Source organism: Acetobacter cibinongensis, from assembly GCF_000963925.1.
Classification (GTDB): Bacteria; Pseudomonadota; Alphaproteobacteria; order Acetobacterales; family Acetobacteraceae; genus Acetobacter; species Acetobacter cibinongensis.
In genome coordinates this window covers 57,672-114,396 of sequence record NZ_BAMV01000005.1, presented here as the reverse complement: position 1 = coordinate 114,396, position 56,725 = coordinate 57,672, and the positions used below count along the sequence as shown (strand labels likewise).

The following is a 56,725-nucleotide window of genomic DNA, read 5'->3' as shown; positions in this document are numbered from 1 at the left end:
CTCAACCGACTCGGCACGCATTCTGTCAGGGTCATCATGCAGGCGGTCGGCAATTTCGGTAAGGGCTTCCGTGGCAATGTTGGAGGTCAGCACAAAAATAGCGCGCACGGTAGAAATCTGCTGACCGGTGGAAGCTTCGGTGACGTGCCCATCGTTCCACGCAGTCAGAAATTTCTTGAAGACGTCGGGGTGCGCTTTTTCAATTTCGTCCAGCAGCACAACGGCATCAGGTTTCTCTTTCAGGCCGCCGGTCAGTTTACCGTAGGTGTCTGACCCCACATACCCTTTGGGAGAGCCAAAAAGCTGGGTGGCGGCATGCGGGCTGCTCATCTGTGTCATGTCAAAGTGCAGCAGGGGGCGTTCAAGCTGGCGGGCCATCTGCTTGGCCAGATAGGTCTTGCCAGTGCCGGGCGGGCCAGCCAGCAGGAAGATCCCGACAGGCTTGCCGCGTACCTGTAGTGCCAGACGGCGGCGGAGTTGCATGGCAATATCTTCGCACACCTGATCCTGACCAATAACGCGGGCGCGCAGGTTGGCGGCCAGTTCCTCGGCATCAATTGTTGTTTCGCGCTGTTCACGCGCCAGCATTTCTTCCAGCGCATTGCGGTTTGTCAGTCTGGCAAGAACGTCCATGATCCACCCCCGTCGGCGTAGTAAGCCTTTGCGTGCAAGCCGCTCGGCGCGTGTTTCAAAAAGAAGGCCACCAATGGTGAGTAGGCCACTCAGTCCGGCAATAACGGGCCAAGCGGGCGCGCACCATTCCATGAAATGCGTCAGTGACCCCAAGGAAAGATGAAGGCTGATAGCCATCTGGACGCTGGCCAGCACCAGAAAGACCACCATCATCAGCGGCATCAGCCGGTTAAGGGCAGGAAGAAGACCCTTCATTGTGCAATCACCGTAAGACCAAGAGAGTCGCCCTGATGCATTACTGGCAATGCTTCCGGCCCAAACATGGTGACAACACCAGCACCAATCCCCGTTACACCAGGGTCTGACACCGGCACCATATCAACATTTCCGGCTACCGTAATGGGTAAAACCAGAACCTGGGGGGTGGGTGTCAGGCTAACGGTGCGGTGGGTTGTGCCGCAGGCTATTGTCACGGTCCCGCCAGCCCCGGTTGCATCAAAGACCGGCATGGCAACCAGCCGGAGGTCACGGCGCTTGATGCCAGCTAGAATATCGGCCTGCTCTTTCTCGGAATAGCCAGAAGAGGCCAGGGCTTCAGCCGCTTTTTCCGGAGCGATCAGGGACATCTGCACCCCAATCCGCTGCTCGGTGCTGTCAGACCCCTGTGTTGATCCTGCGGCGGGAATGGCGGAGGACTTTCCGCCAATGCCGGAAAAATGGACTCCGGCACCTGCCAGCAGTGTGCAGGTGGCCAAAATGATACAGGCCGTCCGAAAATGAGAAGGTTTGTTCTCTTCTTCCAACTCGGCCTTGTAGGCAGGATCAGGCTGTGTGCTCATGGAGTCCAGTCAGGCATATCGGGTAGGGGTGCGCAAGACATGAAACAGCAAAGAAGCCTTGAAACGACAGATGATAAAGTAATTTCTTTTTCACGAATCGGATAAAAGTCGAGAGGTGGCCAGTTTCAAGTCTTGCGGCACGGTGCCGTATATCCTACATGAGACATCATCCTTTCATCGTATAAGAAAATTGGGGGGTGGCCTTGACGGGCCGCCTTTTTTGCATTGGACGCTGACCTGCCTGCTCATTCCGGCCTTGAGGCCCGGCTCATAGCCCTTATCGCCCCGACTGTGGACGATCTGGGGTATGAAATTGTCCGCGTGGCGGTGCTGGGGCGTGAAAGCCCGACAGTGCAGATCATGGCCGACCGCAAAGACGGAACACTCATCAGTGTAGAAGACTGCGAACGCATCAGCCGTGCAGTTGGCGCAGTGCTTGATGTGGAAGACCCTATACCGGGAGTATGGACGCTTGAAGTGTCCTCAGCCGGGATAGACCGTCCCCTGACTCGTGCGAAAGACTGGAACCGCTTTGCCGGGCATCAGGCCAAGGCGGAAGTTCTGGTTCCCATTGATGGCCGCCGCCGCTTTGCTGGTATTGTGCTTGGCGCAGATACCGACAATGCCCGGATGCGGCTGGATGATGGGACCGAGGCCGTCTTGCCGCTGGCGGAAATCCGCCGTGCAAGGCTGGTGCTGACAGATGCCCTGATAGAGGCGAGTGCTCCAAGCCCCCGTCCTGTCGCTGAGGGCGAACATGAAGAGAGCAAGGCCGGGGCCGAAAACCCCGCCGGGCGCAAGTTACACTGATCAAGCCGCCTGCTTTGGAGAGCTGAGAGTATGGATACCTCTGTTTCCCGTCCTGAACTGCTGCTGGTTGCAGACGCTGTCTCGCGCGAGAAAGGAATCGACCGCGAAGAAGTGCTGGAAGCCATGGAGCAGGCCATCCAGAAGGCTGGTCGTGCCAAATACGGGCATGAAAAGGACATTCGCGCCACGATCGACCGCCGTAGCGGTGAAGTGCGCCTGTCCCGCTGGACGGAAGTGGTTGACACTGTGGAAAATGAGGAAACTCAGATTCCCCTGGCGATCGCCCGCAAGTTCCAGCCCGAAATCAAGGCTGGCGAATATCTGGTTGACCCACTGCCGCCCATCGACTTCGGGCGCATTGCAGCCCAGACCGCCAAGCAGGTTATCGTGCAGCGCGTGCGTGAATATGAACGCAAACGCCAGTACAACGAATTCAAAGACCGCGTAGGCGAAATTGTAAACGGTACCGTCAAGCGGACCGAGTACGGCAACCTTATGGTTGAAATTGGCTCTACCGAGGCACTTCTGCGCCGCGATGAACTGATTGCCCGTGAGACCTTCCGTAACTCTGACCGTGTACGCGCTTACATCTACGATGTGCGTGACGAACCACGCGGCCCGCAGATCTTCCTGTCCCGTACGCATCCGGCCTTCCTGGCCAAGCTGTTTGCGCAGGAAGTGCCGGAAATTTATGACGGCATTATCGAAATCAAAGCTGTGGCGCGTGACCCAGGGTCCCGTGCAAAAATGGCTGTTGTGTCCCGTGATGCCTCCATTGACCCGGTAGGGGCGTGCGTTGGTATGCGCGGCTCCCGCGTGCAGGCCGTTGTGGCTGAATTGCAGGGCGAGAAAATCGACATCATTCCCTGGAGCCCACAGGCAGCAACCTTTGTTGTGAATGCGCTGGCTCCTGCTGAAGTCAGCAAGGTTGTGATGGACGAAGAAGCTGGCCGCGTGGAAGTGGTTGTGCCTGACGAGCAGCTTTCCCTCGCCATCGGTCGCCGTGGGCAGAATGTGCGTCTGGCCAGCCAGCTGACGCGCTGGGATATTGATATTCTGACGGAAGCGGAAGAATCCGAGCGCCGCCAGGAAGAATTCCGCCGCCGCACCAATCTGTTTGTCGAAGCGCTTGACGTTGATGACGTTATTTCAAGCCTGCTGGTGACAGAAGGCTTCCATTCCGTTGAGGAACTGGCTTACGCAGACCCCGATGAGCTGATTGGTATTGAAGGATTTGACGAATCGGTGGTAAGTGAGCTGGTACAGCGCGCTGAAGCCTATTTGGTGAAGCAGGAAGAAAACCTGAATACCAAGCGCTGTGAGCTGGGTGTGTCTGACGACATTGCAGACATGGGCGTATTTACCAACCAGATGCTTGTGACTTTGGGTGAAAAGGGTGTAAAAACTCTGGACGACCTTGCAGATCTGGCTGGCGATGAGCTGGTTGAGATTCTTGGCACCGATGCCATTGGGGAAGATGCCGCCAATGAAATCATCATGGCAGCACGCGCTCACTGGTTTGACGGCGAAGAGGGTCAGTCTTCCCCCAAGGAAGGAGAATAAGGCCAGTTCAAAGGCCTGATAAACAGTGGATAGTGAATTTTTGCCAGAAACAGATACCGATGAAAAAGGCCCCCTGCGGCGTTGCGCCGTAACACGGCAGCAGGGTAGGCCTACTGAAATGGTTCGTTTCGTGGTATCACCATCCTCTGTTATTGTCCCTGATCTGGATGCAAAACTTCCCGGACGGGGAATATGGTTGAGTGCCCAGCGGGATGTGATAGAACAGGCCCGCACGCGCGGAGTGTTTGCGCGGGCTGCACGCTGTCAGGTACAGGTGCCGGATGATCTGGTCTCCCAGATAGAAGCCGGTCTGCACCGGCGCATGATAGACGTTTTAGGGCTGGCACGGCGCGCCGGGCAGTCCGTAAGCGGTTTTATGAAGGTGCGGGAACTGGTAACGCGGCGTCAGGCTGCTGTTATCATTCACGCATCGGATGGAAGCGGGGATGAGCTGGGCCGGCTGGTGTCGGGTGCCAGAAATTTACCTGTGATTGAGGTGCTTTCAGCTCAAGATCTGTCAAAGGTTTTTGGGCGGGAGCGTGTTGTAAACGTAGCATTGGTACCAGGAGGTCTGGCCTCCCGCCTGTGCTGCGAGAATGAGCGTTTTTCGGGGGTTGCCCAAGGTGGCTCTCGGGTTCGTCGGACCTTTCCGGCGGATGGGTTTGAACAGGCGGGTCAATGAGCGAAGGCAAGGATCAGGATCAGGGCAAGGGGCGTTTGTCCCTACGGCCGGCAGGACGTACGGACGTCGGACGGACGGTTGATGCCGGGTCCGTGCGGCAGAGTTTCAGCCATGGCCGCTCCAAGGTCGTGCAGGTTGAGGTGCGCAAAAAGCGTGGCCCTGGCGCTGGCGGTGGAGCAAATGGCCGTGGCGCTGGTGGGCGTGCAGGGGGCGGTCGCACCCTGACGGCTGCTGAGCTGGCAATTCGCCAGCGCGTGCTGCAGGAACAGAAAAAAGCGGCTGAAGAAGCCGAACTGCGTGAAGCTGAACGGCGCGAGCAGGAAAAGATTCAAATTCTTTCCGCCGCTGAAGAAGCCCGCCGTCGTGAAGAAGATGAAAAGCGCGCCGCTGAAGAAGCTGCTGCAGCCAAAATTGCCGCAGATGAAGCTGAGCGCAAAGAACGTATCGACGCCATAAAGCCAATTGAATCAAAAGGTCCGGTTGTTTCTTCCGTGCCGATTCCTGGTGAAGTGACGCTGGCACCGCCTGTTAGCCGCCTTACGCCGCTGGCCGAACGCGCTATCATGCCTGCCAAACCCCTCAAGCCAGCAGCGCCACGTCCGCAGCCCAAAGCTGCTACCGCTGAGCCAGCCGCTGCCCAGACCCTGCGTCTGCGTGGCCGTGGTGCCGAGGGTGAAGATGAACCGCGCCGCAGCAGTGGTCCGGCTCGTCGCCCAGGTGGCAACAGTGGTGTGCCCCCGCGTAAAAACGCCGGGTCTCGCAAGGCTGATGGTGGTGGGCGTCGTACAGGCCGTATTGACGTGCAGGCCGCGATTGAAGGTGATGACGACAAGACGCGTTCACTCGCTTCTGTCCGTCGCCAGCGTGAGCGTGAACGCCGTCAGGCCGAGCTTGAACGCCTGCGTGCCGATCAGGTGCGCGTTGTGCGTGATGTGATCCTGCCTGAAACCATCACGGTGCAGGAACTGGCAAACCGTATGGCGGCCCGTCAGGGTGAAGTTATCAAGGCACTGATGAAAAACGGTGTCATGGCAACGGTTACCCAGACCATTGATGCGGATACGGCTGAACTGATCATTGAAGAATTCGGCCACCGCGTGCGCCGTGTTGCTGAAAGTGACGTTGAGCTGGGCATTGAAGGTGTGGAAGATCAGCCCGAAGAGCTGCTGCCACGGCCACCCGTTGTTACCATTATGGGCCATGTTGACCATGGTAAAACCTCTCTGCTTGACGCACTGCGCACCACAGACGTGGCAGCAGGCGAAGCCGGTGGTATTACCCAGCATATTGGCGCTTATCAGGTAACACTGGCCTCTGGTGCCAAGATCACCTTCCTTGATACGCCGGGACATGAAGCCTTTACGTCCATGCGTGCGCGTGGTGCGTCTATTACAGACGTGGTGGTGCTGGTTGTTGCTGCTGATGACGGCGTCATGCCGCAGACAATTGAAGCCATCAAGCATGCCAAGGCTGCTAATGCGCCGATTATTGTTGCCATCAACAAGATCGACAAACCTGGTGCAAACCCGGACCGTGTTCGTCAGGACCTGTTGAGCCACGACATTGTTGTGGAATCCCTGAGCGGTGACGTGCAGGACATTGAAGTGTCTGCAAAGAAACGCGAAGGCCTCGACAAGCTTGAAGAAGCCATCCTGCTTCAGGCTGAAATTCTGGACCTGAAGTCAAACCCGGATCGTTCTGCCGAAGGTGCTGTGATTGAAAGCCGTCTGGACCGCGGTCGTGGTTCTGTGGCGTCTGTGCTGGTGCAGAAAGGGACCCTGCGTAAAGGTGACATTGTTGTTGCCGGTGCAGAGTGGGGCCGTGTTCGTGCGCTGGTTGATGACCGTGCCCGTCAGGTTGAAGAAGCAACGCCTTCCATGCCGGTGGAAATTCTTGGCCTTACAGGCGTGCCCTCTGCTGGTGCACCGTTTGTTGTGGTTGAGAACGAAAACCGCGCCCGTGAAATTTCTGAGTTCCGTCAGCGTAAGCTGAAAGAGCATCAGGTTGCCGGGCAGGTTGCTGCACGTGGTACGCTGGACCAGATGCTGGCCCGTATTCAGGCTGGTGTGCAGAAAGAAGTTGCGGTTCTTATCAAGGCCGACGTTCAGGGTTCTGCAGAAGCATTGCAGGCCTCTGTGCTCAAGCTGGCACATGAAGAAGTTGGTGTGCGCGTTCTGAACGCCACGGTAGGCCAGATCACGGAAAGTGATGTGCAGTTTGCCAAGGCATCTGATGCCCTCATCATCGCCTTTAACGTGCGTGCCACAGCTCAGGCCCGTACCCTTGCCCAGCGCGAGGGCGTGGAAATTCGCTACTACTCCATTATCTATCAGGTAACGGACGATGTAGAGCAGCTTGTCCGTGGCAAGATTGCGCCGAAGCACCGCGAAAAATTCCTTGGTTACGCAGAAATCCGTCAGGTTTTCAACATCACCAAGGTTGGCAAAGTGGCCGGTTGCTACATTACGGAAGGCGTTGTCAAACGCGGCTGTGGTGTGCGCTTGCTGCGTGACGGTGTGGTTATTCACGAAGGTGACCTCAGCCAGCTCAAACGCTTCAAAGACGATGTCAAAGAAGTGGCTAAAGGCTACGAATGTGGTCTTTCCTTTGCAGGGTATAATGACCTGCGCGAAGGTGACGTGGTTGAGTGCTTTGAAAGTGAACTGGTGCCTGCATGAGCCGCCGCAACGGATCAGGCAAGGCAGCACTGAATGGACCGGCGGGATATCTCGCCGGTCTTTCACCATCAGGGCCGTCTCAGCGCCAGCTTCGGGTTGGAGAAGAAGTAAGGCGCGTTCTGGCAGAGCTGTTTGCCCGCACAACCTTCCGCGACCCGGAACTGGCAGATGCACGTGTTACCGTGACAGAAGTCCGGCTTTCACCAGACTTCAAACACGCTACGGTTTTCGTCGCGCGGCTGGGGCGGAGTGATATTGAAGTTCTTCTTCCCGGCTTGAAGCGGGTTGCGCCTTGGTTACGGACGCAAATGTCGCACAAGCTGCGGTTGCGTGTGGCACCAGAGTTGCACTTCCAGCCAGACACGGCGCTTGATTACGCCATGTATATGGACACACTGCTCAAGTCTCCCGACGTGAAGAGAGATCTTGAGGCAGAAGAGAACAAGGCTGAGGACGACTCCGAGCACTAAGCGGGGTTGTCTCTCGATACCAGTTTAGAAGAAGGCGGCTGATATGGCGCAGAATGCTGCCGTATCAGCCGCTTTTTTTTATGAGTCGCGCTGGGGCTGAGTCATGGTGCCTTTCCAGCCTGCTACGACGGGGCGAATGGCAAAATTGCTCTGGATACGCACAACACCCGGCAGTCGGGACAGTTCTTCTTTATGAATGCGCTCGTAATCTGACATATCCTGCGCCTCAACACGCAGCAGGTAGTCTGCATCCCCTGTCATCAGGTAGCATTCTTTTACATCCGGGCATTCGCGCACCCGGCTCTCAAAGCGGCGGAGGCAGTCATCTGTCTGCCGTTCCACGGTGATCTGGATAATCACGGTGGCCATGGCGCGGGTTGCGTTACGGTCTACAACAGCACGATAACCTTGAATAATTCCGTTTTTTTCCAATAACTTGACGCGCCGCAAACAGGCAGAAGGGGAAAGGCCAACCTTCTGTGCCAGGTCTGCATTACTCATGCGCCCGTCATGTTGAAGATGGCGGATAATGGCATCTGTAACCCGGTCGAAGATCATGATGTGACTTTCGGCGTTTTGCGCATAATATGCGAAAAATTTTCCTTATAGTGCACTATTATGCGATAAATGGGCAGGATACACCATAGTATTCCTGCTAAAGTTTTTAAATCGAAACAGTGTGAGTGCACCGTTTATGTCTTCATCCCTCGCCACATCTTGGCCTGCTTCCAGAGCAGGCGCTGTCCTGACAGTTGATCTTGCGGCTATCGCGGCAAATTATCGGCTCTTGGCAGAGAAAGTAGGCAACGCAACCTGTGCTGCTGTGGTGAAGGCTGACGCATATGGCCTTGGGGCTGCACACGTTGCGCCCGTGCTTGAGCAGGCCGGAGCGCGTGAATTTTTTGTGGCTCATGTTGATGAGGGACTAGCATTAAAGGCGTTTGTCTCTCCGCAGGCGCGCATTACCGTTTTGCATGGCGCACGGCCCAATGCGTTGAAAGACTGCACGGCGGCAGGTTTGCGCCCGGTACTGAATTCTTTGGAGCAGGTGGCGCAGCTTCAAGCATTTGCACGGCAGACGGGCCAAACGCAGGATGCCGTTTTACAGCTGGATACGGGCATGTCACGCTTCGGCTTGTCCGGGCAGGATGTAAAGCGGTTGGCTGACACTCCGAGTTTGCTTGAGGGCATTTCGCTCTCGCTCATCATGAGCCATCTGGCCTGTGCGGACACACCGGATAATGACGCCAACGCCCAGCAACTTGAACGGCTTGTTGCGTATGCAGCGCTTTTACCCAAAGCACCGCTTAGCCTTGCGGCGTCTTCTGGTATTTTTATAGGGGACGCTTTTCACCGTAATCTGGTGCGGCCGGGTGCGGCCCTTTACGGAGTTGCTCCTAACCAGACCCGGCCAAACCCGCTCAGGCCTGTTGTTCGGTTGCAGGCCCATGTTCTGCAAACCCGCACCCTGTCAAAAGGCGACCGTGTAGGGTATGGCCTGAGCTGGCAGGCAGAGGGCCCATGTCGTGTTGCTACATTAGCGACTGGCTACGCAGACGGCTTTGCCCGCCAGGGTGCCGCAACCGGCTGTGCATGGTTCAACGGCCACAGGCTACCCATACTTGGTCGTATTTCCATGGATTCCATGACGGTTGATGTCTCGGCTCTTTCTGAAGAGGCACTGGCAGCAGACACGCTGGTAGATCTGCTGAACGACCAGTACGGCGTGGATGACGTTGCCGCAGCAGAAGGCACAATAGGGTACGAAGTTCTGACCTCCCTTGGGCGGCGCTACCATCGTGTTTATCAGAACACACCGCCCCTTTCTTGAATTAATAATTACAAAATAGGCGCTACAGGCATGAAAGTTCTTGTTCTTGGTGGTGGTGTTGTTGGGGTTACGTCTGCTTGGTATCTGGCAAAAGCCGGGCACGAGGTAACGGTTATTGACCGCCAGCCCGAAGCGGGTCTGGAAACAAGTTTTGCCAATGCAGGGCAGGTGTCTCCGGGGTATTCTGCGCCATGGGCCGGGCCGGGTGTGCCGCTTAAAGCCATGAAATGGCTGTCAATGGCGCATAGGCCATTTGTATTCTGGCCTTTGCCAGACCCGCATTTGTGGAAGTGGCTGATGCAGATGCTGGAAAACTGCACCACCCCTGCCTATGACCGTAATAAGGGCCGTATGGTGCGGCTGGCAGAATATAGCCGCGATGTTATGTGCGATTTACGCAAAGAAGTGGGCATCCATTACGATGACCGCCAGCAGGGCACATTGCAGGTTTTCCGCACACAAAAGCAGCTTGACGGTGCTGCGTTGGATATTGCCGTGCTGAAGCAATATCAGGTGCCGTATGAGGTGCTTGATCGTGAAGGCTGTATCAAGGCGGAGCCGGGTCTGGCTGACGCGGCCCAGAAAATTGTTGGAGGCCTGCGCCTGCCCGGTGACGAAACCGGGGATGCTTTCCTGTTTACGCAGCGTCTGGCCGCCATGGCGGAACAGGAAGGGGTGAAGTTCCTTTATAATACCAAGATAAAGCAGATTTTGTCTGATACCGGACGTGTTACGGCGGTGGAAACCAGCCGAGGCGTCATGACGGCAGACTCTTATGTGCTGTCTTTGGGTAGCTTCTCGCCTGAACTGGCGCGGCCATTGGGGATGGACCTGCCGATCTATCCGGTAAAAGGTTATTCCCTGACGGCTGCCATTACGGATGCTGACCGCGCTCCGGTCTCCACCGTTATGGATGAAACCTTCAAGATTGGTATTACCCGCCTTGGCGACCGCGTGCGCGTTGGCGGTACTGCGGAGTTGGCAGGGTTCAGTAAACGGTTGCGTAAACCCCGGCGTGATACGCTTGAGCACTCTGTAACAGATTTATTTCCGAATTGCTGCGATGTGCCCGGTGCAACATTCTGGACAGGTTTGCGGCCCATGACCCCGGATGGCACCCCCATTATCGGGCGCACAAAGCTTGAAAACCTATTTTTAAATACGGGTCATGGCACGTTGGGCTGGACTATGGCCTGTGGGTCTGGTCGGGTTCTGGCTGACATTATGTCAGCTAAAAAGCCTGATATTGCCTATGAAGATCTGAATGTCTTCCGGTACACGCGCGCCTGATCTCTCGGGTCTCGTCATAACTTGAACTCGCAAAACCGGGTGCGCGGAGTGTCTGCAACTGGTTTTGCGTAACCGCACCTGCACACCACTCTCCATGACAGAGTCATAGCCCTGTCATGGATATGCCTCCTTTGCATGATGGTGTTATGACTGAAAAAACAGTCTGACATTTCGGAAAAGGCACGGGGCACACGATATGATAAAACAGCGCTTCTCTCGTCACTCTGTTCTGTCTCATAGTTTGTGGCAGCGTTTTTTTGGTTCGGCTTTAGGTGTTGGTCGCTCTTTCGTTGCTGTTTCAGCTCTGGCGGCAGGGGTTGTAGACAATGCCCACGCTGTAACGGCACCACAAAACACGCTGCAGCCCCACACAGTTGTTCATGCAGCAAAAGAGTTTGCTCTGACATCGTCCGACACGGCCTTGTTGGATGATCTGGAACACCGCACATTTCAATGGTTCTGGGAGGCAGGAGACCCGCGTACAGGCCTTGTGCCAGACCGCTACCCCTCAGACCAGACGCAGGCCAGCGTGGCGTCCATCGGTTTTGGTTTAACCGCTTATGGTATAGGTGCTGAGCGCGGCTACATTACCCATGCACAGGCAGTTGAGCGCACACTGACCACCCTGCGGTATCTGAGCAGTTTGCCGCAGAATGACACACCTGACAAAGCCTCAGGTTATCACGGCTTTTTTTATCACTTCCTTGATCGTAATACGGGCCTGCGGTTCAATAAGGATATTGAACTGTCCAGCATTGATACCGCTTTGCTCATGCAAGGTATCTTGTTCACGGAAAGCTATTACACGGCAGATACAGCGCAGGAGCGGGAAATCCGCACACTGGCCAACACCCTGTATCAGGATGTGGACTGGCCCTGGTTGCGTCGGCCAGACCAGAGGCTGAGCATGGGGTGGTCTCCTGAGCACCAGCTTCTCCCTAATTACTGGGAAGGTTATAGCGAGGGCATGATGGCCTATGTTCTGGGCCTTGGTTCAACCAAACATCCGCTGCAACCCGCGTCCTGGCAGGCGTGGCTGACCACAAACGACAAGCGGTGGGGTGAGTATTATGGTCAGACCCTCCTGAATTTTGCACCTTTGTTTGGCCATCAATACAGCCATTCATGGATTGATTTTCGGGGTATTCAGGATGACTGGAACCGTGAAAAAGGCATTGATTATTTCGAAAACAGCCGCCGCGCCGTGTATGCACAGCGTTCGTACGCCATTGCCAATCCCGGTAAATGGCAGGATTACGGGCCAGAGGTCTGGGGTCTGACGGCCAGTGACGGACCGGGCGAGCTGACAGAAGTGCAAAATGGCATAACCCGCCACTTCCTGTCCTATGCTGCGCGTGGTGCTGGCCGTGACTATACGCAGGATGACGGGACCATTGCCCCAACAGCAGCCGGTGGTGCTGTGGCGTTTGCGCCGGAAATTGCAATTCCTGCTCTTAAGGAAATGAAGCGTCGATACGGGAAAAGCATTTACGGGCAATATGGATTTGTAGATGCCTTCAACCCGAGCTTCCACCATAACAATCAGAAACTCTGGTCAGACACAGCGTATCTGGGGATCGATCAGGGACCAATCCTGCTTATGCTGGAAAACAGACGCAGTGGGTTCGTCTGGTCTGTCATGAAGCGTAACCCGTCTATTCGCAAAGGGTTGGAGCGGGCAGGGTTCCGCGGTGGCTGGCTGGGAAATGGCTCCACCGCAGCAACACCGGTTGCAACCCCGGCTGATAAGGCTGCTGACGCCCACCAGGCTGGATAAGCTGGAGGAAGCAGCGCAAAGAAAAAGGCCTGCCGGGTTAGAGTGCCGGGCAGGCCTTTTTTTCATCCTTGGTAGGACGCTATTTCTATCAGGTTCTGGTCAGGGTCGTGGCAATAGACCGATGTAATGGGGCCGAGTGCGCCCAAGCGCGCGACAGGCCCTTCCACCAGAGTGACACCACATTTTTTCAAATGCTCCACCACGTCATCACTGGTGACAGCCGTGACAAAACACAGATCATTGCCGCCGGGCAGGGCATGAACAGCCGTATCCCAGCCGGAGGCATCCTGCGGGCGCAGGTTAAGCTTCTGGCCCCCAAAACGTAGGGCGGTGCGGTTGTTGCGCCCGTATTCCTCGCGCTCCATGCCCAGCACACGCTGGTACCAAGAGGCGGAAATATCAACATCCCTAACGGTCAGGACAGCATGGTCCATCCGGTCAACGGTAAAGCGCATGAACAGCACGGCTCCTCTGGTTGGCCTGCCGGGCACAAGCCCGGTCAGACTGCTGACGGGTTCAGCTTAACTCAGCGTAGAAGTCATTGCCCTTGTCGTCGATAACAATAAACGCAGGGAAGTTTTCAACCTCAATTTTCCACACGGCTTCCATGCCCAGTTCAGGGTATTCCAGCACCTCTACCTTGCGAATGCAGTCCTGCGCCAAGCGGGCTGCTGGGCCACCAACGGAGCCAAGATAAAAACCGCAATAGGTCTGGCAGGCATCCTTCACGGCTTTGGAACGGTTGCCTTTGGCAAGCATGATAAAGGACCCGCCATTGGCCTGAAGCTCAGCCACATAGGAATCCATACGGCCTGCCGTGGTCGGGCCGAAGGAGCCTGTGGGCATACCTTCCGGCGTTTTGGCGGGGCCAGCGTAATAAACCGGATGGTCTTTCAGGTATTGTGGCAGACCTTCACCCCGGTCCAACCGTTCCTTGAATTTGGCGTGGGCAATATCACGCGCAACAACAACGGTGCCGGTCAGGGCCAGGCGGGTTTTGACAGGATAGCGAGACAGCTCCTTGCGGATCTCATCCATCGGGCGGTTCAGGTTGATCTGCACGGCCTCACCGTCCAGATGCTCGTCCGTGGTTTCAGGCAGGAAGCGTGCCGGGTCATGCTCCAACTGTTCTAAAAAGAAGCCTTCTGCCGTAATACGCGCCTTGATCTGCCGGTCAGCCGAGCAGGAGACACCCATACCTACGGGCAGGGACGCCCCGTGGCGTGGCAGGCGGATAACGCGCACGTCATGGCAGAAATATTTGCCGCCAAACTGTGCGCCAATACCCAGTTTGCGGGTTAGGCCCAGAATTTTCTGTTCCATTTCCACGTCACGGAAGGCGTGGCCGGTCGGGCTGCCGCTGGTTGGCAGGCTGTCATACCAATGGGTGGAGGCCAGCTTGACGGTTTTAAGTGTCTGCTCGGCTGACATACCGCCGATTACGATGGCCAGATGGTAAGGCGGACAGGCTGAGGTGCCGAGTGTCTTGATTTTAACATCCAGCCAGTCAAGCAGCTTCTGTTCAGACCCCAGTAGGGCGCGGGTTTCCTGAAACAGAAAGGTTTTGTTGGCAGAGCCACCGCCCTTGGCCACAAACATCAGGTCAAACTGTTCATCGTGATGCGTGGCGGGGCTTGCAAAAATATCGCATTGCACAGGCAGGTTGGTGCCTGTGTTCTTTTCTTCAAACATGCTCAGCGGCGCCATTTGCGAATAGCGCAAATTGGTGCGTGTGTAGGTTTCGTACACACCTTTGGAGAAGGCAACTTCCTCGTCCCCTTCTACCCATACGCGCTGGCCTTTTTTACCAAATACAATGGCGGTGCCAGTATCCTGACACATGGGCAGCACGCCGCCAGCGGCAATGCAGGCGTTTTTGAGCAGGTCGAGCGCTACAAAGCGGTCGTTGTCTGAAGCTTCAGGGTCTTTAAGAATATGGGCAAGCTGTTCCAGATGTTTGGGGCGCAGATAATGCGCTACTTCATGGAATGCCTGCGCGGTAAATTCCGTCAGGGCTTCTGGCGTAATGTGCAAAACGGTCTTGCCACCGAAGTGCGATGTGCTCACGCCTTCAATATCCACCTTGCGGTAGGTGGTTGTGTCTTCTCCCAGTGGGAAAACTGGCGTGTAGGTAAAAGCAGGCACAGGCGGGCGGGGGGGCTGGCTGTTCATGTGTGCATCATCTCCATGGCCGCGCCCCCTTGGTTCATGCGCCGGGGGCTTTAACCGGGTGATGGCCCTTTCTTACGAAAAGCGTCAAGACTCACGACCTGAGAAGAGGCATCACTTTCTGCTGTATCGTCTGCCACGGCGGCTGCTTCCGGAGTGGTATCCGGTGCCTCAAGCCCCTCTTCAGGCTCACCAGCGGAGAAGTGCAGGCTTAGGTGGATGGCCGGGTCAGCAAAGCCGGTAAAGGCCCGGATGGGAATGGTCAGAGTGGAGCCAACACCCCCGAAAGACAGCCCAACGGAGACAGTCCCTGCATCCCGGTCAACCTTGAGGTCCCAGAACTGGTGTTGCAGCACAATGGTCATCTCATGCGGGTATTGTGCGCTCAGGCGGGCGGGAATGTTCACCCCTGGCATGTCGGTCCGGAAGGTCAGGTAAAAGTGATGCTCCCCTTCAAACCCTTCGCGGCTGACATGCTCGAGTGCGCTGAGCATGACGGTACGGTAGGCGTCTTCCAGCCACTTCTCGTAAGGCAGTTTGCTTTCTGGTGGGAAAACGCCGTCTTCAGGGGTGTTGTCGTGGTCGTCTGCCATGCCGACTCTCCTTGTTTGCGTGGCGGGGAACTTGCCCCGCCAGTGCTGTAACACATCTGGTGTCAGCCATGCGGGAAAGGCGGCGCAAGTGCAAGGGATGGAGGCGCAATTCTTTGCCATCGCACGGCAGTGCTGACAAAAAAGCGCAAACAGAAAAAATGCCGGAGGGCGCGGGGGAAAATGCAGATCACATAAGGTGGGAGGGCTTCTGTTGCCCGGTGCCCTCCCGAACCGCGCTTATCGCTTATGCAGCGACAGCGAGCACCTTTGTGTTATCATTGGCACTTGTAAGTTTAGCCCGATGACGGTGGTACAATACCGGGCAAAAGGAAGGTCTTTACCACGCGTGTCGAGCCTGTTTCGTCCCCATCTGTCCATGCTCGCAAAAGCCGGATTTTTATGGTGGAGACGCCGGGTACTGCCCCCGGGTCCACTACGCTTATTCCACGTTCCGTTTATCGCCATAGCCAAGGGGCAAGCCCCTCCTGCACTGACAAATATAGGAGTGCGCCACTGTTATGGCAAGGCCTGTCTTGCATGAGCGTGCTGCTCGGCCAGAACCAGTAGGCGTTCAAGGTCCCCCACGGCAATGTCAAACACATCCTCAGCGTTTTCCAGAGCCGAGAGCACATCCTCCCGCTGGATATGGAGAGCAGTTGCAGGCTGAGGCGGCAAAGGGGCTGCCTTATGTGGGTAGGAGTGGCCTGAAATGCGGTGGAACAGCAGGCCAACCCCCACCAGTACGGCAGAGTTCAGGCACACGGGAATGAAGGGGAAAGCCAACACCGCTTCAAGGTCCAGCGTTTGTGGATGGAGCAGTACGGCAGTCAGTGCGGCCGCCCCACCGGGCGGATGGAGAGTACCGGTGGCGGCCATGGCCACAATGGCCAGCCCAACGGCTACTCCGGCTGCCAGAAAGGGGTTGGTGATCAACAGGCCAACCATAATGCCCAGCAGGGCTGAGAGTGTATTGCCGCCAATTACGGCGCGAGGTGAGGCAAGGGGGCTGGCTGGTATAGCAAAGACCAACACGCTGGACGCCCCGATAGGCGCGACAAGTGCAGGCAGAGCGGCTGGTACCACCCAGCCCGTGACAGCCATGGTCACGATAATGGCAAGACACGCACCAAGGCCCGCAGCAATCATGAGCGGCGAATGTAAGGTTTTTTTCTTTAAAAGAGAGGAAAAATTATGAATATTTCTCAAGGAAAAAGACCATTCTAAGAAAAGAAACAATTTCATCGAGAAAAAAAGTATCGAAACTGCAATGTAAACTTTCTTTCCTGATGGAATGACATGTCATAGGCCAAGAGAGCTGTCCAAATAGTAAAAATTATCATGTAATAAAGAATAATTATGAGGAGTGATTTCCCGCCTTCCGCTTCTGCAATACCCCGGTGTATAGGAGGGGACGTTAATTTGCCTGCATTTGCGATAGGGGAACACTATGCCATTGACTGATGCCCAGCGTGCGGAAATAGCCGCGCACGCCAAAGACTCCAGCCCTACGCGCCGTCCTACCGTACCTGCCCTTGAAGCCATGCTGTATGAAGCCCAGCCAGTGCTGGACCATGGGTTCCTGCGGGTGGTGGACTATATGGGGGATGACTCCGCAATTGTGCAGGCGGCACGTGTGTCTTACGGGCGCGGCACGCGCAAGGTGTCTGAAGATGCAGGCCTGATCCGGTACCTGATGCGGCACCGCCATTCTTCACCGTTTGAAATGTGCGAAATCAAATTTCATGTGAAGTTGCCCATCTTCATTGCCCGGCAGTGGATTCGCCATCGTATGGCAAGCGTGAATGAATATTCCGCCCGCTACTCCATTCTGGACAGTGAGTTCTACCTGCCCGCCCCAGAGCATATGGCAGCCCAGAGTGAAGTGAACCGGCAGGGCCGTGGGGATGTGCTGGACCCGCAGGCTGCGGCTGAGGTGCTGGACATTCTGCGTAGCGACGCCATGCGTACTTATAGCAATTACGAAAAAATGCTGGATACGGAAGACGGTCCCGGCCTTGCGCGTGAACTGGCCCGCATCAACCTGACCGTGAACACATATACGCAGTGGTACTGGAAGATCGACCTGCATAACTTCATGCACTTCCTGGCCCTGCGCCTTGACCCACATGCCCAGTATGAAATTCGGGCCTATGCTGAAGTCATGCTTCAGGTTCTTCATGCGTGGGTGCCGCAAGCTGCAACAGCGTTTGAAGAATATCGCCGTGGTGCGGTGACGTTCTCTGCCAGCATGATGAAGGTTGTGCGCCGTATGCTGGCCGGTGAAACCGTAGAGCGTGAAGGCTCCGGGCTGAGCAAGCGCGAGTGGGATGAAATGATGGCAACGCTCAAAGGCTGAGCACGCTGTTATGGCTGAAGGGGGCGCAATGCCGCATAGTCAGGATGACAAAGGGCCTGCGCCCCCTATCGGGCTGGATGCGTTGCGGGAGGACCCACCCGTGCTGGAAGGGGAAATTCTTCCGCCTTCATCCCGCCTGCCGAGCTTTACCCCGTTTGTGGCTGTTGCCGTGGTGCTGGTGCTTGCGTGGGCAGCCTTATGGCTCAGCACACCCAAAAACCAGCCTGTGAGACATCTGCATCTGTGCGCTACGGGTAGCACACAAAGCGGCACTGGTATTTGTGTAGAATAAAGAGTCTACCGGCTACCGTGCCGTGCTGTGCGGGAGCATACATTACCCAGTGCCTGCAACCCTGTTACCAGCACAATAAGAACCAGCACGACCCCTAGCATGACCGGCGTGTTAAACCGCTGATACCCATAGCGGATGGCAAGGTCGCCCAGTCCGCCAGCGCCAATGGCCCCGGCCATGGCGGATGCCCCAACCAGCGTGACCAGTGTGACTGTAAAGCCGGAAATAAGGCCGGGCAGGCTCTCAGGTAGCAGCACATACCGTACAACCATCCAGCGTGTGCCCCCCATGGCGCGCACAGCGTCTATCAGGCCGGGGTCAACTTCCCGCAGGGAGACTTCTGCAATGCGTGCAAAATAGGGAATGGCGGCAATGGCTAACGGCACAATGGCAGCAGTTGTGCCAAGGGATGTGCCAACAACGTAGCGTGTAAAAGGAATGAGCAGCACAAGCAAAATAATAAAAGGCACGGCACGCACAGCATCTATCAGCAGTCCTAGCGGGCGGGATAGCCACGGCATGCGGCACAGACCGGAAGGGCCGGTCAGCATCATGAGCACCGCTAAAGGCAGACCACCTATGACGGCAAGAAGACCGGATGCCAAAACCATTTCCAGTGTCTCGGCCGTGGCGCGGAGTAAAAGATCAAGTATCAGACGGGACATAACCAATAACCTCAACGGATTGCGCCGTGGCCTGAAGAAGGGAGAGAGCATCCGGGGTGCTGGTGGAAAGCTGTACGAGGGCCTCCAGTGTCTGTGTGCCGCCAGTCTGGCGTGCCTGGGCATCCAGCACGGTGGCCTGCGCGGCACTGTCGGCTAGCAGAGGGGCTATGAGGGCCTGAGTATCCAGTGTTAGCCGTAACACGGTGTGGTCGCCTGCGCGGGCCGTTGGGCTTAGGCCGGAGGGCAGGCGCAGAGGAGGGTCATTTTGCAAAACGCTGTCTGGTGTGCCGCGTGCAATGATACGGCCATGTTCCAACACCACGACATGCCGCCCCAACTGCCGCACTACGTCCATTTCGTGCGTAATGAAAACCAGCGTCAGCCCAAGGTTGTGGTTGATGTCTGATAAAAGTTTGAGAATGGAACTGGTCGTCTCCGGGTCTAGTGCGGATGTGGCTTCATCACACAGCAGAAGAGCCGGGTTGGCGGCCAGAGCGCGGGCAATACCAACACGCTGTTTTTGACCGCCAGAGAGCAGGGCTGGATATTTGCTGGCATGGTCGCTTAGCCCCACAAGGTCCAAAAGCTCCGCAACACGCTTTTTACGCTGGGGTGCGGGTGCGCCAGTAATTTCCAGCGGCAGGGCAATGTTGCTGGCAACTGTGCGGGAAGACAGAAGGTTAAAATGCTGGAAAACAAAACCAATTTTCCGGCGCAGCATAACAAGTCTGTTGTCTGGCACAGCTGCCAGATCTTCCCCTTCAAACAGGATGCGCCCGCTATCGGGGCGTTCCAAGCCGTTGAGGCACCGCAGCAAGGTGGATTTACCCGCCCCGGACCGGCCAATAATGCCCAGGCTATCGCCTCGCTCCACCGTAAAGCTGATATCCTGCAAGGCGGTCTGGCCGCCAAATTGGCGGCTTATCTGTTCAACAGCAAGAAGGCTCATGACCAGGCTGGCACAATGGCCCCATGATAAACGTCAATCAAAGACTGGCGGACGTTAGGCTGGTGAAAGGCTGTTACCAGTGTTTGCACCCACGGGGCTTTCTGGTCAGCCTCATTAACCGCTATGAAACAGACATAGGGGTTATGCTCCAGACTCTCCTGGCCAATGCGCTCTTTTTCCACATCTACCCCGGCCTTCTTGGCCCAATCTGTGTTGATAATGGCGCCATCCAGGTCAGGCAGAGCGCGCCCCACCACCCCGGCATCAAGCTCCTTGATGGTGATGTTGCGCGGGTTTTCGGTAATATCCAGCGCGGTAGGTGTCAGGCCAGCCTCTTTTGAAATTTTGAGGAGGCCCAGCGTTTGCAGCAGTAGCAGCGCACGGCCTTCATTGCTCGGGTCATTGGGAACGCCAATGGTCGCGTTCTGCGGCAGGTCAGCGAGCTTCTTCCAACGGCGTGAGTACAGGCCGATAGGGGCAAAATAAGTGTCACCTACGGGAACGATATGAAAATTCTTGGCATCGTTCTGTGCTTTTAGAAAAGGCCCATGCTGGAAGGCATTGGCGTCCAGCTCATGCTCAAAGAGGGCTTCATTCGGGGCATTATAGTCTGTGAAGGGAATGATTTTGAGCGTGAGACCCGCTTTGGCGGCATTTTCAGCGGTAACGCGCCACACATCCTCATCTTCTCCAGACATGATGCCAATACGCAGGGTCTGGGGGGTGGCTGCCTGTCCTGCACGGCATAGCAATGGTGCGCTCCCAAGCAGGGCAAGGGCTGACCGACGGGAAAGAACAGAAAAGGACATGACGTACCGCCCTGTGAGATGGATTGGATATAAATATAACGAAGGCGTTTGATTGAATGTAAGAGAATAACGATGTCAAGCGATATAAAGAAAATACATCATCATAACACGGAAAAAATAGTGGAAAATGCCGCGCTCAGATGGCCGTGCACCACTCACATATTTGCCATGTAGGCAGATGCCTGCAACCAACCCGTGTGAAAGGCCTTAACATTCCGTGCAAACAATACTGACGACTGGTATATGTTGGATGCCATTATGGTTTGAGTGGGATTGAGAGAATGTTTACTTTAAAACAGGTGTCTGTGCGTTCTATTGCGGGTCTGGCAGCTTTTATGGGGCTTATGGCAACAGTAAGCCCCGCACAGGCGGACGATAGCCTGCGTGCAAAGCAGACCGCAGCCTGTAAAGGGGATGCCGTCAAACTTTGTACCTTCGCTATTCCTAACGAAGAAAAAATTACCCGCTGCATGGAAAAAAAGAAGGACAAGCTCAGCCCCAAATGCCGTGCTTTTTTTGACAAAGGCACAAGCGGCAAAAAAACAGCGGGCAAATAACATCCACCCTGCCAACGCCGCTCTCGCTATGTTTTCTGGATAGCGGAAGCGGCGTTTTTTATAGGGTTATGCTCAGGGGGTCAGGGGGTCAGGCGGTCTTTCAAACTTTCCGCCGTAGCCTGTGCAATGCGGCGGAATGCCTGCGCGGCATCGCTCTCCGGTGCGCTCGCCACGATAGGGGTGCCGTCATCACCACTTGAGCGGATGGATGCCAGAAGCGGCACTTCTCCCAGGAAGGGCACCTGCAAGGCTTCCGCTTCCTTGCGGGCCCCACCGTGCCCAAATAGCTCCGTATTATGTCCGCATTTGGGGCAGCAGAAGTAGGACATGTTCTCGATCAGACCGAGAACAGGCACCTTCATTTTCTCAAACATGCTGACACCGCGCCGCGCATCAATCAAGGCAATATCCTGCGGGGTGGAGACAATCACTGCGCCTGCCAGCGGTACTTTCTGCATAAGGGAGAGTTGGGCATCCCCCGTGCCGGGTGGCATATCGACAACCATGACATCAAGCGGTCCCCAATCCACATCAGTCAGAAACTGAGTGATGGCCCCCATAACCATGGGACCACGCCAGATCATGGCCTGTTTTTCATCAACCAGCATCCCAATGGAAACAGCTTTCAGGCCCCAGACGTCCAGTGGTTGCAGGCGGCCTTGCAGCGCTACAGGTTTAGTGGATGTGCCTAACATACGGTGCAAGGACGGGCCATAAATATCCGCATCCAGCAGGCCCACTTTCAGCCCTTGCTGCGCAAGTGCTACGGCAAGATTTGTCGCTGTGGTGGATTTCCCGACTCCGCCTTTGCCGGATGCTACGGCAATAATGGCTTTTACGTCTGGCAATACCGGTGCGTTGGGGTCGGCCGGGGGGGCGCCACCAAAGGGGCGATGGCCGCCGCCAGCCGCCGGGGCCGTGCGTCCCGGTGTAGGGGCTGTCGGGCCTGCGGGACGATGTGCCGTGAGGATTAATGTTGCATCCTGCACACCGGGAAATTGTTTCAGGCGGAGGGCTGCCTCATCGCACAGGGGGGAGAGGGCGGCTGCTTTTTCACGTGGAACGGAGAGGGCTACGGACAGCTTGCCCTCTTCCAGACGGAAGCCTTCCAGCTTGCCAAGTGCCAGCAGGGAATGGCCGGTCTGGGTGTCCAGTACGGAATCCAGAACCTTGGCGATATCATCATGATGCAGGGAAGGTGGGGTCTGGGTCACGGTATGAAGGTCCTGATGAAAAATGGGAGGCACAACTTGATAAGGAGAGTGTTGGCAACAGCAACAGGGCGCCTGCGTCAAGAGGTGGTGCGTGCAACTGCCTTGGTTCTGCCAGTTTTGTGCTGCCAGTCATACAGCGTAAAGACAACGGAAGGATTTTGCACGATATGGCAGACACCCCGTGTCGGGCAGAGTATAACAGCAGGCAGCCCACGCACCATTGGGGATAACGCGTAAGTTCATGACGGTACAGCACCACCCGCCAGTTGCGTCTCAACCGCCCTCTCTACCTGCCAAACCTGCGGTAAGCAGCAGCCGGGACCACCGTATAGACGCCATGCGGGGTGTGGCGCTGCTGATGATGTTTGTGGACCATATTCCCCAAAGTCTGCTCAATCGGTTTACCATGCGCAACGTCGGGTTTGCGGATGCAGCGGAGGTCTTTGTGCTGCTCGCGGGCTATGCGTCATGGCTGGCTTATGGCCGTGGGTTCAGGAAATATGGCACGGTGGAGTGCCTGAAACGGATTTATCGGCGCTGCCTTCAGCTTTATATCGGGCAGGCCATCATGGTGTTTGTGTCCGTTATCAGTATTCGGTTATGGCGGTCTTATACCCCGGTTCCGGTTGATTTTCTGGAGCCAGAGCTTGCCCACGGCCTGAGTTGGGTCTGGCGGGTCATGATGTTTGATGCCCTGCCAAGCAACCTGAATATCCTGCCGCTCTATATTGTGCTGCTGGGCGGTTTTCCGGTGTTCTATCTGCTGATGCGCGCGCAGCGTTCCCTCGCCCTGCTTCTGTCAGGTGCGTTGTGGATGTTGGTTAACCTCGACCCCGGGCTGAATTTTCCTAACTGGCTTGACCCGGATGGCTGGTATTTCAACCCCCTGGCTTGGCAGTTCCTGTTTGCGTTGGGGGTAGCGGCCTCCGCCCAGACAGAGCAGCGCGGTGCGGACTTTCCCCGCATCAGGCCGCTGGTCTGGTTGTGTGGGATTTATCTGGTCTTTTCAGCGCTTCAGGCCTTTCCGTGGGCACAGTGGCACCTGCCTGACCTGCGTCCCTTTGGGCAGATGACAACCCCAGAAAAAAGCTGGCTGTCCCCCCTGCGGCTTTTGGATGTGATGGCTATTTTCTATCTGGTGCAGTCGTCAGACACAGCGCGTACATGGGCAGCCCAATCAACCACAGGGCAAATTCTGGCACGGGTTGGGCGGCACTCCCTAGAAATTTTTGTCGTGGGGACGTTGCTTGATCTCTACGCCCGCCTCGTCTTCAACACGTTTGGTGATGGCCTTCTCTTACAGGTGCTGGTCAATGTGACTGGCCTGACCATCCTGTTTGCTCTGGCTGCGTGGCTGGACAAGCGGCGTAGCCGCAGTCGGCAATTGGCAACAGCCAAACTGTAACAGGGTCAGGCGGTAAAGGCTGACGTCTGCTCCAGATCGTGCGATAGAGGATGTTTATTATCGTGTCCGGATTAGTGAGAGTGATGTCACCCATGCGTCTGCCCGTTCGCCTTTTTTGCGCTGCGTCCCTGTCCTGCCTGCTGCTGGCAGGCGTTGCCAGCCCGGTCGTGGCCTGGGCCTCAGACTCTGCCGCAGCCCCTGCTGCGGTCACTCCACCCGCTGCGGCGCCCGCTGTCAGTATGCGCCATGGTGTGCCGGACAGCTTTGCTGACCTGGCTGCCCGTCTGCTGCCAGCGGTCGTGAATGTGTCCACTACTCAGACCGTCAAAAGTGGCAGCACGGATGATGAAGACGATGAGGACGGGGACGACCAACTGCCCCAGATGCCGAATTTCCCTCAGGGCTCACCCTTTGAGAAGTTTTTTCATGACTTCATGAACCGCCAGAGCAGCCCGGATGCACCACCCCGCCGTATGCAGGCGCTGGGGTCAGGCTTCATCATTGATGCCAGCGGCTATATTGTCACCAACAACCACGTTATCCGCCATGCGGATAAGGTGACGGTGACCCTGCAAGACAACACGGTTCTGACCGCCAAACAGATTGGGCATGACGACCGGACGGACCTTGCCTTGCTGAAAGTCGAGAGCAAAAAACCTCTGCCTTTCGTACATTTTGGGGATAGCGACAAGCGCCGGGTAGGGGACTGGGTGCTGGCTATTGGCAACCCGTTTGGTCTGTCCGGTACGGTGACTGCCGGTATTATTTCCTCCCGCGGGCGGAATATTGACCAAGGCCCGTATGATGACTTTATCCAGACGGATGCGCCCATCAATAAAGGGAACTCCGGCGGCCCGCTGTTTGATATGGATGGCAATGTCATTGGTGTGAACACCGCCATTTATTCCCCCTCCGGCGGCTCGGTCGGGATTGGCTTTTCTATTCCCGCTAACGAGGCACAGGGTATTATCGACCAGTTACGCAAAACCGGTAAGGTCTCACGCGGCTGGCTGGGTGTCCGTATCCAGAATGTGACGGAAGAAATTGCAGAAGGCCTGAACCTGACCCCAGCACGCGGTGCGCTTGTTGCCGGGGTTGAAAAGGATGGTCCCGCTGCCAAGGCCAAGTTGCAGACAGGGGATGTTATCCAGACCCTGAACGGCGTTGCCATTGAAGGCAAGGCCCTGCCGCGCCTGTCCGCGCAGTTGCCGGTGGGTACGGTGGCGCATCTTGGGGTGTGGCGTCATGGCAAGGTGCTTGACCTGCCTGTGACCATTGCCGCGTTGCCAGAAGCTGCGGCTGAACCAGAGAAGAAAGAGGCTCCAGCGGCTAAAAATGCCAAGGATGTCAGCTTTGCGGCTCTAGGCTTCAGCGCTGGCCAACTGGATGACGCTGCCCGCCAGAAATATAATCTGCCTGCAACCCAGAAAGGTGTGCTCATTACATCCGTCAAGGATGGTGGGCTGGCCTCTGACCGTGGCCTGAAAGAAGGGGACGTGGTGACAGAGGTGCAGCAGGCGGAAGTGAGCACTCCGGCAGATCTGAAAAAACGGATCGAGGCAGCCCAGAAAGCAAAAAAGAAATCCGTTCTGCTGCTGGTGCACGATGCTGATGGCCTGCGCTGGGTGCCCTTCCCGCTGAATGGGGATGACGCGCAATAATACTGCGGAGCGCAGAAGCGTTGCGTATTCCCACTTTCTCTCTCTCCGTGCCGTGGCTGGGCAATGCCACGGTGCGGCAGACAATCCGTCTGCTGGTTTCTGTAGCTCTGGCAGGGCTTGTGGCGCAGCTTGCCCATTTGCAGGAACCCGGCTGGGCATTGATCACCGCCGTGATTGTAACCCAGAGCAGCATTACCGAGACCATGTCCAGCGGGCGGTATCAGCTTGTTGGCACGCTTATCGGGGCTTTGGTGAGTGTGATCACCATTACCCTGATCGTGTTTCGTTTCCCCTTATGGTTCAGTTTTGGGGTGGTGTTTGTGCCGCTGGCGGTGCTGGCATCCTGGCGGCCTAACACGCGCATGGCGCTTGTTACGTTAATGATCGCCACTCTGTTTCCTACGCAGGATGACCCGTATCTCCGGCCCGTGGAACGTGTGCTGTCCATTCTGTTCGGTGTAAGCGTATCCATGCTGGTGTCCTACGTCGTGTTGCACGAACAGGCCCGGAGGGACGCCTTCCGCAACGCAGCCGCTACCGTGCGCAAGATTGTCACTATTCTTGAGCAGGCTCGCACAGGCGCATGTGACTGGCTGACCATTCAGGACATGAATGATGACTGCGCGGCCTCGTTGCGCAAGGTGCAGGCGGCTGTGGAAGAAGCCCGCCGGGAGCGCTGGAAGCCGCTTGAGCAACGTGACCCCATGCTGGCCGACTTGCCCAAAACACTGCGCCAGTTACAGATGGACACGCTGGTTGTTGCCAGAGCCATTATGCGCAGCCCGCCAACAGAGCATGAGGTCATAACGCAGGACACAAACGAGGCCCTGCGTGCGGCAATGCACCGGGCTTTTGACTGGATTATCACCCGCTGTGAAAAAGAGGCCATTGCCCGGTCTGGTGAAGAATACCGCGTGGCCGCAGGGGTTATCAGCGCACTGCCAACAGAGGATGGGCAGACGGATGAGATTATTCGTTTTGTTCTCACAATTCTGCGTACTGACCTGATAGCTCTTATCCGGCTGTTGGGGGATGATGATACTGAACGTAGCTGACCCAGACAGACCAGTAAGGAGCTTGCCATGACATCCGCTTCCGCCAATCAGGTTGTAAGACTGCATGAAACCGGAGGGCCAGAGGTTCTTCGGGTCGAAACACTCCCAATTCCACAGCCTGGTAAAGGGGAGGTGTTGCTGCGGCAGGTGGCGTTGGGCGTCAATTTTATTGATACCTATTTCCGCAGTGGCCTGTACAAATTCCCCACTCTGCCAGCCATACCGGGCATGGAAGGGGCAGGGATTGTTGAGGCCGTGGGCGAAGGGGTAACAACCCTTAAGCCCGGTGCCCGTGTGGCTTATGCAGGGGTTCTTGGTGCTTACGCACACTACCGAACCATTGCTGCGGACCGGTTGGTTGAACTGCCCGAGAGTATCAGTTTTGAACTGGCCGCAGGTATTATGCTGCGTGGCCTGTCAGCGCATATGCTGCTCCGTCAGGTTTATAACGTCAAAAAAGGAGACCCCATTCTGGTGTATGCCGCTGCCGGAGGGGTAGGGCAGCTTATGTGCCAATGGGGCAAGCATCTTGGGGCGCATGTTATTGGTGTAACCTCCAGCCCGGAAAAGGCTGAGATTATACGGGCCTGTGGCGCAGCGGACGTGATTGTCGGGACAGACGAACTGCCTGAGCAGGTACGGCGTATAACCAACGGGGCCATGGTCCCTGTGGTTTATGACAGTGTAGGGCGGGACACGTTCGAGACCAGCCTGAACTGTCTGGCCCCACGTGGCCTTATGGTCAGTTACGGGAATGCGTCCGGTCCAGTTGAAAACTTTAATGTTGCCGCCCTGAGCGCACATGGCAGCCTGTACCTGACCCGCCCGACCCTGATGACCTATATTGCCAAGCCGCAGGACTTGCAGGCCTCTGCCAAAGCGTTGTTTGAGGTTCTGGCAAAAGGTATTCTCAAGCCCACGATCGGGCAGCATTTTGCCTTGGCGGAAGCCGCACAGGCTCACGAAGCTCTTGAGGGACGCAAAACCACAGGCAGCACGATCCTGACCCTGTAAGAGGTCGGCTTAGAAGTTGCCACGGTCGGTCCAGGCTACCTGACTGTGCCTTAAAGCGGAATTTTTCTGTCTCTATGCATTGTCCTGCACGGGGCAGAAAAATTGTCTGTTCAGGCTCAATAAGGCTCTCCCGTGAAGGTGGTAAGACGCCCTCTAACTGTCTGGTGCAGCAGATGTATTGCCATTATGTCATGTGTGGGCATGACGAAGGCTTTGAGATGCGGTAGGCTTGCCAAGTACGTTCTGGCCTCTCGGAACGTGACAGAATGACAAGGATAGTTAGCTATGAAAAAATGTCTTTCAAAATGCCCTAAATCCCCTTGTGCACGCGGCCTTATTCTTATCGGGCTGGTGGCAACGGTGGTTTACTTCTTTCGTAAAAAGAAGTGCTGCAACTAACAGTTGACCCTATTCAAAATGTCTATTTGGTGAGAGTCTTTAACACCAAAGATAAAGTGACAGCTTGCCTGGCATAACTGGGCGGGCTTTTCTTCAGGAGCATCCGTTGGCCCCCACCGAAGTACAAAGCCCGCCCCCGTCAGCTACCACCGCGTCTGCCGCAGACACTGCACCCGCAGCAGCCGCGCCAGACCAGCAGGCAGCAGCCCCGACACAGCCAGAAGCACCACCGGCAGGTAAACCTGCCTATCTTGGGCCGCCGGAGAAGCCTACCCAGGATGGTGGGAACGGTATTTTCTTTGACTTCAATTTAGGTGCCCGGGTTCTCCTGCCCCAGCGGACAGAGGGCAAGTGGCGCGTCACCCTGCGTGATCTGGATACCGGCAATATTCTGTTTCAGAACGAAAATACTGGTGCCTCTATTGCGTCAGCCAAACGCTATTATGTCCGGTTTGCTCTGGACGTTGTGGACATTAAGGCAGATGGCACAGAAACAGTTTGCCTGACCCATGAGTATGACGCCCGTGACAAGGATATTGTCATTCAGCTTCCTGTGGGCACCCTGGGGGACACGTTGGCATGGTTCCCGTATGTCAACCGGTTTGCAGAAGAACGGGGCGCACGCGTAACCTGCCTGATGTCAGGCCTGATTTTACCGCTGCTGAAAGACAACTACCCTCATTTGCGCCTTATGACTTCAGACGATGCGGAGAAAGAAGGGGTATGTGCCAAGGCCTATGCCACATACTGCATTGGTCTGTTCTTTGATGATGAAGCCAACATTCAGCAGCCAACGGACTTCCGCTTTGTCGGCCTTCACCGCACGGCAGGGTATATTCTGGGCGTTTCCCCGCAGGAAGAACCCACACGTCTGACGGCAGAAGACGACACACGTCCCATAGAAGAAAAATATATCTGCATTGCCGTGCAGGCCAGCACACAATGCAAATACTGGAACAACCCCACCGGATGGGCTGAGGTGATTGCCTATCTCAAGCAACACGGGTACCGGGTTATCTGTATTGACCAGCGCCCAGTGCATGGCACGGGGATTGTCTGGAACCATATTCCGCATGGCGCAGAAGACCAGACAGGCAACCGGCCTTTGTCCGAGCGTGTGCGGTGGCTGAAACATGCAGAGGCTTTTATTGGTGTCAGTTCCGGTCTGGCATGGCTGGCATGGGGCGCAGGCACCAAGGTTGTCATGATCTCCGGCTTCACGCACCCTACCAACGAATTTGATACGCCCTACCGGGTTATGAACTGGCACACCTGTAATTCCTGCTGGAATGACCCCCGTGTACGGTTTGACCACAATAATTTCCTGTGGTGCCCCCGGCACGAAAACACGCCCCGCCAGTTTGAATGTTCGCGTCTGATTACCGGTCAGCAGGTTATTGGCCAGCTTCAGAAATTTGTGGAAGCCTGACTGCCGAAGTGTGTTGTTAATGATACAGAGCAATGCGGACTACTCAGTCCGTGTTAAGCTGTCATGTAGTAATTGATTGTTCTTCACTCTCGTGTCTGCGGCCATTGGCTGTTCAGGCACTTTTTAAGAAAGGAAAAAGGCATTGCAGTCTCTCCTCTCCCGTCTTGCTTCTCTGGCCGCTGGTTCCGTAGCAGTTTGCACCCTTTCTTTAGGGGGTGTGGGGCTGTCCACACAGGCGCATGCTCAGGCATCCGTGCTGCTAAAGCACCAGTCCGCACAAGCTGTTGTGGAAACTGTTGACCACGATGCGCGTGAACTGCTGCTGCGTGAAGCCAATGGCCACCTGATCACCATTGAATATGGTTCCAGCATCCGTGACCTGCCGCGCGTAAACCCTGGTGACAAGCTGAGCATCAGCTTTGTGGAAACGCTGGGTGCGGATATTGCGCAGCCGGGTAGCCCGCTGCCAGAATCAACGCTCACAACAGCCCGTGGCTATGTGCATGGGCACCCCCATGGCGTTATTGCGTCTTTCCGCCGCGAACGTGCCAAAGTTGAAACGATAGACCTGCCGACGCACACGATATCTTTTGTAACGGACGATGATACGTCGCACGTTGCTGTGCTGCGTACCAAAGCGATGCGTGACTTCCTGAGCACGCTGAAAGTTGGGGACGTTATTGATATTACCCGGATGGAATCCATCTCCTACATCATCAAAAATGACACCGTAACGCCGCAGAATCCGGTTGCAGCAGGGGTGCAGTCTGATAGCGCAGCTCCAGCAGCTCCAGCAGCTCCAGCAGCTCCAGCAGCTCCAGCACAATAAAAAACGCTCACGCAGCCTCTAGTGGGCTGTGTCAGTAAAAAAGAGCGCTCCGTGTGGGCGCTCTTTTTTTATTTAGGGGTCATTCAGGCACTGGAAGCTCTAATTCTAACGTGCGCCTGTTAGAATAGGGTCTGCTGTAATCGCACCGGCGTTTGGTAGCTGCTACCAAATCTTCGAGGCACTATTCAGGTGCCCTATAGTCTTAAGATGGCACACAATCACCATGAGGGGGCAGGGACGTATTAGGGGCTTTACTGCGTGTTGCCAGCCAGCACAGAATAGAGCCGGTGCAGACCATGGCTGCCCCATTCCAGAATGCTGCCGTAAGAGTGGTATGGAGAAAAAACGCGGCAAAAACAGCGGAAAGAACAGGAATAAAGTAAGAAGCCCCCGCCATAACGGTCACATTGCCATGCAGCAGGCCAGTATTCCACGTGATATAGCCACCAGAAATGGCTGCCGCGCCTCCAAAAAGATAGATGAGGCCATCAGTATTCAGCACCAGTTTACTGTCGCCGTGCAGCAGAAATTCACCCCACAGCACCAGTGCTACCATGATGAAAAAGAACGGTACGTAATTTTTACCACGCGCCATACGCAGCGTTACTGTGCTGTAAAGCGTCCAGAGAACGGCGGAGCTTAAGGCAAGGCCGTAACTTAATGGATTGCTGGCAATATCCCCGCATATTTCTTGAATATTAATGCCGTTTTTTTCGCCAAGCACCCAGAACACACCAAGGGCCGAGATCATAACGCCTGGGAAAATCAGTTTGTTTGCTTTGCGACCATTCAGCACAATAGCCGCAATCATGGTGAAGGTTGGCCATAAGTAGTTGATCATACTTACTTCAATGGCCTGACGGTTGTTGCTGGCATACCCAATGGATAACGCAAAGGATAACTCTGTCCCTACAAACAGGGCGCCGCCACACAGCAGATAGACAAAGGATGGCTTCTCAAATTTTGGTTTGCCGGAGGCGATAATCAGCAAAATGGCAGCTATTGTGTACATCAGCGCCATGCCCTCAACGGGACCGTAAGCATTGCTTACGCCCCGCACCAAGCCAACATTGACACTCCACCACAATACGGCGCTCAGTCCTATCAGGGTTGAACGCTGCTCGCGCTTTGCAGAAATGGGAAGCTGACTCTGGAGAAGGGTCATTACGGTTTGTGCCTTATGACATCTGCACCCTTTGGCGCAGACCGACGCGATTGTAAAAACTGGCTCTCTCTTCAGCCATTATGGCAAAATGTCAATTGGCTCTGTGTGTTCAAAAAACGTATGACAGGCCTGCTTGAAAGTGGGGATATTCTAAGTCCATGTTAATGCTCAAAATCCTGTGGGGGCGGCTGTGTAGAAACAGCGGGTGACTTCTCAGGCATATCGATTTATGAGCAGAGACAATCATGCGAGCACGGTTACTCTCTGGTTCGCTGTATGCCGGATTCAGGTTAAGGAAGTTCCCATGCCAACACCCCCCACAAGACAGTCCAGCTTCCTGCAAAAAATGGAAGAACTGAACGATGGTCGGTCACTTCTGGCCAATATGGGTGGGTTTTTATGTGTGCTGGGAATGCTTGGAGCAGCTAATTACATCTGCAAAATAGGCTTACACATAGAACTGTACTCAGTTCTTCTTATTCTTATTGCGGGTGTGGCCTGTTATTTCTTTGTGCCATTTCTTGTGGTGTGGCTCTGGCGTGGCCGTGTATAAATATTAAAGGTTTTTCTGTAAAAAACGCCCCTCACATCAGGTTGGTGTGAGGGGCGTTTTTGTAGGCGTGCGTTACCGTGGTGTGCGGCGGCTAAGCTGGGATACGTCACGTACAGCGCCACGTGCTGCGCTGGTGGTCAGGGCCGCATAGGCCTTCAAGGCATTGGAGACCACGCGCTCACGGTTTGGCTGCCAGGCCTGATCGCCCTTATCGTCCATTTTTTCACGACGAGCAGACAGTTCACTCTCCGCAACTGCAACAGCAAGGCGGCGGTTGGGGATGTCAATTTCGATAATATCCCCTTCTTCTACCAGACCAATGGTGCCGCCTTCAGCGGCTTCTGGGGAGATGTGACCAATTGACAGGCCCGAGCTGCCGCCAGAGAAGCGACCATCCGTAATCAGGGCGCATTTTTCGGCCAGCCCTTTGGATTTCAGATAGCTGGTGGGGTACAGCATTTCCTGCATGCCGGGTCCACCCTTCGGGCCTTCATAGCGGATCAGGACCACGTCTCCGGGTTTGATTTTGTCGGTCAGAATGGCCGAAACGGCGGCATCCTGACTTTCAAAAATACGGGCCGGACCGGAGAAGGTTTCCAAACCGGCGGCAACACCTGCGGTTTTAACAATGGCACCGTCCTCGGCAATGTTGCCGTAGAGTACGGCTAGACCACCGTCCTTGCTGTAAGCATGGGCGGCATCACGAATGGCACCTTTTGCCTGATCGGTGTCCAGTTCCTTGTAAAGGCTGGCCTGAGAGAACGCCTGCGTGGTGCGTACACCACCCGGTGCTGCCCGGAAAAATTCGCGTGCCTCTGTTTTGCCTGCACCGTCTTCAGACCGGATATCCCACTTGGCCAGTGCCTCTTTAAGGGATGGGGCATGTACCATTGGAATATCGTTATGCAGCAGGCCCAGCCGGTCCAGTTCACCCATAATGGCAGGAATACCACCGGCACGGTGCACATCTTCCATATGTACATCTGCACGGGAAGGGGAGACCTTACACAGGTTGGGCACACGGCGGGAAAGCTGGTCAATGTCCTTCATGGTGAAGGGCACGCTGCCCTCATGGGCTGCTGCCAGTAGATGCAATACCGTGTTGGTTGAGCCACCCATGGCAATATCAACAGACATGGCGTTTTCAAACGCCTGCATGGTGGCAATGCTGCGTGGCAGCACGCTGGCATCATCCTGCTCGTAATGGCGGCGGGCCAGATCCACAATGCGGCGGCCCGCTTCTACAAACAGTTCCCGGCGTGCAGCGTGTGTGGCTACAAGGCTGCCATTGCCGGGCAGGGACAGGCCCAGTGCTTCGGTCAGGCAGTTCATGGAGTTTGCGGTGAACATGCCGGAGCAGGACCCACAGGTGGGGCAGGCGGAGCGTTCAATAATCTCGGAGTCCGCTTCGCTTACCGTGGGGTCAGCGGCGGCAACCATGGAGGTTACAAGGTCAGCGCGCTGCTCAATGTCATCCAGTGTCACGCGTCCGGCCTCCATGGGGCCGCCGGATACAAAGATGGTCGGAATGTTCAGGCGCATGGAGGCCATCAACATACCGGGCGTAATTTTATCACAGTTGCTGATGCACACCAGCGCATCCGCACAATGTGCGTTGACCATGTATTCAACGGCATCCGCAATCAATTCGCGGGAGGGGAGGCTGTACAGCATCCCGCCATGGCCCATGGCAATGCCGTCATCAACGGCAATGGTATTAAATTCACGACCAATACCGCCCGCTTCCGCAATGGACTCGCAGACAAGCTGCCCAAGGTCCTTGAGGTGCACATGGCCGGGTACAAACTGGGTGAAGGAGTTGGCAACGGCAATAATGGGTTTGCCGAAGTCTGAGTCCTTCATGCCTGTTGCGCGCCACAGGCTGCGGGCACCTGCCATGTTACGGCCGTGGGTGGTAGTGCGGGAGCGGTAGCCGGCCATTGCTGAGGGTCTTTCTGTCTGGTCGTGGTTTACAGGGGGCGTGCACCTTACGGCACAAAGGCCCTTCTGTCAGGGGGGAGACTGTGTCTGGGTCGTTTTGGGCCAGATAATACTACAATTTTATGATAAATATGGCTTTTAGAGGCTATAAAACCATCATTCGGTTGCAGGCGGGCTAGGGGTTCAGTATTGCTCGCTTCGCCCGATTGCCGATCGGAAACGGAGAGCAGATGGACGGAACCTCACAGCAGCCTGCCCAGACAATGGTCAAGCAGCGTCACCAGAGCACCATGACGGGAGACCCCTTGTTCAAGGGGTTGGTTCTCACCACAGGCATTGGCGTCTTGCTGGTGCTTGGTGCAATCATCACGGTCATGGCGGTAGGGGGCATTCCTGCTTTCAAGGCGTTTGGTCCCGGTTTTCTGTTCTCGGCTGCTTGGAACCCGGTTAGCCAGCATTTTGGCGCGGCCGCTCCCGTCTTCGGGACGCTGGCCAGTAGCGCCATTGGCCTGATCATCGCCATTCCGCTTTCTTTTGGTACGGCTTTCTGGCTTACGGCTCTTGCGCCGCCAGCGCTCTCATCGGTCATTGGTATGGCTGTGCAGCTTCTGGCCGCCGTGCCGTCTATCATCTTCGGGATGTGGGGCTTTTTTGTGCTGGTTCCGCCAATGGCGCATTATGTGCAGCCAACGGCGCGCCACCTGTTCGGGCATGTGCCGGGGCTTTCTGCTCTGGTTTCTGGCGCACCATTCGGCACAGGGCTTCTGACCGCCGGTCTGATTCTGGCTATCATGATCATGCCGTCCATCACCGCCGTCATGCGGGATGTGTTCGTGTCCATGCCCACCGTATTGCGTGAGAGCGCCTACGGTCTTGGCGCTACCCGCTGGGAAGTGATGCGTCAGGTCGTGCTGCCCTGGTCACGCCACGGGGTTGTAGGCGGCATTGTGCTGGGTATGGGCCGTGCAATGGGTGAGACCATGGCGGTTACCTTTGTTATTGGTGACAGCAACCACATTGGCTGGTCGCTGTTTGCCCCATCCAACACTATTGCGTCCCTTATTGCGCTTGAGTTTCCTGAAAGCCCTGCCGGGAGCCTGAAGCTGGCCTCTCTCATGGCTCTTGGGGCCATTCTTATGGCTATTTCGTTTATCACCCTTTGGTGCTCCCGCGTTCTACTGGTACGGAGCGAATCACAGGCAGGAAAACGCTGATGAACAGCCAGACCGCCACACGCACCCCGTCTTCCCGTTCACGGTCCCTTGCGGCCCAACGTAAAATGATGGACCGGTTTGCAACGGTGTTGAGCTGGTGTGCCACGTTTCTTGTGGTGTTCGTGCTCGGCTCCATTCTCTGGACCCTGCTCAAAAATGGTCTGCCGGGGCTGACAGCGGCACTGTTTACGCGCTCCATGGGCGCTCCGGGGCAGGGTGGCGGTCTCGCCAATGCTATTGTGGGGAGCCTGCTGCAAACCGGGCTTGCCATTTTACTTGGTGCGCCTGCCGGGTTGATGACGGGCATTTATCTGGCCGAATATGGCAGCACTAGCCGTCTTGCACGGGCCGTGCGCTTTGTATCGGACATGCTGCTTTCAGCGCCTTCCATCTTGATCGGCCTGTTTATTTACATGGTGCTGGTTGCCCCGCTGGGCCATTTTTCCGGTTTTGCGGGGGCTGTCGCTCTGGCCATTCTGGCCATGCCCATCATGGTGCGGACCACTGAAGACATGCTGCGTCTGGTGCCTGTTGCCATGCGTGAAGCAGGGATTGCGCTGGGCGCGCCAAAATGGCGGGTTATTCTTTTTATCTGTGTCAGAGCGGCCCGCGGCGGTATTCTGACCGGCGTTCTGCTGGCCATTGCACGTGTGGCGGGTGAGACGGCACCCCTGCTGTTTACGTCACTTGGTAACTCCGAATGGTCGCTTGACATGCGGCGCCCCATGGCCAGCTTGCCAGTGGCAATTTACCAGTACGCAGGGTCCGCTTATCAGGACTGGATGCAGCAGGCCTGGACCGGCGCGCTGCTGGTGACGCTGGGTGTGTTGATTATTAATATTGTGGTGCGGGTGGGCATCCGCGCAGGACGGACATGAACGGACAAGCCATGAATAGCACCATGCAGGCTGAACCTTTGGACACCAATACAGCACAGGCCACGCCGTTGGCCATTCAGGTGCGCAATCTGGATTTCTACTACGGCAAGTCCCGTGCGTTACACGGTATTTCGCTTGATTTCCCAGAGCGCAGCGTAACCGGCATGATCGGGCCTTCCGGCTGCGGGAAGTCCACCCTGCTGCGTGTTCTCAACAGAATGTATGACCTCTACCCCGGCCAGAAAGCAACGGGTGAGGTTCTGTATGATGGGCAGAACATTCTGGCTCCCGGAGTGGACCTCAACCAGTTGCGCTCCCGCATTGGCATGGTGTTCCAGAAGCCAACGCCCTTTCCCATGTCCATTTACGACAACATTGCCTTCGGTATCCGCCTGCATGAACGCGTTGGCCGGTCCGAGATGGATGGCCGGGTGGAAGATGCCTTGCGCCGTGTTGCCCTGTGGCCAGAGGTGAAAGATCGCTTGCAAGCCAGCGCAACAGCTTTGTCAGGCGGTCAGCAGCAGCGTTTGTGTATTGCCCGGACCATTGCCACGCGCCCGGAAGTCATCCTGCTGGATGAGCCCACCAGTGCGCTGGACCCGGTTTCCACAGCCCGTATTGAAGAACTGCTTGATGAACTCAAAACCGAGTTCACCATTGCCATTGTAACCCACAACATGCAGCAGGCCGCCCGTTGTGCGGACCAGGTGGCCTTTTTCTATCTGGGTGAACTGGTTGAAGTGGATAGCACGGCACGCATGTTCACCACACCGCGTGAGAGCCGTACGCAGGATTACATTACCGGCCGCTTTGGCTGAGCAAGGAGGGCAGAGTTATGGGTACAGAACCAGCACATACCGTTACCCGTTACGATCAGGAACTCGACCGCCTGCGTGGTATTGTAGCCCGCATGGGTGGCCTTGTTGAGCGCCAGACCGCACAAGCGATCGCGGCTGTGGTGGACCAGAACGAAGAAGCGGCTCTGGAACCGCCCGAACTGGATGTTGAGGTTGATACGCTGGAGCGGGATGCCGAAAGTCTGGCAATCCGTATTCTGGCGCTGCGTGCCCCTATGGCCGTTGACCTGCGTTTGATTGTTGCCGTGCTGAAAATCACCGGTGACCTTGAGCGTATTGGCGATTACGCCTCCTCCATCGCGCGTCGTGCCCTGAAGGTTGAGCCTCTGGATGGAGCAATGTCGTTCAGCGCTCTGCGCAATATGGGGCGTCTTGTGCAGGAAAACCTGCATAAAGCCATTGATGCCATGGCCTGTAACGACAGCGAACGCGCCATGGAAGTCTGGAACGCGGATACAGCAGTAGACGAGCTGTACACAGCCATGTTCCGTGAACTTGTCACCTACATGATGGAAGACCCCCGCAAGATCGGGCCATGCATTCATCTGCTCTTCGTGGCAAAAAATCTGGAACGTATTGGTGACCATGCAACCAATATTGCGGAGCGCGTCTACTACGCCGTAACCGGAGAAATGTTGCCTGCCGTGCGTCCGCGCGGTGGTGCAGCCCGTAAGGGAAACTGAGCGTGCGGGCGTTTTTCCGTTCAAGCCACGCGGTTTTGGGCGGAAGGATGCCTAACCTCAAGACGTTACTCCTGGGGGCCATGCTGGCCAGCCTGGCCGCCTGTGCTGCACCAGAGGAGCATGGCTGTCGGGTTGGGACGTTGGGAACACTGCCTGTTCTGAACACCCATGGTTCGCCACTGGTGCATGTCACCATTAATGGCCGGCGTGTTATCATGCTGGTTGATAGTGGTGCCGAATTTTCTACTCTGTCCCGCAGGGCTGTCAAAACGCTCGGGTTATCCGCTTTGCCCGGCGACCTGTGGATGCATGGTGTTGGCGGGTCTTACGCGGCAATCCCCTACAAGATTGATACGCTCGGACTGGGCACAGGGACCACGCACGATGTTCTTGTACTCGATTCTCCCGGCGATATTGGCACCTTTCACGGTGAGCCTGTTGTTGGCTTGTTCGGCTCTGACTTCCTAAGCTCTTACGATGTGGTTTTTGATCTGCAAAAACAGACCATCAACCTTTACGATGAGGTCAAGGACTGCCCATCTCCTACGCCTTTGTGGGATGGACCAAATGCCAAGGTGGACATGGTGCCTGAAGACCATAACCGTATTGGCCTGAACATTAAGCTCAACAACACACGCAGCATAGACGCACTACTGGATAGCGGCGCATTCAGAACAGTGGTGACAGAGCGGCACGCGCACCGGGCGGGTGTAACGCAGGAGCAGTTGGAAGCAAATCCTCTGTCTATTTCAGGAGGGATAGATGAGCATAAGGTCAGAGGCCATGTTCATCGGTTTAGTAGCCTGCAAATAGGGACGGAAACATTTGACCAGCCTGTGCTGGAAGTGTCTCGTATCAAGACTGATGGTACAGCTTTGCTCGGGGCGGACTTCCTGAGGCACAACCGGGTCTGGGTTTCTCGGCATGACCGCGCAATTTACTTTCAACGTCTGGTGACACCACCACAGAAGGACATGACGTTTGAACAGTCGGTTCCTGCAGACCCAATAAAAAGACGGGCGGAGGTACCGCAGCCTCCGCCTTCTCTTGTGCGTAAGACACAATAAGACATGCAAAAGGGGCCAATATGGCCCCTTTTTTGAAACGTATAAGATCTGGGCGATCTGTTAAGGCACTTTAACAGATAACCCGATTTGTCTGGCAACCTGTGGGTTTGTAGCCACCATCCCGGCACTGGCAATAATGGCCAGAAGTGGCACAGGTTGTTGCGGCTTGACGGTTATTGTGAGCGGGCCTTTGCCGGTTCGGCTCAAGTAAGAACTGAAAGATGCCAGAACTGGTGAGGGGGTTGGTCCTTGGGGACCAAACTGAGCCTGTAATTGTGCTACCAGTTCCTCTGGCTTTATGCCACGGGCATCAGCAGAGGCTTTCAGGGCGCGGGGCACAAGGCCACCATCCTTATAAGTGATCGTCATGCTGCGTACCGGCATATCGGCAGCATTGGCGCTCAGCAGGGCCGTTGTTTCGGTTTGGCCAAAGTCCCCTTCAAGGTTCAAACGGCCCATGTCCTTACCATCAAGCCGGAAATCATCCACATGGAAGATGTTGGCTTTGAAGTCATGCGTATCGCTGAGCAGCAGATTGCCCTGAAAGTGGTCATACCCCAGAGACGGCAGAATGGAGAGGTTGGGAACATCCGGCCACAGTTCCAGCCCATCAAGGCTGGAGACTTCTTTTTCCTGCGCGTCGGTTCTGGTGGCGTGGGAGCGCAGGGTTGCCACATGCATCAGGGGCGTTGTGCCATCAACGGACAGCTTATCAACCCGGATATCCCGAGAGCCATTGCGGGCTGTATAGGGTGTGCCGGTGGAAAGGCTGGCATACAGCCCTGCAAGGTCTAGCCCATCAATGAGAATAGAAGCCGCTTTTATATGGCGTTGGGGCGCGACATCAGTGGAAAGTGCCACAGCCTGTGCATCAAGTTTGGAGGGGCTGTTGCCACCGTAATCTTCAACAGACACAGAGGTTGCGGAAATATCAGACTGCAAACTGCTGATAAAGCCATGTAGCTGGCTGGCCGTTGCGTGCTTGATCTCTAGTCCCTGCGCGGGAATGCCCTGCTGGTCATCTGCTTTGGCGGGTAGGGTTACCCCCTCCATCAGCAGGCTGTCTAACCTCAGGCTGCCAGCAGGGTCTGCCAGCTGAAAGTTATGAAAAGAGAGGGTGCCGATTCGGCGGGAGTCATCGCCCGATGTTGAGGGCTTGGAAATTTCGGCTTCATCCGCCGTAAGGGTTTCCGGTCCCTGACGGAGCACAAGCCCCTCAAACTTGACGCTACGCCCCAGCATCCCCGGCCAGGCTTTCTGGTAGGTGAGGGAGGTATCGGACCCCAGACTCTGCCGGAAGCTTTCAATGCTCTTATCAAGCATGGCATGCTCTGCGTGGCGGGCGCCAAACCACCCAAGGCACGCAAGGGCGGCCAGGCCACCTACGGTAATAAGAACGTTTTTCTTCACCAGCCGGAAATCCTGCTTGTTTTTACGAGAAATTCTTCAACTCCAGACTCCTTTAATGCACTGCGGGGGGTGCCTGCAAGGGGTGGTACGGTAACATGTTACCTGAAGAAAAACCGTTGAAATATCGGCCATGAACGCCAATTCCTCTTGACTGAAAGATGGCAACCCCTCATAACGCGCCATCTTTACAAGCCTACAGTCTTAACGGAATCATACTCTATGAAGACCACCCTCTCGCTGAAACCTGCGGAGGTGACGAAGAACTGGATCCTGATCGATGCCGAAGGTCTCGCTCTTGGTCGTCTCGCCGTCATCATCGCTAACCGCCTGCGCGGCAAGCACAAACCCCAGTTCACCCCACACGTTGACTGTGGCGACCACGTGGTTGTCATCAACGCTGAGAAAGTGGCACTGACGGGCAACAAAGCTGGTCAGAAGCTGTTCCACTACCACACGGGTTACCCCGGCGGTATCAAGACTCGCACCATTGCACAGCGTCTGGGTGGCAAGAACCCTGACCACGTTGTTGTAAAAGCTGTTGAGCGCATGATCACCCGTGGTCCGCTGCAGCGCCAGCAGATGCGCAACCTGCATGTTTATGCTGGTGCAGAGCACCCGCATGACGGTCAGAAGCCGCAGACTCTGGACGTTGCGGCTCTGAACCGCAAAAACGTCGTTAACGCGCAGAAAGGCTGAGCATCATGTCTGAAACTCAGGAACGTACAGGCACGCTGGCTGATCTGAAGGATGTTGTTGCTACAGCTCCTGAAGCCCCTGTCTATGAAGTAAAGCGCGATGCGCAGGGCCGCTCCTACGCTACGGGTCGTCGTAAAGACGCCGTTGCTCGCGTATGGATCAAGCCTGGTAAAGGCGACATCACAGTAAACGGCCGTCCGGTTGGCACCTACTTTGCCCGTCCGGTTCTGCGTATGCTGCTGACCCAGCCTTTCCTGGTTGCTGACCGCTACAACCAGTTTGACGTTGTGTGCACGGTCACCGGTGGTGGTCTGTCCGGTCAGGCTGGTGCAGTTCGTCACGGTATCAGCCGCGCGCTGACCAACTACGAACCAGCACTGCGCAGCATTCTGAAAGCCGCAGGCTTCCTGACACGTGACTCCCGTAAGGTTGAACGTAAGAAATACGGTCGCGCCAAAGCCCGTCGTTCCTTCCAGTTCAGCAAGCGCTGATCTGTCAGAACGCAGCTTTTGCTTCGTCCAGAAAGGGCGGGAGAGGGTTTCCTCTCCCGCCTTTTTTTATGCCGTGGTACTGGCGGTGGGGTGCAGCGCTAGTTTGCTGCGCCCGGGCCTGTGACCTGCCTGCAAGGTGTCACGAAAGCCCAGTTTTTCGAGCAAGAGCCAAGAAGGCTTATTCTCTGGTCGGCATTCAGCAATAATCTGTCTTTTTGGGAAATGCGTTTGAAGCATGGCAATCACTGCTGAGACGGCTTCCATCGCAATGCCTTTGCGGTGATGCTCAGGGTGTACCCAATATCCAACTTCAATGTCCTGAGGCTCCAGAAGATGCGTGCCAATCACGGCCACCATATCTGGCTGGTTTTTAAGCCAGACGCCTACAAGGCGGTCTTTTCCATCCCCTTTGCCCGCAAGCAGTGTTTCCGCATCTTTCAGAGTAAACGGGGTCGGAAGAAAATGCACAATCTCCGTAATCTCTTTATGATTTGTGAGTTTTTGGAGTGGCTCTGCATGGCCTTCATTCAGAGGCGCCAAATGCAGGCGTTGTGTCTCCTGTGTCGGGAGTTGAGCGAGAGTGTCCATAAAGGGCGCTTTTCTGACTTATGGAGTGACTTCAGCCATTGCGCCCCAAAACGAGTGTCGGTTTTGGGGCGCAGCTTTTGGGGTCAGGGGCTGAGGAATGCCTGCACATCGCGCGCAAGGGCGGCGCGGCTGTCAGTGCGTGTATAAAGCATGTGCCCACCTGGGTAGAGGTGCAGCCCAATACGGTTACGGCCTACAGGAATATGCTCGGCAACCCAGCGTGAGCTGGCAAAGGGGCACGCCAGATCATAATACCCATTGGCAATAAAAATCCGCAGGGTTGGGTTAAGGGCCAGCAGGCGGCGCAAAACCGGTATCTGGCGGGCAACTGGCTCACCATTGCCTTTGAAGTCCCACGCGGCATTCACCTTCATGCTGAGCAAGTTGTAAGACAGGTCAGTGTGAAAGTTTAAGCTGTCGGCAGCATAATGCTCAAATGCACTGCCATAGGCGCGCCCAAACCCTGAAAGAGTGGGGTCGGGGCTGTCGCCATTATCTACCCCTTCAGGGAAGGGGTCAGCAATGGAGAGGGTGCCATCATACAGGGTGTATAACCGGCCATCGCGGCTGCGGACGTCATGGGCGAAAGGCTGAGGCGCACCGCGTTCTTTGGTAATAACGTCCAGCGGCAGGCCGCTATGAGTGGCAACATCGGTATAAAATGCCTTGGCGTCTTCGCCGGTGAGGGGCGTGTTGGCCAGTGTGGAGAGATATGGCCCCAGGGCATAGTGGTAGGCTTCGTCCAACTGATGTGCCGCAGTGTCCGGGGAAAGCTTGTGCTGGAGCGCCAGACGCGAGGCCTCAAAAGAAGGCAGCAGAAGCGCAGACGCCAGCGGGCTGTTGGCGGTATCCAGCAACAGCATATCAAGGGCTGGGGAAATCATGACAATGCCGTTGACCATCAGGTTCTGCTGTTGTGCCAGGGCATCGGCTACTTCTATGGAGCGAATGCCGCCGTAGCTTTCGCCAACCAGATACCGTGGGGAGGCAAGGCGCTTGTTAGTGTTGGCCCAGAGCTGAATAGCCTTGGCAAACGCGCTGGCATCCTGCTTTACGCCGTAAAAAGTTTTATCCGCTGTTTTTTCGTCAACCGGAATGGACCATCCTGTGCCGGGTGCATCCAGAAACACCATGTCCGTCTGCGGGAGCCAGCTATCAGGGTTGGGGGCCAATTTGGCGTTGGCGCCATCTGTCGGGTTACCGGTCGGGAAAGACAGAACGGTTGGGCCAGCAGCACCCAGATGCAGGTAAGCTGTGGCAGCACCCGGCCCACCATTAAAGAAGAACGAGATAGGGCGTTTTGCAGGATCTGCACCGTCTTGTGTGTAAGCAACATAAAAAACACGGGCTGTCGGCTTGCCAGCGTTATCACGCAGCACAAGCGTACCGGCGTGGGCTGTGTACGCAATTTTATGCCCCGCGAAGGTTTCTGTGTGATGCGTAAGAGAGTCTGGCGGCAAAAGGGCTGCCGCGCCTTCAAATGTAGGGGCTGCGGTTTTGGTGGCGTCTGTCTGTGCAGCCACAGGTTTGGCTGCGGTTGTCTCCGCAGTGGCGCAAAGTGGCGCAACGGACAGGCACAGAAAAGCCGAAAGACTTAAAGCGGCACAACCCGGCAAGGAGTGAGGTGGTCTGGTAGATGTCGTCTTTTTTGATAGAAATGATGCGGACATTAAGTATTCCTGTGTACAGAGAGAAATAAAACCAAATGGTTCTGTGCGGTGCTTTCTAGCGGGAAGGAGCCAAGGCGTTTTTTTGACAAAATGTCATGGTTAACACACTGCCGTTACCCTGCTGATTATCAGGGATAAGGAAAGGATTATTCATGCGCTCCATTCAAAAAATTTCCATGGTGGTTTTACCCCTTGCAGCGCTTATGCTGTCTGGAACCGTTGCCTCCGCGCAAGAGCAGGTACAACAGGGGTGGGACAACACACGGAGTGCTGTCAAGAATGATACGAAGCAATTGTCATCCAGCTTCAAAGATACATTCAAAAATGCCCGTGACAGTTTGACGTCATCCGCTGATCAAACCAAACAAGGGTGGCAGGACAAACTGAACTCTGCTCAGAAAACGGCCAAGGAGCAGTGGAACAACGCGGACGCCTCCACACGTAAACGCCTTGAATCCGAGCGCGATAGTGTCAAGGATGTAGGCAAGGCAGCGCGTGACAAATGGAATAATGCCAGCGATGAAACCCGCCAGAAATGGCAGGACAAAGTCAGCAACACGCAAAAAGAAGCTGAGAACAAATGGAAGAATACTGACGAGGCAACCCGCAAAAAGCTTGAGTCTGAGCGTGACAGCATAAAGAACGCCGGTAAAAATGCGCAGGATAAGTGGAACAACGCAAACGAGGAAACCCGTCAGAAGTGGCAGGACAAGTTTGATACGTCCAAAAACACTGTAGAAAACAAAATCAAGACTGCGGATGAGGCCACACGCCAGAAATGGCAGGATAAACTGAAGGCCACGCAGGACAAGTACGATACAACCAAAAAAAGCTGGAACAACACGGGCGACAGCACACGCAACGCCATTAAGTCCCAAAAAGACCGGTTGAAAGCGGACTGGAAAGACGCAACCAGCCTTCCAAAACTCTAAGAGGTTTGGGGGAGAGGCAAGTTGCCTCTCTGCAAAGCGGTGCAATAAAAAACGGCCCTTCCAGATGGAAGGGCCGTTTTTGTAATCAAGCTTTAGAAGCTTTTACGCTTGCGGCTGGTTGCCCCTTTAAAAGGCCGATCCCCGCCACCACCAGCGCCACCTTTGCGGGGTGGGCGCTTGCTGCCAGCACCCGGTCCGGCACCGCCGCCCGGTTTGCCACGGAAACCACCCTGACGGGGGGCTTCTGCAGGTTCAACAGAGATCTCATCCGGATCAGTTGCAGCAGCACAAGACTGGAAGCGTTCAGCTTTATCCTGCGCAATTTCCACCAGAGTATGGTCTGGCTGAATGCGAATAGCCCCGATGTCCTGCTTTTTAATACCACCCAAGCGGCACAGCATAGGCACCAGCCATTTTGGGTCGGCCTTGTCTTCACGCCCAACGGACAGACGGAACCATGAGCCTGCTTCACGCGGGCCACGTTCGCTGCGTTCACCGCGTTCCGGGCGTTCACCGTCACGGGTTCTCTCACGCGGGGCTTTTTTGATAGAGCCGGGGGAGAGCACGCGCACACTGGCTGGTGTTGGCAGGTTCTGGCTCCACATGGAAATCAGAGCTGCGGCCAGTTGCTGGGAGGAATGGCTTTCCGTCAGCTTGGCAATCAGGTCATGCATCTCACCGCTTTCCGGCACCTGCACATTCAGTGCCGGGGCAGCCAGAAGGCGTTCGGCGTCAGCATTGGCAATGGCTTCCGGTGTTGGGGCACCGCTCCATTCAGCTTCAACCTTTGCGGCTTCCAGCAGGCGTTCCGCCAGACGGCGGCGGCTTGCAGGAACCAGCAGAACGCAGGTGCCTTTACGGCCCGCACGGCCTGTACGGCCTGAACGGTGCAGCAGCGTTGCCGGGTTGGAGGGCAGGCTTGCATGAATAACCAGACCAAGGTCCGGAATATCAATACCACGGGCTGCCACGTCTGTTGCCACGCATACACGGGCCTGACCGTGGCGCAGGCTTTCAATGGCGCGGCTGCGTTCGTTCTGCCCCAGATCACCGGAAATGGCGACGGAGGAGAACCCACGTTCCGTAAGAATGGCCTGTAACTGGCGCACCGCTTCACGGGTGTGGCAGAATACGATTGCAGAGGGAGATTCCATCAACCGCAGAACATTAACAATGGAGCCAGCCATATCGGACTGGTCTGTCAAAATGGCGCGGTAGGAAATGTCGCTGTGCGGTGCGCTGCCGGTTTGTGTGTCAATGCGCAGGGCATCGTGCTGGTAGCGGCGGGCAAGGGCTGCAATTTCACGCGCAATGGTAGCGGAAAACAGCAGGGTGCGGCGCGTGTCCGGCATGGCTTTGAGCAGGGTTTCCAGCTCATCACGGAAGCCGAGGTCCAGCATTTCGTCCGCTTCGTCCAGCACAACGGCGCGCAGGTTGGACAGGTTCAACTGCCCGCGTGACAGATGGTCACACAAACGGCCTGGCGTTCCCACAACAATGTGGCACCCGGCAGAAAGCGCACGGGCTTCCTTGCGCGGTTCCATACCGCCTACGCAGGAGACAATGCGGGCACCGGTCTGACCGTACAGCCATTCCAGTTCGTTCCGAACCTGCAGGGCAAGTTCACGGGTTGGAGCAATAACAAGAGCCAGCGGTGCACCCGCATGCGGGCAGCGGCCAGACTCTTCAAGCAGGGTGCTGGCCATGGCCAGCCCGAAGGCTACGGTTTTACCGGAGCCGGTGCGGGCTGAAACCAGCAGGTCCCGCCCCTCGGCTTCAGGGGCGATAACAGCCGCCTGAACAGGGGTTGCGGAATCATACCCACGAGCAGCAAGGGCGCTCGCAAGAGAGGCGGGGGCATTCTGAAAAGGCATACGTCTTTAGGTCCAGGCAACAAGAATAAGGTGGGGATAAAGGTTCCCCGCTTTAAAGGCCAGACTCTGGCCGGAGAACTTTTGCCCATAGGCGCTTTTTGAGAAGCGTGCCCTGTTACTGGAACGGCAGGTAGCGGAAGTCCAGAAATATCTGACTCATATTTGTATCCGGGCCTCCACCTTGGCCTTTCCAGGCGTCTCTGCGGGAGTACGCAAGCTGGGCTCCAGCCTCAACAGTTCCGTACTTTCCTTTGAAGAACCGGTACCACGCGCCGATGGTTGCTTCCATGACACTGCGCGTGTTGGCAGTGCAGCCCAGCGTGGACAGTTCAATGCCACAGCCAAGGTTGGAGTAGGTCGGGTTGCCGTACCCATAAGCCCCCCCGGTGCCGTAGCTGGAATAACGGCGGCCTGCGGCCTGGTAGCCAAAATAACCATACACATCAATGCGTGGGTTGGGGTGGGCAATAATACCCCCTGTTGCCTGAACGGAGGGTATGGGGTCCGGCTCTCCCGTAGCTTTCAAGGTGGCGTCTGGCAGCAGGACCGAGCCATAGCGCCCAATACCTACGCCAGCCAGACCAGCCAGCCGGACCTCCACTTTGTGGGGGATGACTGGCAGCACCATGGAGCCACCACCGCCGCCAGCAATGGCCGTGTTGTTATGGCCCTGACCTTCCGTTGCGACTCGGTCATGTGGAAAATGCAAGATCCCTTCCGCTTCGTAATGGCCCCAGGACGGGTCCCATGCCACCTTGGCAATAACGTCCGGAGCAATCTCGTTGGAGAAGGGGGCATCGTTCGTCAGGCCTGTACCATTGCTGCTGATGGTCGCAATTCTGCCGTTAGGCAGGCGTACAGCCCCATCATTATTGGTGAAGCCCGTGGTGTCATACAGAGTTTGCGGGTTTTCAATAGACAGCCCAAGCCACAGACGATGCTTGAAAAAGTCTTCCACAAACCGGAACTGCAATTGTCTGGCCCATGTCTGGCCAGCCAGCATGGAGGCCTCAATGGTTTCCGGCAGGCTTTCCTGCCGTGGCGTAATGCCAATCCGGCCCGGTGTCAGCATGGTCCACGCCTGACCCGCCAGGAAATGGAAATTGATGTCGCTATTATCGTAAGCCAGATAAAGCTGACGCATACGGAAGGCGTAGCTGTTACTCTCGTAAGCGTCTGTTGTGGCGGCCCCAGCCCCGAAGTCCATTTCATAAAAACCGGAAATGGTGGAGTGGGCATCCACATTGCCCCGCGCCATGAGCGAGATACGGCTGTAGCGGGCGCTGCCCTCAAAGTTGTTGGTATGGTACCGCGACTCGTTAGGGTAGGGCATGGCTTGCCAGTAATTGAACGTACCGGACGGCACATGCCGGTTTTCCAGCACAGTCGAGGCATCCAGAAAGCCACCCAGGATCAGGCTGACAGGTCCCATATGGAACACGCCATGGTCGCCCAATGCGCCCGCCGCCTGTGCGCCCACGGTTTCACGCGGGTGAGGGCCAACACCATTTTCTGCCAGATGTGAAATAATGTCTTCCGCACGGTGGCCAATCACGGCCTCAACATCCGGCTTGTCATCTGCGCCAGAAAAAACGGCTTCTGCATCCGGGCCGGTGGCATGGTGGAGGTGCGGGCCGCGCGTGTTCATGGCCGTGGTTGTATGGCCGCCGGTAGCAAGATGCTCGGCTGGCGTGGTGGCAGCCCACTGGCTTTCCTCACCAGCTTCTGAGGGGGGCGTTATATGGCCGCTTCCACCATGCCGCACTGTGCTGCCGCTTTTGCCGCCGTGGGTCAGTGCGGCCCTGTGAGCCGCAATCTGCTTTTGCATGCTGACAAGCGTTTTTTGCAGTTCCATCTGCTGCGCCTGAATACGCGCCATCTGCTTTTCCAGCACATCTAGGGAAGCGCTGTCGTCTCCTGCGGCGTGTGCCACATTAAAATAAGGCGCGGTGAGGCTGCTGGTTGCAAGAACAGAACCAACAAACAACAGAGTACGCGCGCGCAGGACAGTCGAACCCGACAAGGAACGAAAAAAAAGCATGGTTTTACGGATAATCCAGGCAGAGATGATGTGCCTATTTGTGAACCATTTATTTGTGGGGTGCGTAAAGAGCACATTATTTAAAAAATAATTTCATGGCGCTTTGTGTGTGCATTATAAGCATAAAAATAATTATAAAGTTAAACGGAGAGTGACTGTGGCAAAAATGATCCATTCGATGATCCGTGTGCTCGATGAGGCACGGTCATTGGCGTTTTATGAGCTGGCTCTGGGCCTGACGGTCGCAGAAAAAATCGAATTTATTGATTTTTCCCTCATCTACCTGTCCAACGCGGAACAGACCTTTGAGCTCGAACTGACTGTCAACCAGGGGCGGACCGAATCTTACGACCTGGGGAATGGGTACGGGCACCTTGCCGTGTCTGTAGAGGATGTTCGGGCCGAGCATGCACGCCTGTCAGAGGTTGGCCTGACCGTTACCCCGATCAAGACGTTTGAAAATGATGGCCGGGTTGTGGGTACGTTTTTCTTCCTGACCGACCCAGATGGGTATAAAATAGAGGTGCTTCAGCGCGGCGCGCCGGGGCGTTTTCTGTAAAACCTGACACGTCAGGTCAGTGGCCTGCTTCCATTATGGCGTTAGCAGGCGCACTGGCTTATAAGGCGCACCATGCTGACCTCCTTTCACAAGATGCACGGACTTGGGAATGACTTTGTCATTCTTGATGAACGTACCGCTCACCTGTCCCTCACGCCCGTGCGTATTGCCGCACTGGCGCACCGAAAACGGGGGATCGGGTGTGATCAACTGGTCACGTTACGCCCGGCATGTGCGGAAGGGGCGGATGTGTTTGTACGCTTCTTTAATCCTGATGGGTCAGAAGCCGGAGCCTGCGGCAATGCCTCCCGCTGCGTGGCAGACCTTATGTGGCGTGAGAGCGGTAACCGCACTCCTGTGCTGCAAACGCGCGCCGGTGTGCTGCCTGCCAGTATTGCAGAAAACGGTCAGGTGACTGTGGATATGGGTGAGCCAAAGCTGGAGTGGCAGAACGTGCCCCTGGCGCACGCGCACGACACACTCCACCTGCCGTTGCCCGGAGACCCGGCAGCGGCGTCCATGGGGAACCCCCATGCGACATTTTTTGTCAGTGATTTTGATATGCTGAACCAAGGTCATGCGTTGGAGCATGATGCGCTGTTTCCTGAACGTGCCAATATCGGCTTTGCAAAAATTGAAAGCCCAACCCGTATGCGCCTGAAAGTGCATGAACGTGGCGCGGGTGTTACCGAGGCCTGTGGTTCCGGGGCCTGTGCGGCAGTGGTCAATGCAGCGCGGCGTGGCCTGACCGAACGTACCTGCACCGTGGAACTGGATGGCGGCACATTGCATATTGAATGGGCTGCCAATAACCACGTGCTCATGACTGGCTCTGCAACTCTTGCTTTTGAAGGGACAGTCGTTCTGGCTGACTACCCCTCATGACCAAACCGGAAATTCTTACCTTCGGCTGCCGCCTGAACACATGGGAAAGCGAGGTGATGCGCGAACACGCAGCCGCGCTGGATGATGTGATTATCGTAAACACCTGTGCTGTGACGGGTGAGGCCGAGCGGCAGGCGCGTCAGGCCATTCGTCGTGCTCACCGGGACAAGCCGGGCGCACGCATAGTGGTGACAGGCTGTGCTGCCCAGATTGACCCAGACCGCTGGGCTGCCCTGCCGGGTGTTACCCGCGTGCTGGGAAATGAGGAGAAGCTCAAGGCGGATAGCTGGTCTCCTGCTGCCATGCAGGAAGCCCGAGCGGTATCAGACATCATGGCCGCCAAGGAAACAGCCGCCCATCTGGTGACGGAATTTGCAGGGCGTACTCGTGCGTTTGTGCAGGTGCAGCAGGGGTGTGACCACCGTTGCACGTTCTGCATTATTCCGTTTGGCCGTGGTCCCTCCCGTTCGGCTCCTGTGGGTGTTGTGGTGGAGCAGGTCCGCGCGCTTGTCGAATCGGGCTATCGTGAAGTCGTGCTCACAGGCGTTGACATGACATCCTGGGGCGGAGACCTGCCAGGCACCCCAAGCCTTGGTCAGTTGTGCCGCCGTGTGCTGGCGTTGGTGCCGCAGCTTGAGCGCCTGCGTCTGTCCTCCGTGGACCCCGTGGAAATTGATGATGACATCTGGCGGTTGCTGGAAAACGAGCCACGCTTCATGCCGTATCTGCATCTCTCATTGCAGGCAGGGTCAGACCTTATCCTCAAGCGCATGAAGCGCCGCCATCTGGCTGAGGATGCCGCACGGGTTATCGCCCGCGCCCGTGCCCTGCGCCCGGGGCTTGGTATTGGTGCGGACGTGATTGCTGGCTTCCCGACAGAAGATGACACCCTGTTTGAGGAAACCCGCAGTTTTCTGGCGGAGCAGGGGATCCCGTACCTGCATGTCTTTCCGTATAGCGAGCGACCCGGAACGCCAGCGGCCAGAATGCGTGCAGTTCCCGTACCAGAGCGCAAGGCCCGTGCCGCCCAGTTGCGGGATGTAGGGGCCAAGGCAGCACGCGCCTATTTTGAAACTTTGATGGGGCAGGATTTGCGGGTGCTGATGGAAACCCCTACATCCGGCCATAGTGAACAGTTTGCCCCGGTGCGTCTGGCGCAGGGTGAAGCAGAAATTGGTGAGATTATCAGCCTGCGTGCCATAAAGGTGGAGGACACCGGCCTGCTGGCGGAAAGGGTTTGAAATGGCGCTAGGTTTTTTTTCTCGCCTGAAGCAGGGCTTGTCCCGCTCTACGCAGAAACTGGGTGGAGGGCTTACCTCTGTCTTCACCAAGCGCAAGCTGGATGAGGAAGCGCTGGAGGAACTGGAGGACCTGCTGATTACCGCAGACCTCGGCCCCAACGTGGCGGAGCGTATTATCGAGTCTTTCCGCCGCTCCCGCTTTGGTGCGGAGGTAACGGACGAAGAAATCCGTGATGCTCTGGCGGAAGAAATCGCGACCATTCTTGAACCTGTGGCCAAGCCTTTTGAACCCGACCCGACGCATAAACCGCATGTTGTGCTGGTGGTGGGGGTGAATGGTGTGGGGAAAACCACCACCATTGGCAAAATGGCCCGCTCCTTCGGGGAGCAGGGCAAAAAAGTGATGATGGTGGCGGGTGATACCTTTCGTGCCGCAGCTGTTGAGCAGTTGCAGGTGTGGGGGGAGCGCACAAACTGCCCCGTTATTGCCGGCCCACCCAATTGTGATGCCGCCGGTCTGGCCTTTGAGGGCTTGAAGCGCGCTACGGCGGAACAGGCGGACCTGCTGTTTATCGACACCGCAGGCCGGCTGCACAACAAAAGTGCGCTTATGGAAGAATTGGCCAAAGTCATTCGTGTTATGCGCAAGTTTGACGAGACGGCTCCGCATACGGTGCTGCTGGTGCTGGATGCCACAACTGGACAGAATGCCATGGAGCAGGTGCGTGTGTTCCGTGAGCTTGTGAACGTGACCGGCCTTGTAGTGACCAAGCTTGATGGCTCTGCCCGTGGCGGCATTGTTGTGGCGCTGGCGGATAGCTTTGGTCTGCCCGTACACGCGGTCGGTGTGGGGGAGCAGGCGGAAGACCTGCGACCGTTTGAGGCTCAGGATTATGCCCGCGGGTTGGTGGGTTTGCCTGAAGCCGAGAAAAAAGAGTAACGCTAAACCGCTTTTTTTTGCGGAAGTGACGGTTTTTCCCGCACGTGCAGGCGATGCTTCCTTGACAGGGAATACCAGCCCCGTTAGCAAGCGCCTGCACCCCTCTGGAGGTGCGAAGTATGGGCGAAGAAAGTAACGAGTCTTTTGCCAAGCGTCTGGATGCAGCCGAGCGCCGCTCCGGAAAGCTGGTGAAAGAGGAAAAAGCCGCCGCACAAGGGCAGGACGAGCAATCTCTTCCTGCACTGGCACTCCGTGCAGGGACAGAAATGATCTCTGCGCTGGTTGTGGGTGTGGCAATAGGCTGGGGATTGGACCATTGGTTCAAAACCCGTGCTATCTTCCTGATCATCTTCGCGCTGCTGGGCGGAAGTGCAGGAGTGCTGAATGTCTGGCGGCTGGTCAAACCACCCCAGATCTAAAAAACAGAAGGCTGCAAGCCGTGGGTTAAGACCCGGTGCAGTAAGGGTTAGGAGAGCGGTTTTGGCGGGCGGTTCCAGTATCGACGTACTTGGTCAGTTCGAGCTTCATCCCGTTCTTGGCGGGCTTGGTGACGCACTGCGCTTCAGTCAGTCTCCCTTATACATGATCGTGGCTGTGTGCCTCGTTCTTGCTTTCCTGTATTTCGGTATGCGTCCTGCTGCTGTAGTGCCCGGTCGCTTTCAGGCTGCTGCAGAAGTCTGCTACGAATTTATCAGAAATATGGCGCTGGATACCATCGGGCCAGAAGGTGCAGCCTTCTTCCCGTTCATCTTTACGCTGTTTTTCTTCATTCTGGCAGGTAATTATCTGGGTCTGCTGCCTTTCTCCTTCACCTTCCCCAGCCATATTGCGGTAACGCTTGGTCTGGCTGTTATGGTGTTTCTGCTCACGGTTATCGTGTCTCTGAAGGTTCAGGGTTTCCGCTTCTTCGCGCACTTCATGCCGGCTGGTGCCAGCATGGCTCTTGCGCCGCTGCTGATTCCGATTGAGATTCTGTCCTTTCTGTCCCGCCCCGTGAGCCTGTCCATCCGACTGTTTGCTAATATGGTCGCTGGGCACGTCATGTTTGAAATTTTTGCAAGCTTCGTTGTCATGCTCGCCGGTTTTGGTGTGGTGGGTGACGTGTTTGCAATCGGGCCAATCGTCATCAACATGGCGCTTGTGGCTCTTGAGTTGCTTGTTGGTGTGCTGCAGGCCTATGTGTTTGCCATCCTGACGTGCATCTACCTGCGGGAGGCCGTGGCTCACTGAGCTGCTTTGCCCGTTTCGTTTGAACTGTACTTTAAACAAGGAAGTGACTGATATGGACATCGCTGCAGCCCGGGAAATCGGTGCAGGTATCGCCGTGATCGCCCTTGCCGGCGTTGGTATCGGCCTCGGCAACATCTTTTCAACGCTGGTGAGCAGCATTGCTCGCAACCCAGCTTCTCGTCCGCACGTGTTCGGTCTGGGCATGCTCGGCTTTGCGCTGACAGAAGCTATCGCTCTGTTCGCTCTGCTGATCGCGTTCCTGATTCTCTTCGTCTAAGACACGGCGAGTTAAAGGGAGGACTTCCTGTGGGTGTCATGATCAAGACTGTTCGTGCCGGTGTGCTCGCTGCGTTATCCGGCGTGTCTTTTCTGGCCATGGCGGCACCAAGTGCCCACGCCGCAGGGATGCCTCAGCTGGATTTTCACAACCCTCTGGTGACCGGTCAGGTTATCTGGGGGGGCGTGATTTTCCTTGGTTTTTATCTGGTGCTCAGCCGGGTTATGCTGCCACGCGTTGGCCGTGTGCTCGAAGACCGTAGTACGCGTATTTCGAATGATCTCGAAGTTGCTCGTGCTGCCAAGCTGGACGCTGATAATGCCGTGGCAGAACTCCAGCAGGCGCGTAGAGATGCCCTGTCTGAAGCTCAGGCCAATCTGAAGCAGGCGCTGGACGAAGAACAGCGTATTGCAGAACAGAAAATGGAAGAAATTAACGCACGTCTTGGCGCAGAAATTGCTGACGCTGAAAAACGTGTGGCTGCTGAAAAGCTGCGGGCCTTTGCTGCACTGAAAGATATTGCAGCAGAAACCACCCAGTCACTTGTCAGCCGCCTGACCGGTGCACAGGCCGACCCCGCACTGGTTGCACAGAAGGTCGAAGGCGCAACGGCATACCGGACTGTTTGACCGGCTCCGAGAGGAATAATCATCATGAATGGCATTTTTCACGAAGCAGGTTTCTGGGTCGCGGTTTCCTTTGTCCTGTTCTTTGTTTTCTTCGGTCGTAAAGTCTGGGCGCCCATCACCACAATTCTGGACAGCCGCGCTGCCCGAATTCGTGAAGAGCTTGATGAAGCAGCCCGTTTGCGCCGCGAAGCCGAGCAGATGCTGGAAGACGCCACGCGTGAGCGTGAGCAGGCTCTGGTTGAAGCCAAATCTATGATCGAGCAGTCCCGCCTGCATGCCGCGCAAGCTGCAGAAAAGGCCCGCGCTGAAGCTGAAGCCGCTGTAAAACGGCATGAGCAGATGGCGCGTGACCGTATCAACGCTGTTGAGCGTGCGGCTATTAAGGAAGTGCGTCAGGCAGCAATTGATGTCGCGGTTGAAGCAAGCCGTGGGGTTATTGCAGACTCTCTGACAGCAAAAAATGCAAGTGCCCTCATTGATGGCGCTATTGCAGGCCTGCCTGCTGCTCTGGCCGCCCGTCGCGCGGCCTGATTGCAGCGTCATGCTGTGTGATCTGGTTTGAACGACCAATCCTCTCTTCGGGGTGAAAAACCCCCGATCCTGAGTATCGTTATCGCAGTTCTGAATGAGCGCGATAACCTACCGTTCGTCTGTGAAGAACTGGCCGATGCGTGCCTTGATCTTCCCGCAACAGAAATTATTTTTGTAGATGATGGCAGCCAGGATGACACGGTTGCCGTGTTGCAGCAGCAACGCGCAAAATGTCTCCCGTCTCTGCGTGTTCTGTCGCACGACCATTGTTGCGGTAAATCTGCGGCGCTGCGTACAGGCATAACAGCGGCAAAAGGGCAGTGGATTGCCACTATTGATGGCGATGGGCAGGATGACCCGCGTGAATTGATAGCCCTTCTGCATCTGGCGCGCTCAGCAAATGGCACACCTCCTTTGGTAGTGGGGGTCAGAAAACGCCGTAAGGATGGCTGGTCCCGCCGTTTTGCTACGCGTTTTGCAAATGGTCTTCGTCGCCGTTTGTTGCGTGATGACTGCCCGGATACCGGCGCTCCCATAAAACTGTTCGAGCGTGCTGCATTCCTGCGTCTGCCGCAGTTTGAAGGTCTGCACCGTTTTCTGCCAGCGCTGCTTAATTCCTATGGCGTGCCGCTGTTGTGCCATCCGGTAAAACATCGGCCGCGCCTGCACGGCCAATCAAAATATACCAACCTCAATCGCGCCATCGTTGGTGTGCGTGATTTGTTGGGTGTCATTTGGCTCCGTAACCGCACACGGTTACCAAAAACGGTTAAAGAATGCTGAAAGCCTTGGTAACGGGGCAGGGGCAACGTCTTTCCGGGCGTGCTCTGGCTCTTCTTGGGCTTGTTGCGTTTTTGCTCTTCTTGCCGGGTCGGGCCGCTACGCCGCCTTTTGACCGGGATGAGCCGCGCTACATGGAAGCCACAGCCCAGATGCTGGAAAGTGGTAACTTTGTAGATGTGCGGTTTCAGGACAAGCCGCGTTATCTTCAACCCGCAGGTATTTACTGGCTGGAAGCAGCGGCAGTTGCCGCCACCGGCACATTAAACGACAGAGCTGTATGGGCGTATCGTATCCCGTCTCTGCTGGCCATGTCTGCGGCCGTTATGCTGACCGCATGGATTGGGTCGGCCCTTTTTGGTGCGCCGGCGGGTGTTATGGCCGCCGTTTTTCTTACGGTGTCAGTGCTTGTAACGGCAGAAAGCCGTATGGGCACAATTGATTCCACCTTGCTCTTGACTGTTCTGCTGGCACAGGTCGCTTTGGTGCGTGCCCTGTTGGACCGTGAAAACGGGCGTCAGACGCGCTGGCAGACGCCTGTACTGTTCTGGTCTGCTATTGGGTGCGGGCTTATGCTCAAAGGCCCGGTCATCCTTATCCCGTCTTTGGCAACACCGCTGGCTCTGGGTCTTGTTGAGCGTAATTTCAGTCTATGGCGTAAAATGCGCCCGGCATGGGGGTGGCTCATTGCGTTGGCCATCATGCTCCCCTGGTGTGTGGCCATTGGTGTTGTAAGCCACGGAGCATTTTTTAAAAATGCGGTCGGGACCAATTTTCTGGGTAAGGTGGCGTCCGGCCAGCAGGCACATGGGTTGGCACCGGGCTACCATGTTCTGGTCTTTCTGCTGGCCTTCTGGCCGGGGTCGTTTTTCGTGGCGGCAGCGTTGCCTGCTGTCTGGAAAAACCGTCAGAGCCTGATTGTAAAATATCTGCTCTGCTGGATCATCCCGCATTGGGTTGTATTTGAACTCATAGCAACCAAACTGCCCCATTACGTTCTGCCAACCTATCCTGCGCTGGCAGTATTAACGGCAGGTATGCTCATGCGCGGCGGGGCTGTTTGGCAGCAATGGCCCAAGGCGGTTTGGGCACGGGCAGCATTGGGCGTGTACGGTGCGGCGTGGGTCTTGGTTGGTCTGGCCCTCGCTTTTGCTGGCCCCATTTTAATGTGGCAACTGGAGCATGTTGTATCCCTCTCGGCACTTATTGTTGCAGGGGGCTGTCTTCCACTTGTTATTCTTTCGGCCATCCTGCTCTGGCGTTCGGAACTGCGGAAAGCAGTGCTGACCAGTGCGGCCTGCGCCGCACTCCTCTATGTAGGCCTGTTTACTGTGGTCGTGCCACGCTTACACAGCATCTGGCTTGCCCCGCGTCTGGCAGAACTTGTGAATACCCATCGGCCCTGCGGTGCTGAGACCGAGGTTGCGTCTGTTTCCTTTTCCGAACCCAGTCTGGTTTTTTTATTGGGTGGGAAGGTAAAGCTGGTCGGGGTGACACAGGCCGCAGACTTTATGCGCACTAACCGTACCTGTGGCGTTGCCTTGGTGGATGAAAAAGCACGTACTGCTTTTCTAAACGCCTTGGGGGCAGACGCAGCGCAAGTGGTGTCACGCGGTATGGTTTC

General features: G+C 56.1%; 55 protein-coding genes and 1 other RNA gene (2 of these 56 only partly in view). 37 read left to right on the top strand and 19 right to left on the bottom strand.

Going from position 1 to position 56,725, the window contains the following annotated elements:
* Positions 1-888: the 5' portion of an AAA family ATPase gene (locus Abci_RS02600; RefSeq protein ID WP_048837593.1), read on the bottom strand. It extends 393 nt beyond the left edge of the window; only the first 888 of its 1,281 coding nucleotides appear in the window; the start codon lies at positions 886-888; the stop codon falls past the left edge of the window.
* The gene (locus tag Abci_RS02595; protein ID WP_048837592.1) at positions 885-1,472 is read right to left on the bottom strand and encodes a hypothetical protein; all 588 of its coding nucleotides are present in this window, start codon (positions 1,470-1,472) and stop codon (positions 885-887) included. The genes Abci_RS02600 and Abci_RS02595 overlap by 4 nt, the downstream gene beginning before the upstream one ends.
* A gap of 225 nt (positions 1,473-1,697) precedes the next feature.
* Between Abci_RS02595 and rimP the strand changes: the two genes are divergently transcribed.
* From rimP to rbfA, 5 genes are read left to right on the top strand one after another with little or no spacing between them, the layout of a single operon-like run.
* Positions 1,698-2,282, top strand: a complete 585-nt coding sequence (gene rimP, locus Abci_RS02590; protein WP_048837591.1) for a ribosome maturation factor RimP — start codon at positions 1,698-1,700, stop codon at positions 2,280-2,282.
* Between the two features lie 30 nt (positions 2,283-2,312).
* Positions 2,313-3,845: a transcription termination factor NusA gene (gene nusA / locus Abci_RS02585; RefSeq protein WP_048837590.1), complete on the top strand. Its 1,533-nt coding sequence runs from the start codon at positions 2,313-2,315 to the stop codon at positions 3,843-3,845.
* 25 nt (positions 3,846-3,870) lie between these two features.
* Complete coding sequence (locus Abci_RS02580) at positions 3,871-4,527, top strand: RNA-binding protein (RefSeq protein ID WP_048837589.1); 657 nt, start codon at positions 3,871-3,873, stop codon at positions 4,525-4,527.
* Positions 4,524-7,205, top strand: coding sequence for a translation initiation factor IF-2 (gene infB / locus Abci_RS02575; RefSeq protein ID WP_048837588.1), 2,682 nt, complete (start codon positions 4,524-4,526; stop codon positions 7,203-7,205). The genes Abci_RS02580 and infB overlap by 4 nt, the downstream gene beginning before the upstream one ends.
* Entirely contained in the window at positions 7,202-7,675 is a 474-nt protein-coding gene (gene rbfA, locus Abci_RS02570; RefSeq protein ID WP_048837587.1) for a 30S ribosome-binding factor RbfA, read from the top strand. Before infB ends, rbfA begins: the two co-directional genes overlap by 4 nt.
* Positions 7,676-7,753: 78 nt before the next feature.
* Here the strand turns inward: rbfA and Abci_RS02565 are convergent, their stop codons facing one another.
* Positions 7,754-8,233: an Lrp/AsnC family transcriptional regulator gene (locus tag Abci_RS02565; protein ID WP_048837586.1), complete on the bottom strand. Its 480-nt coding sequence runs from the start codon at positions 8,231-8,233 to the stop codon at positions 7,754-7,756.
* Positions 8,234-8,369: 136 nt separating this feature from the next.
* On the opposite strand from Abci_RS02565, the gene alr reads away from it, so the two are divergent.
* The 3 genes from alr (at position 8,370) to Abci_RS02550 (ending at position 12,573) form a co-directional block, all read left to right on the top strand.
* The gene (alr, locus tag Abci_RS02560; protein WP_048837585.1) at positions 8,370-9,506 is read left to right on the top strand and encodes an alanine racemase; all 1,137 of its coding nucleotides are present in this window, start codon (positions 8,370-8,372) and stop codon (positions 9,504-9,506) included.
* Positions 9,507-9,536: 30 nt separating this feature from the next.
* Positions 9,537-10,796, top strand: a complete 1,260-nt coding sequence (locus Abci_RS02555; RefSeq protein WP_048837584.1) for a D-amino acid dehydrogenase — start codon at positions 9,537-9,539, stop codon at positions 10,794-10,796.
* 196 nt (positions 10,797-10,992) lie between these two features.
* Positions 10,993-12,573 carry a glucoamylase family protein gene (locus Abci_RS02550; protein ID WP_084597490.1) on the top strand — a complete coding sequence of 527 codons (1,581 nt, stop codon included), beginning with the start codon at positions 10,993-10,995 and terminating at the stop codon, positions 12,571-12,573.
* Between the two features lie 62 nt (positions 12,574-12,635).
* On the opposite strand, the gene Abci_RS02545 is transcribed toward Abci_RS02550, so the two are convergent.
* The 5 genes from Abci_RS02545 to Abci_RS02525 all read right to left on the bottom strand — a co-directional run bounded on the left by Abci_RS02545 (position 12,636) and on the right by Abci_RS02525 (position 16,481).
* Positions 12,636-13,028, bottom strand: a complete 393-nt coding sequence (locus Abci_RS02545) for a VOC family protein (RefSeq protein ID WP_048837583.1) — start codon at positions 13,026-13,028, stop codon at positions 12,636-12,638.
* Positions 13,029-13,089: 61 nt separating this feature from the next.
* Positions 13,090-14,745: a fumarate hydratase gene (locus tag Abci_RS02540; protein WP_048837582.1), complete on the bottom strand. Its 1,656-nt coding sequence runs from the start codon at positions 14,743-14,745 to the stop codon at positions 13,090-13,092.
* Between the two features lie 50 nt (positions 14,746-14,795).
* Positions 14,796-15,335: an SspB family protein gene (locus Abci_RS02535; protein WP_048837581.1), complete on the bottom strand. Its 540-nt coding sequence runs from the start codon at positions 15,333-15,335 to the stop codon at positions 14,796-14,798.
* Between the two features lie 197 nt (positions 15,336-15,532).
* Positions 15,533-15,864: a transfer-messenger RNA gene (ssrA, locus tag Abci_RS02530) on the bottom strand.
* Positions 15,852-16,481 carry an HPP family protein gene (locus Abci_RS02525; protein WP_048837620.1) on the bottom strand — a complete coding sequence of 210 codons (630 nt, stop codon included), beginning with the start codon at positions 16,479-16,481 and terminating at the stop codon, positions 15,852-15,854. The genes ssrA and Abci_RS02525 overlap by 13 nt, the downstream gene beginning before the upstream one ends.
* A gap of 301 nt (positions 16,482-16,782) precedes the next feature.
* Here Abci_RS02525 and thyX point away from each other — a divergent pair, with 301 nt between their 5' ends.
* Together thyX and Abci_RS02515 are read left to right on the top strand one after the other, a co-directional pair.
* The gene (gene thyX, locus Abci_RS02520; RefSeq protein ID WP_048837580.1) at positions 16,783-17,691 is read left to right on the top strand and encodes an FAD-dependent thymidylate synthase; all 909 of its coding nucleotides are present in this window, start codon (positions 16,783-16,785) and stop codon (positions 17,689-17,691) included.
* Positions 17,692-17,701: 10 nt separating this feature from the next.
* Complete coding sequence (locus Abci_RS02515) at positions 17,702-17,983, top strand: hypothetical protein (protein WP_048837579.1); 282 nt, start codon at positions 17,702-17,704, stop codon at positions 17,981-17,983.
* Between the two features lie 5 nt (positions 17,984-17,988).
* On the opposite strand, the gene Abci_RS02510 is transcribed toward Abci_RS02515, so the two are convergent.
* From Abci_RS02510 to Abci_RS02500, 3 genes are read right to left on the bottom strand one after another with little or no spacing between them, the layout of a single operon-like run.
* Positions 17,989-18,648: a methionine ABC transporter permease gene (locus Abci_RS02510; RefSeq protein ID WP_048837578.1), complete on the bottom strand. Its 660-nt coding sequence runs from the start codon at positions 18,646-18,648 to the stop codon at positions 17,989-17,991.
* Complete coding sequence (locus tag Abci_RS02505; protein WP_048837577.1) at positions 18,629-19,597, bottom strand: methionine ABC transporter ATP-binding protein; 969 nt, start codon at positions 19,595-19,597, stop codon at positions 18,629-18,631. Before Abci_RS02505 ends, Abci_RS02510 begins: the two co-directional genes overlap by 20 nt.
* On the bottom strand, positions 19,594-20,406 hold the full coding sequence (locus Abci_RS02500) for a MetQ/NlpA family ABC transporter substrate-binding protein (protein ID WP_048837576.1): 813 nt from the start codon (positions 20,404-20,406) through the stop codon (positions 19,594-19,596). Before Abci_RS02500 ends, Abci_RS02505 begins: the two co-directional genes overlap by 4 nt.
* 335 nt (positions 20,407-20,741) lie before the next feature.
* Between Abci_RS02500 and Abci_RS02495 the strand changes: the two genes are divergently transcribed.
* Positions 20,742-20,963, top strand: coding sequence for a hypothetical protein (locus tag Abci_RS02495; RefSeq protein WP_146806924.1), 222 nt, complete (start codon positions 20,742-20,744; stop codon positions 20,961-20,963).
* Positions 20,964-21,043: 80 nt separating this feature from the next.
* On the opposite strand, the gene Abci_RS02490 is transcribed toward Abci_RS02495, so the two are convergent.
* Complete coding sequence (locus Abci_RS02490) at positions 21,044-22,177, bottom strand: Mrp/NBP35 family ATP-binding protein (protein WP_048837574.1); 1,134 nt, start codon at positions 22,175-22,177, stop codon at positions 21,044-21,046.
* A gap of 241 nt (positions 22,178-22,418) precedes the next feature.
* On the opposite strand from Abci_RS02490, the gene Abci_RS02485 reads away from it, so the two are divergent.
* The 6 genes from Abci_RS02485 to Abci_RS02460 all read left to right on the top strand — a co-directional run bounded on the left by Abci_RS02485 (position 22,419) and on the right by Abci_RS02460 (position 29,969).
* A complete protein-coding gene (locus Abci_RS02485) occupies positions 22,419-23,582 on the top strand; it encodes an OpgC family protein (protein WP_048837572.1) in 1,164 nt (387 codons plus the stop codon).
* Positions 23,583-23,674: 92 nt separating this feature from the next.
* Positions 23,675-25,243 (top strand): DegQ family serine endoprotease, encoded by a 1,569-nt coding sequence (locus tag Abci_RS02480; RefSeq protein ID WP_048837619.1) that lies wholly within the window; start codon positions 23,675-23,677, stop codon positions 25,241-25,243.
* Between the two features lie 26 nt (positions 25,244-25,269).
* Entirely contained in the window at positions 25,270-26,298 is a 1,029-nt protein-coding gene (locus tag Abci_RS02475; protein ID WP_048837618.1) for an FUSC family protein, read from the top strand.
* Between the two features lie 27 nt (positions 26,299-26,325).
* Positions 26,326-27,312 (top strand): quinone oxidoreductase family protein, encoded by a 987-nt coding sequence (locus Abci_RS02470; RefSeq protein WP_048837571.1) that lies wholly within the window; start codon positions 26,326-26,328, stop codon positions 27,310-27,312.
* 505 nt (positions 27,313-27,817) lie between these two features.
* Positions 27,818-29,140, top strand: coding sequence for an autotransporter strand-loop-strand O-heptosyltransferase (locus tag Abci_RS02465; protein WP_048837570.1), 1,323 nt, complete (start codon positions 27,818-27,820; stop codon positions 29,138-29,140).
* A 142-nt stretch (positions 29,141-29,282) separates the two neighbouring features.
* Positions 29,283-29,969: a hypothetical protein gene (locus Abci_RS02460; protein ID WP_048837569.1), complete on the top strand. Its 687-nt coding sequence runs from the start codon at positions 29,283-29,285 to the stop codon at positions 29,967-29,969.
* Between the two features lie 202 nt (positions 29,970-30,171).
* Here the strand turns inward: Abci_RS02460 and yddG are convergent, their stop codons facing one another.
* Positions 30,172-31,134 (bottom strand): aromatic amino acid DMT transporter YddG, encoded by a 963-nt coding sequence (gene yddG, locus Abci_RS02455; protein ID WP_048837568.1) that lies wholly within the window; start codon positions 31,132-31,134, stop codon positions 30,172-30,174.
* A 229-nt stretch (positions 31,135-31,363) separates the two neighbouring features.
* On the opposite strand from yddG, the gene Abci_RS02450 reads away from it, so the two are divergent.
* Positions 31,364-31,687 (top strand): hypothetical protein, encoded by a 324-nt coding sequence (locus Abci_RS02450; protein ID WP_244877562.1) that lies wholly within the window; start codon positions 31,364-31,366, stop codon positions 31,685-31,687.
* Between the two features lie 72 nt (positions 31,688-31,759).
* On the opposite strand, the gene ilvD is transcribed toward Abci_RS02450, so the two are convergent.
* The gene (ilvD, locus tag Abci_RS02445; protein ID WP_048837567.1) at positions 31,760-33,628 is read right to left on the bottom strand and encodes a dihydroxy-acid dehydratase; all 1,869 of its coding nucleotides are present in this window, start codon (positions 33,626-33,628) and stop codon (positions 31,760-31,762) included.
* Positions 33,629-33,891: 263 nt separating this feature from the next.
* Between ilvD and pstC the strand changes: the two genes are divergently transcribed.
* The 5 genes from pstC to Abci_RS02420 are packed head-to-tail and all read left to right on the top strand — an operon-like array spanning position 33,892 to position 38,327.
* The gene (gene pstC, locus Abci_RS02440) at positions 33,892-34,842 is read left to right on the top strand and encodes a phosphate ABC transporter permease subunit PstC (RefSeq protein WP_371861406.1); all 951 of its coding nucleotides are present in this window, start codon (positions 33,892-33,894) and stop codon (positions 34,840-34,842) included.
* Complete coding sequence (gene pstA / locus Abci_RS02435) at positions 34,842-35,720, top strand: phosphate ABC transporter permease PstA (protein ID WP_048837565.1); 879 nt, start codon at positions 34,842-34,844, stop codon at positions 35,718-35,720. The genes pstC and pstA overlap by 1 nt, the downstream gene beginning before the upstream one ends.
* A 23-nt stretch (positions 35,721-35,743) precedes the next feature.
* Entirely contained in the window at positions 35,744-36,538 is a 795-nt protein-coding gene (gene pstB / locus Abci_RS02430) for a phosphate ABC transporter ATP-binding protein PstB (RefSeq protein WP_086651688.1), read from the top strand.
* 17 nt (positions 36,539-36,555) lie between these two features.
* On the top strand, positions 36,556-37,260 hold the full coding sequence (gene phoU / locus Abci_RS02425) for a phosphate signaling complex protein PhoU (RefSeq protein ID WP_048837564.1): 705 nt from the start codon (positions 36,556-36,558) through the stop codon (positions 37,258-37,260).
* Between the two features lie 47 nt (positions 37,261-37,307).
* Complete coding sequence (locus Abci_RS02420) at positions 37,308-38,327, top strand: retropepsin-like aspartic protease (protein WP_084597488.1); 1,020 nt, start codon at positions 37,308-37,310, stop codon at positions 38,325-38,327.
* Positions 38,328-38,387: 60 nt separating this feature from the next.
* Here Abci_RS02420 and Abci_RS02415 read toward each other — a convergent pair whose 3' ends face one another.
* Complete coding sequence (locus Abci_RS02415) at positions 38,388-39,737, bottom strand: hypothetical protein (RefSeq protein WP_048837562.1); 1,350 nt, start codon at positions 39,735-39,737, stop codon at positions 38,388-38,390.
* Between the two features lie 219 nt (positions 39,738-39,956).
* Between Abci_RS02415 and rplM the strand changes: the two genes are divergently transcribed.
* Positions 39,957-40,433 (top strand): 50S ribosomal protein L13, encoded by a 477-nt coding sequence (gene rplM, locus Abci_RS02410; RefSeq protein WP_048837561.1) that lies wholly within the window; start codon positions 39,957-39,959, stop codon positions 40,431-40,433.
* A 5-nt stretch (positions 40,434-40,438) separates the two neighbouring features.
* A complete protein-coding gene (gene rpsI, locus Abci_RS02405) occupies positions 40,439-40,924 on the top strand; it encodes a 30S ribosomal protein S9 (RefSeq protein ID WP_048837560.1) in 486 nt (161 codons plus the stop codon).
* A gap of 66 nt (positions 40,925-40,990) precedes the next feature.
* Here rpsI and Abci_RS02400 read toward each other — a convergent pair whose 3' ends face one another.
* Together Abci_RS02400 and Abci_RS02395 are read right to left on the bottom strand one after the other, a co-directional pair.
* Positions 40,991-41,512, bottom strand: coding sequence for a GNAT family N-acetyltransferase (locus Abci_RS02400; protein ID WP_048837559.1), 522 nt, complete (start codon positions 41,510-41,512; stop codon positions 40,991-40,993).
* 83 nt (positions 41,513-41,595) lie between these two features.
* Positions 41,596-43,182, bottom strand: coding sequence for a S10 family peptidase (locus Abci_RS02395; protein WP_146806918.1), 1,587 nt, complete (start codon positions 43,180-43,182; stop codon positions 41,596-41,598).
* A 152-nt stretch (positions 43,183-43,334) separates the two neighbouring features.
* Here Abci_RS02395 and Abci_RS02390 point away from each other — a divergent pair, with 152 nt between their 5' ends.
* Positions 43,335-44,114 carry a hypothetical protein gene (locus Abci_RS02390; protein WP_048837557.1) on the top strand — a complete coding sequence of 260 codons (780 nt, stop codon included), beginning with the start codon at positions 43,335-43,337 and terminating at the stop codon, positions 44,112-44,114.
* A 92-nt stretch (positions 44,115-44,206) separates the two neighbouring features.
* Here Abci_RS02390 and Abci_RS02385 read toward each other — a convergent pair whose 3' ends face one another.
* Both Abci_RS02385 and Abci_RS02380 read right to left on the bottom strand, forming a co-directional pair.
* Positions 44,207-45,988: a DEAD/DEAH box helicase gene (locus Abci_RS02385; RefSeq protein WP_048837556.1), complete on the bottom strand. Its 1,782-nt coding sequence runs from the start codon at positions 45,986-45,988 to the stop codon at positions 44,207-44,209.
* 115 nt (positions 45,989-46,103) lie between these two features.
* Entirely contained in the window at positions 46,104-48,029 is a 1,926-nt protein-coding gene (locus Abci_RS02380) for a hypothetical protein (protein WP_048837615.1), read from the bottom strand.
* 157 nt (positions 48,030-48,186) lie between these two features.
* Here Abci_RS02380 and Abci_RS02375 point away from each other — a divergent pair, with 157 nt between their 5' ends.
* The 11 genes from Abci_RS02375 to Abci_RS02325 all read left to right on the top strand — a co-directional run.
* On the top strand, positions 48,187-48,588 hold the full coding sequence (locus tag Abci_RS02375; protein WP_048837555.1) for a VOC family protein: 402 nt from the start codon (positions 48,187-48,189) through the stop codon (positions 48,586-48,588).
* Between the two features lie 72 nt (positions 48,589-48,660).
* A complete protein-coding gene (dapF, locus tag Abci_RS02370) occupies positions 48,661-49,473 on the top strand; it encodes a diaminopimelate epimerase (protein ID WP_048837554.1) in 813 nt (270 codons plus the stop codon).
* The gene (gene mtaB, locus Abci_RS02365) at positions 49,470-50,714 is read left to right on the top strand and encodes a tRNA (N(6)-L-threonylcarbamoyladenosine(37)-C(2))-methylthiotransferase MtaB (RefSeq protein WP_048837553.1); all 1,245 of its coding nucleotides are present in this window, start codon (positions 49,470-49,472) and stop codon (positions 50,712-50,714) included. The genes dapF and mtaB overlap by 4 nt, the downstream gene beginning before the upstream one ends.
* A 1-nt stretch (position 50,715) precedes the next feature.
* Positions 50,716-51,654, top strand: coding sequence for a signal recognition particle-docking protein FtsY (ftsY, locus tag Abci_RS02360; protein ID WP_048837552.1), 939 nt, complete (start codon positions 50,716-50,718; stop codon positions 51,652-51,654).
* Positions 51,655-51,773: 119 nt separating this feature from the next.
* A complete protein-coding gene (locus tag Abci_RS02355) occupies positions 51,774-52,073 on the top strand; it encodes an AtpZ/AtpI family protein (protein ID WP_048837551.1) in 300 nt (99 codons plus the stop codon).
* A 61-nt stretch (positions 52,074-52,134) separates the two neighbouring features.
* Positions 52,135-52,884, top strand: a complete 750-nt coding sequence (locus tag Abci_RS02350) for a F0F1 ATP synthase subunit A (protein WP_048837550.1) — start codon at positions 52,135-52,137, stop codon at positions 52,882-52,884.
* Between the two features lie 52 nt (positions 52,885-52,936).
* On the top strand, positions 52,937-53,161 hold the full coding sequence (locus Abci_RS02345; protein ID WP_003624142.1) for an ATP synthase subunit C family protein: 225 nt from the start codon (positions 52,937-52,939) through the stop codon (positions 53,159-53,161).
* A 38-nt stretch (positions 53,162-53,199) separates the two neighbouring features.
* Positions 53,200-53,790 carry a F0F1 ATP synthase subunit B family protein gene (locus Abci_RS02340; RefSeq protein WP_048837549.1) on the top strand — a complete coding sequence of 197 codons (591 nt, stop codon included), beginning with the start codon at positions 53,200-53,202 and terminating at the stop codon, positions 53,788-53,790.
* Positions 53,791-53,823: 33 nt separating this feature from the next.
* Positions 53,824-54,321 carry a F0F1 ATP synthase subunit B family protein gene (locus Abci_RS02335; protein WP_048837614.1) on the top strand — a complete coding sequence of 166 codons (498 nt, stop codon included), beginning with the start codon at positions 53,824-53,826 and terminating at the stop codon, positions 54,319-54,321.
* Positions 54,322-54,348: 27 nt separating this feature from the next.
* Positions 54,349-55,104 (top strand): glycosyltransferase, encoded by a 756-nt coding sequence (locus tag Abci_RS02330; RefSeq protein ID WP_048837548.1) that lies wholly within the window; start codon positions 54,349-54,351, stop codon positions 55,102-55,104.
* Positions 55,098-56,725, top strand: partial view of an ArnT family glycosyltransferase gene (locus tag Abci_RS02325; RefSeq protein WP_048837547.1) — the 5' portion only. The gene runs 76 nt beyond the window's last position; 1,628 of the gene's 1,704 nt are visible here — the first part of the coding sequence; it begins with the start codon at positions 55,098-55,100; its stop codon lies off the right edge, out of view. Before Abci_RS02330 ends, Abci_RS02325 begins: the two co-directional genes overlap by 7 nt.

Coding starts and splice junctions, on each gene's coding strand:
- Abci_RS02595 (WP_048837592.1), bottom strand. CDS start 1,472: ATGAGCACACAGCCTGATCCTGCCTACAAGGCCGAGTTGGAAGAAGAG.
- nusA (WP_048837590.1), top strand. CDS start 2,313: ATGGATACCTCTGTTTCCCGTCCTGAACTGCTGCTGGTTGCAGACGCT.
- infB (WP_048837588.1), top strand. CDS start 4,524: ATGAGCGAAGGCAAGGATCAGGATCAGGGCAAGGGGCGTTTGTCCCTA.
- rbfA (WP_048837587.1), top strand. CDS start 7,202: ATGAGCCGCCGCAACGGATCAGGCAAGGCAGCACTGAATGGACCGGCG.
- Abci_RS02565 (WP_048837586.1), bottom strand. CDS start 8,233: ATGATCTTCGACCGGGTTACAGATGCCATTATCCGCCATCTTCAACAT.
- alr (WP_048837585.1), top strand. CDS start 8,370: ATGTCTTCATCCCTCGCCACATCTTGGCCTGCTTCCAGAGCAGGCGCT.
- Abci_RS02555 (WP_048837584.1), top strand. CDS start 9,537: ATGAAAGTTCTTGTTCTTGGTGGTGGTGTTGTTGGGGTTACGTCTGCT.
- Abci_RS02550 (WP_084597490.1), top strand. CDS start 10,993: ATGATAAAACAGCGCTTCTCTCGTCACTCTGTTCTGTCTCATAGTTTG.
- Abci_RS02545 (WP_048837583.1), bottom strand. CDS start 13,028: ATGCGCTTTACCGTTGACCGGATGGACCATGCTGTCCTGACCGTTAGG.
- Abci_RS02540 (WP_048837582.1), bottom strand. CDS start 14,745: ATGAACAGCCAGCCCCCCCGCCCGCCTGTGCCTGCTTTTACCTACACG.
- Abci_RS02535 (WP_048837581.1), bottom strand. CDS start 15,335: ATGGCAGACGACCACGACAACACCCCTGAAGACGGCGTTTTCCCACCA.
- Abci_RS02525 (WP_048837620.1), bottom strand. CDS start 16,481: ATGATTGCTGCGGGCCTTGGTGCGTGTCTTGCCATTATCGTGACCATG.
- thyX (WP_048837580.1), top strand. CDS start 16,783: ATGCCATTGACTGATGCCCAGCGTGCGGAAATAGCCGCGCACGCCAAA.
- Abci_RS02515 (WP_048837579.1), top strand. CDS start 17,702: ATGGCTGAAGGGGGCGCAATGCCGCATAGTCAGGATGACAAAGGGCCT.
- Abci_RS02510 (WP_048837578.1), bottom strand. CDS start 18,648: ATGTCCCGTCTGATACTTGATCTTTTACTCCGCGCCACGGCCGAGACA.
- Abci_RS02505 (WP_048837577.1), bottom strand. CDS start 19,597: ATGAGCCTTCTTGCTGTTGAACAGATAAGCCGCCAATTTGGCGGCCAG.
- Abci_RS02500 (WP_048837576.1), bottom strand. CDS start 20,406: ATGTCCTTTTCTGTTCTTTCCCGTCGGTCAGCCCTTGCCCTGCTTGGG.
- Abci_RS02495 (WP_146806924.1), top strand. CDS start 20,742: ATGGGGCTTATGGCAACAGTAAGCCCCGCACAGGCGGACGATAGCCTG.
- Abci_RS02485 (WP_048837572.1), top strand. CDS start 22,419: ATGACGGTACAGCACCACCCGCCAGTTGCGTCTCAACCGCCCTCTCTA.
- Abci_RS02480 (WP_048837619.1), top strand. CDS start 23,675: ATGCGTCTGCCCGTTCGCCTTTTTTGCGCTGCGTCCCTGTCCTGCCTG.
- Abci_RS02470 (WP_048837571.1), top strand. CDS start 26,326: ATGACATCCGCTTCCGCCAATCAGGTTGTAAGACTGCATGAAACCGGA.
- yddG (WP_048837568.1), bottom strand. CDS start 31,134: ATGACCCTTCTCCAGAGTCAGCTTCCCATTTCTGCAAAGCGCGAGCAG.
- Abci_RS02450 (WP_244877562.1), top strand. CDS start 31,364: ATGAGCAGAGACAATCATGCGAGCACGGTTACTCTCTGGTTCGCTGTA.
- ilvD (WP_048837567.1), bottom strand. CDS start 33,628: ATGGCCGGCTACCGCTCCCGCACTACCACCCACGGCCGTAACATGGCA.
- pstC (WP_371861406.1), top strand. CDS start 33,892: ATGGTCAAGCAGCGTCACCAGAGCACCATGACGGGAGACCCCTTGTTC.
- pstA (WP_048837565.1), top strand. CDS start 34,842: ATGAACAGCCAGACCGCCACACGCACCCCGTCTTCCCGTTCACGGTCC.
- pstB (WP_086651688.1), top strand. CDS start 35,744: ATGCAGGCTGAACCTTTGGACACCAATACAGCACAGGCCACGCCGTTG.
- phoU (WP_048837564.1), top strand. CDS start 36,556: ATGGGTACAGAACCAGCACATACCGTTACCCGTTACGATCAGGAACTC.
- Abci_RS02420 (WP_084597488.1), top strand. CDS start 37,308: ATGCCTAACCTCAAGACGTTACTCCTGGGGGCCATGCTGGCCAGCCTG.
- rplM (WP_048837561.1), top strand. CDS start 39,957: ATGAAGACCACCCTCTCGCTGAAACCTGCGGAGGTGACGAAGAACTGG.
- rpsI (WP_048837560.1), top strand. CDS start 40,439: ATGTCTGAAACTCAGGAACGTACAGGCACGCTGGCTGATCTGAAGGAT.
- Abci_RS02400 (WP_048837559.1), bottom strand. CDS start 41,512: ATGGACACTCTCGCTCAACTCCCGACACAGGAGACACAACGCCTGCAT.
- Abci_RS02395 (WP_146806918.1), bottom strand. CDS start 43,182: ATGTCCGCATCATTTCTATCAAAAAAGACGACATCTACCAGACCACCT.
- Abci_RS02390 (WP_048837557.1), top strand. CDS start 43,335: ATGCGCTCCATTCAAAAAATTTCCATGGTGGTTTTACCCCTTGCAGCG.
- Abci_RS02385 (WP_048837556.1), bottom strand. CDS start 45,988: ATGCCTTTTCAGAATGCCCCCGCCTCTCTTGCGAGCGCCCTTGCTGCT.
- Abci_RS02380 (WP_048837615.1), bottom strand. CDS start 48,029: ATGCTTTTTTTTCGTTCCTTGTCGGGTTCGACTGTCCTGCGCGCGCGT.
- dapF (WP_048837554.1), top strand. CDS start 48,661: ATGCTGACCTCCTTTCACAAGATGCACGGACTTGGGAATGACTTTGTC.
- mtaB (WP_048837553.1), top strand. CDS start 49,470: ATGACCAAACCGGAAATTCTTACCTTCGGCTGCCGCCTGAACACATGG.
- ftsY (WP_048837552.1), top strand. CDS start 50,716: ATGGCGCTAGGTTTTTTTTCTCGCCTGAAGCAGGGCTTGTCCCGCTCT.
- Abci_RS02355 (WP_048837551.1), top strand. CDS start 51,774: ATGGGCGAAGAAAGTAACGAGTCTTTTGCCAAGCGTCTGGATGCAGCC.
- Abci_RS02345 (WP_003624142.1), top strand. CDS start 52,937: ATGGACATCGCTGCAGCCCGGGAAATCGGTGCAGGTATCGCCGTGATC.
- Abci_RS02340 (WP_048837549.1), top strand. CDS start 53,200: ATGATCAAGACTGTTCGTGCCGGTGTGCTCGCTGCGTTATCCGGCGTG.